54 protein-coding genes (2 of these 54 cut by a window edge) are annotated in these 57671 nt (G+C 45.1%); 22 read left to right on the top strand and 32 right to left on the bottom strand.

Features of this window, described 5'->3' with window-relative positions; genetic code table 11:
* Together IM792_RS11285 and IM792_RS11280 are read left to right on the top strand one after the other, a co-directional pair.
* Positions 1-1802, top strand: the 3' portion of a protein-coding gene (locus IM792_RS11285; RefSeq protein ID WP_194101948.1) for a bifunctional alpha,alpha-trehalose-phosphate synthase (UDP-forming)/trehalose-phosphatase. The gene continues 397 nt to the left of window position 1, outside the view; only the last 1802 of its 2199 coding nucleotides appear in the window; its start codon lies beyond the left edge, outside the window; the stop codon is at positions 1800-1802.
* Between the two features lie 135 nt (positions 1803-1937).
* Positions 1938-2630: an SIMPL domain-containing protein gene (locus IM792_RS11280; protein WP_194101947.1), complete on the top strand. Its 693-nt coding sequence runs from the start codon at positions 1938-1940 to the stop codon at positions 2628-2630.
* A gap of 86 nt (positions 2631-2716) precedes the next feature.
* Here the strand turns inward: IM792_RS11280 and IM792_RS11275 are convergent, their stop codons facing one another.
* Complete coding sequence (locus tag IM792_RS11275) at positions 2717-4027, bottom strand: ammonium transporter (RefSeq protein ID WP_194101946.1); 1311 nt, start codon at positions 4025-4027, stop codon at positions 2717-2719.
* A gap of 369 nt (positions 4028-4396) precedes the next feature.
* Here IM792_RS11275 and IM792_RS11270 point away from each other — a divergent pair, with 369 nt between their 5' ends.
* Complete coding sequence (locus tag IM792_RS11270; protein ID WP_194101945.1) at positions 4397-5308, top strand: alpha/beta hydrolase; 912 nt, start codon at positions 4397-4399, stop codon at positions 5306-5308.
* 155 nt (positions 5309-5463) lie between these two features.
* Here the strand turns inward: IM792_RS11270 and IM792_RS11265 are convergent, their stop codons facing one another.
* Positions 5464-6321 carry a transglutaminase-like domain-containing protein gene (locus IM792_RS11265; protein WP_194101944.1) on the bottom strand — a complete coding sequence of 286 codons (858 nt, stop codon included), beginning with the start codon at positions 6319-6321 and terminating at the stop codon, positions 5464-5466.
* A gap of 41 nt (positions 6322-6362) precedes the next feature.
* On the opposite strand from IM792_RS11265, the gene IM792_RS11260 reads away from it, so the two are divergent.
* Complete coding sequence (locus IM792_RS11260) at positions 6363-7148, top strand: class I SAM-dependent methyltransferase (RefSeq protein ID WP_194101943.1); 786 nt, start codon at positions 6363-6365, stop codon at positions 7146-7148.
* A gap of 108 nt (positions 7149-7256) precedes the next feature.
* Here the strand turns inward: IM792_RS11260 and IM792_RS11255 are convergent, their stop codons facing one another.
* Positions 7257-8624: a DUF4270 family protein gene (locus IM792_RS11255; RefSeq protein WP_194101942.1), complete on the bottom strand. Its 1368-nt coding sequence runs from the start codon at positions 8622-8624 to the stop codon at positions 7257-7259.
* A gap of 23 nt (positions 8625-8647) precedes the next feature.
* A complete protein-coding gene (locus IM792_RS11250; RefSeq protein ID WP_194101941.1) occupies positions 8648-9472 on the bottom strand; it encodes a glycogen/starch synthase in 825 nt (274 codons plus the stop codon).
* A 159-nt stretch (positions 9473-9631) separates the two neighbouring features.
* On the opposite strand from IM792_RS11250, the gene panC reads away from it, so the two are divergent.
* Positions 9632-10468 carry a pantoate--beta-alanine ligase gene (panC, locus tag IM792_RS11245; protein ID WP_194101940.1) on the top strand — a complete coding sequence of 279 codons (837 nt, stop codon included), beginning with the start codon at positions 9632-9634 and terminating at the stop codon, positions 10466-10468.
* Between the two features lie 82 nt (positions 10469-10550).
* Positions 10551-10901, top strand: a complete 351-nt coding sequence (panD, locus tag IM792_RS11240; protein WP_194101939.1) for an aspartate 1-decarboxylase — start codon at positions 10551-10553, stop codon at positions 10899-10901.
* 42 nt (positions 10902-10943) lie between these two features.
* Here panD and IM792_RS11235 read toward each other — a convergent pair whose 3' ends face one another.
* Positions 10944-12770, bottom strand: coding sequence for a peptidase M61 (locus IM792_RS11235; RefSeq protein WP_194101938.1), 1827 nt, complete (start codon positions 12768-12770; stop codon positions 10944-10946).
* Positions 12771-12901: 131 nt separating this feature from the next.
* Here IM792_RS11235 and IM792_RS11230 point away from each other — a divergent pair, with 131 nt between their 5' ends.
* The 5 genes from IM792_RS11230 to IM792_RS11210 all read left to right on the top strand — a co-directional run bounded on the left by IM792_RS11230 (position 12902) and on the right by IM792_RS11210 (position 19806).
* The gene (locus IM792_RS11230) at positions 12902-14758 is read left to right on the top strand and encodes a WG repeat-containing protein (RefSeq protein WP_194101937.1); all 1857 of its coding nucleotides are present in this window, start codon (positions 12902-12904) and stop codon (positions 14756-14758) included.
* Positions 14759-14760: 2 nt separating this feature from the next.
* The gene (locus IM792_RS11225) at positions 14761-15396 is read left to right on the top strand and encodes a DUF2306 domain-containing protein (RefSeq protein WP_194101936.1); all 636 of its coding nucleotides are present in this window, start codon (positions 14761-14763) and stop codon (positions 15394-15396) included.
* A gap of 162 nt (positions 15397-15558) precedes the next feature.
* The gene (gene carB, locus IM792_RS11220) at positions 15559-18375 is read left to right on the top strand and encodes a carbamoyl-phosphate synthase large subunit (RefSeq protein WP_194101935.1); all 2817 of its coding nucleotides are present in this window, start codon (positions 15559-15561) and stop codon (positions 18373-18375) included.
* Positions 18376-18416: 41 nt separating this feature from the next.
* Positions 18417-19094 (top strand): YrzE family protein, encoded by a 678-nt coding sequence (locus IM792_RS11215; RefSeq protein WP_194101934.1) that lies wholly within the window; start codon positions 18417-18419, stop codon positions 19092-19094.
* Between the two features lie 184 nt (positions 19095-19278).
* On the top strand, positions 19279-19806 hold the full coding sequence (locus tag IM792_RS11210) for a hypothetical protein (protein ID WP_194101933.1): 528 nt from the start codon (positions 19279-19281) through the stop codon (positions 19804-19806).
* 46 nt (positions 19807-19852) lie between these two features.
* Here the strand turns inward: IM792_RS11210 and IM792_RS11205 are convergent, their stop codons facing one another.
* The 7 genes from IM792_RS11205 to IM792_RS11180 all read right to left on the bottom strand — a co-directional run bounded on the left by IM792_RS11205 (position 19853) and on the right by IM792_RS11180 (position 25460).
* The gene (locus tag IM792_RS11205; RefSeq protein ID WP_194101932.1) at positions 19853-20311 is read right to left on the bottom strand and encodes a DUF4920 domain-containing protein; all 459 of its coding nucleotides are present in this window, start codon (positions 20309-20311) and stop codon (positions 19853-19855) included.
* Positions 20312-20343: 32 nt separating this feature from the next.
* Positions 20344-20820, bottom strand: a complete 477-nt coding sequence (locus IM792_RS11200) for a nuclear transport factor 2 family protein (protein ID WP_194101931.1) — start codon at positions 20818-20820, stop codon at positions 20344-20346.
* 71 nt (positions 20821-20891) lie between these two features.
* Positions 20892-22346: a DNA repair protein RadA gene (radA, locus tag IM792_RS11195; protein ID WP_194101930.1), complete on the bottom strand. Its 1455-nt coding sequence runs from the start codon at positions 22344-22346 to the stop codon at positions 20892-20894.
* Positions 22347-22506: 160 nt separating this feature from the next.
* Entirely contained in the window at positions 22507-24057 is a 1551-nt protein-coding gene (locus tag IM792_RS11190; RefSeq protein WP_194101929.1) for an Rne/Rng family ribonuclease, read from the bottom strand.
* Positions 24058-24169: 112 nt separating this feature from the next.
* On the bottom strand, positions 24170-24259 hold the full coding sequence (locus IM792_RS21470; protein WP_008506795.1) for a hypothetical protein: 90 nt from the start codon (positions 24257-24259) through the stop codon (positions 24170-24172).
* Between the two features lie 27 nt (positions 24260-24286).
* Positions 24287-25138, bottom strand: a complete 852-nt coding sequence (locus IM792_RS11185) for a tetratricopeptide repeat protein (protein ID WP_194101928.1) — start codon at positions 25136-25138, stop codon at positions 24287-24289.
* A gap of 19 nt (positions 25139-25157) precedes the next feature.
* Entirely contained in the window at positions 25158-25460 is a 303-nt protein-coding gene (locus IM792_RS11180; protein ID WP_194101927.1) for an HU family DNA-binding protein, read from the bottom strand.
* Between the two features lie 165 nt (positions 25461-25625).
* On the opposite strand from IM792_RS11180, the gene mutY reads away from it, so the two are divergent.
* Positions 25626-26672: an A/G-specific adenine glycosylase gene (gene mutY, locus IM792_RS11175; protein WP_194101926.1), complete on the top strand. Its 1047-nt coding sequence runs from the start codon at positions 25626-25628 to the stop codon at positions 26670-26672.
* Between the two features lie 24 nt (positions 26673-26696).
* A complete protein-coding gene (locus tag IM792_RS11170; RefSeq protein ID WP_194101925.1) occupies positions 26697-27128 on the top strand; it encodes a single-stranded DNA-binding protein in 432 nt (143 codons plus the stop codon).
* A gap of 81 nt (positions 27129-27209) precedes the next feature.
* Here IM792_RS11170 and IM792_RS11165 read toward each other — a convergent pair whose 3' ends face one another.
* A complete protein-coding gene (locus IM792_RS11165; RefSeq protein WP_194101924.1) occupies positions 27210-29387 on the bottom strand; it encodes a S9 family peptidase in 2178 nt (725 codons plus the stop codon).
* Positions 29388-29481: 94 nt separating this feature from the next.
* On the opposite strand from IM792_RS11165, the gene IM792_RS11160 reads away from it, so the two are divergent.
* A complete protein-coding gene (locus IM792_RS11160) occupies positions 29482-31011 on the top strand; it encodes a serine hydrolase (protein ID WP_194101923.1) in 1530 nt (509 codons plus the stop codon).
* Between the two features lie 171 nt (positions 31012-31182).
* Here the strand turns inward: IM792_RS11160 and pafA are convergent, their stop codons facing one another.
* A complete protein-coding gene (gene pafA / locus IM792_RS11155; RefSeq protein ID WP_194101922.1) occupies positions 31183-32847 on the bottom strand; it encodes an alkaline phosphatase PafA in 1665 nt (554 codons plus the stop codon).
* Between the two features lie 553 nt (positions 32848-33400).
* Here pafA and IM792_RS11150 point away from each other — a divergent pair.
* The gene (locus tag IM792_RS11150; protein ID WP_194101921.1) at positions 33401-33838 is read left to right on the top strand and encodes a sterol desaturase family protein; all 438 of its coding nucleotides are present in this window, start codon (positions 33401-33403) and stop codon (positions 33836-33838) included.
* 75 nt (positions 33839-33913) lie between these two features.
* On the opposite strand, the gene IM792_RS11145 is transcribed toward IM792_RS11150, so the two are convergent.
* From IM792_RS11145 to IM792_RS11125, 5 genes are all read right to left on the bottom strand, one after another.
* Positions 33914-34849, bottom strand: coding sequence for an FKBP-type peptidyl-prolyl cis-trans isomerase (locus IM792_RS11145; protein WP_194101920.1), 936 nt, complete (start codon positions 34847-34849; stop codon positions 33914-33916).
* A 5-nt stretch (positions 34850-34854) separates the two neighbouring features.
* Positions 34855-35358 (bottom strand): FKBP-type peptidyl-prolyl cis-trans isomerase, encoded by a 504-nt coding sequence (locus IM792_RS11140; protein WP_194101919.1) that lies wholly within the window; start codon positions 35356-35358, stop codon positions 34855-34857.
* Positions 35359-35461: 103 nt separating this feature from the next.
* Positions 35462-35914, bottom strand: coding sequence for a MarR family transcriptional regulator (locus IM792_RS11135; RefSeq protein WP_194101918.1), 453 nt, complete (start codon positions 35912-35914; stop codon positions 35462-35464).
* 39 nt (positions 35915-35953) lie between these two features.
* Entirely contained in the window at positions 35954-36535 is a 582-nt protein-coding gene (gene rdgB / locus IM792_RS11130; protein WP_194101917.1) for an RdgB/HAM1 family non-canonical purine NTP pyrophosphatase, read from the bottom strand.
* 3 nt (positions 36536-36538) lie between these two features.
* A complete protein-coding gene (locus IM792_RS11125; protein WP_194101916.1) occupies positions 36539-37093 on the bottom strand; it encodes a hypothetical protein in 555 nt (184 codons plus the stop codon).
* A 149-nt stretch (positions 37094-37242) separates the two neighbouring features.
* Between IM792_RS11125 and IM792_RS11120 the strand changes: the two genes are divergently transcribed.
* Positions 37243-38634 (top strand): peptidylprolyl isomerase, encoded by a 1392-nt coding sequence (locus IM792_RS11120; RefSeq protein WP_228085022.1) that lies wholly within the window; start codon positions 37243-37245, stop codon positions 38632-38634.
* A gap of 5 nt (positions 38635-38639) precedes the next feature.
* A complete protein-coding gene (locus tag IM792_RS11115; RefSeq protein ID WP_194101915.1) occupies positions 38640-39602 on the top strand; it encodes a MoxR family ATPase in 963 nt (320 codons plus the stop codon).
* An 81-nt stretch (positions 39603-39683) separates the two neighbouring features.
* Here IM792_RS11115 and IM792_RS11110 read toward each other — a convergent pair whose 3' ends face one another.
* From IM792_RS11110 to mutL, 6 genes are all read right to left on the bottom strand, one after another.
* The gene (locus IM792_RS11110; protein ID WP_194101914.1) at positions 39684-40547 is read right to left on the bottom strand and encodes a nuclear transport factor 2 family protein; all 864 of its coding nucleotides are present in this window, start codon (positions 40545-40547) and stop codon (positions 39684-39686) included.
* Between the two features lie 89 nt (positions 40548-40636).
* Positions 40637-42097, bottom strand: coding sequence for a cysteine--tRNA ligase (gene cysS / locus IM792_RS11105; protein WP_194101913.1), 1461 nt, complete (start codon positions 42095-42097; stop codon positions 40637-40639).
* A gap of 82 nt (positions 42098-42179) precedes the next feature.
* Complete coding sequence (locus IM792_RS11100) at positions 42180-43286, bottom strand: endonuclease/exonuclease/phosphatase family protein (protein WP_194101912.1); 1107 nt, start codon at positions 43284-43286, stop codon at positions 42180-42182.
* Positions 43276-44130, bottom strand: a complete 855-nt coding sequence (locus tag IM792_RS11095) for a rhomboid family intramembrane serine protease (protein ID WP_194101911.1) — start codon at positions 44128-44130, stop codon at positions 43276-43278. Before IM792_RS11095 ends, IM792_RS11100 begins: the two co-directional genes overlap by 11 nt.
* Positions 44131-44156: 26 nt before the next feature.
* Positions 44157-44870 (bottom strand): rhomboid family intramembrane serine protease, encoded by a 714-nt coding sequence (locus IM792_RS11090; RefSeq protein ID WP_194101910.1) that lies wholly within the window; start codon positions 44868-44870, stop codon positions 44157-44159.
* 31 nt (positions 44871-44901) lie between these two features.
* Positions 44902-46803: a DNA mismatch repair endonuclease MutL gene (gene mutL, locus IM792_RS11085; RefSeq protein WP_194101909.1), complete on the bottom strand. Its 1902-nt coding sequence runs from the start codon at positions 46801-46803 to the stop codon at positions 44902-44904.
* 97 nt (positions 46804-46900) lie between these two features.
* Here mutL and IM792_RS11080 point away from each other — a divergent pair, with 97 nt between their 5' ends.
* The 3 genes from IM792_RS11080 (at position 46901) to IM792_RS11070 (ending at position 49591) form a co-directional block, all read left to right on the top strand.
* A complete protein-coding gene (locus IM792_RS11080) occupies positions 46901-47263 on the top strand; it encodes a hypothetical protein (RefSeq protein WP_194101908.1) in 363 nt (120 codons plus the stop codon).
* A gap of 51 nt (positions 47264-47314) precedes the next feature.
* Positions 47315-49132, top strand: coding sequence for a serine hydrolase (locus IM792_RS11075; protein ID WP_194101907.1), 1818 nt, complete (start codon positions 47315-47317; stop codon positions 49130-49132).
* Positions 49133-49195: 63 nt separating this feature from the next.
* Positions 49196-49591, top strand: a complete 396-nt coding sequence (locus tag IM792_RS11070; RefSeq protein ID WP_194101906.1) for a hypothetical protein — start codon at positions 49196-49198, stop codon at positions 49589-49591.
* A 22-nt stretch (positions 49592-49613) separates the two neighbouring features.
* On the opposite strand, the gene IM792_RS11065 is transcribed toward IM792_RS11070, so the two are convergent.
* The 7 genes from IM792_RS11065 to IM792_RS11035 all read right to left on the bottom strand — a co-directional run bounded on the left by IM792_RS11065 (position 49614) and on the right by IM792_RS11035 (position 55517).
* Entirely contained in the window at positions 49614-50351 is a 738-nt protein-coding gene (locus IM792_RS11065; protein ID WP_194101905.1) for a DUF4197 domain-containing protein, read from the bottom strand.
* A gap of 30 nt (positions 50352-50381) precedes the next feature.
* The gene (locus tag IM792_RS11060; RefSeq protein ID WP_194101904.1) at positions 50382-51392 is read right to left on the bottom strand and encodes an inorganic phosphate transporter; all 1011 of its coding nucleotides are present in this window, start codon (positions 51390-51392) and stop codon (positions 50382-50384) included.
* Between the two features lie 26 nt (positions 51393-51418).
* Positions 51419-52069, bottom strand: coding sequence for a DUF47 family protein (locus IM792_RS11055; RefSeq protein WP_194101903.1), 651 nt, complete (start codon positions 52067-52069; stop codon positions 51419-51421).
* Positions 52070-52116: 47 nt separating this feature from the next.
* Positions 52117-53181 carry an ATP-binding protein gene (locus tag IM792_RS11050; RefSeq protein ID WP_194101902.1) on the bottom strand — a complete coding sequence of 355 codons (1065 nt, stop codon included), beginning with the start codon at positions 53179-53181 and terminating at the stop codon, positions 52117-52119.
* A 37-nt stretch (positions 53182-53218) separates the two neighbouring features.
* Entirely contained in the window at positions 53219-53767 is a 549-nt protein-coding gene (locus IM792_RS11045) for a YceI family protein (protein WP_194101901.1), read from the bottom strand.
* Positions 53768-53834: 67 nt separating this feature from the next.
* The gene (locus IM792_RS11040) at positions 53835-54455 is read right to left on the bottom strand and encodes a LysE family transporter (protein WP_194101900.1); all 621 of its coding nucleotides are present in this window, start codon (positions 54453-54455) and stop codon (positions 53835-53837) included.
* A 99-nt stretch (positions 54456-54554) separates the two neighbouring features.
* Positions 54555-55517: an isopenicillin N synthase family oxygenase gene (locus tag IM792_RS11035; protein WP_194101899.1), complete on the bottom strand. Its 963-nt coding sequence runs from the start codon at positions 55515-55517 to the stop codon at positions 54555-54557.
* Positions 55518-55684: 167 nt separating this feature from the next.
* On the opposite strand from IM792_RS11035, the gene IM792_RS11030 reads away from it, so the two are divergent.
* On the top strand, positions 55685-57406 hold the full coding sequence (locus IM792_RS11030; RefSeq protein ID WP_194101898.1) for a DUF6600 domain-containing protein: 1722 nt from the start codon (positions 55685-55687) through the stop codon (positions 57404-57406).
* Positions 57407-57482: 76 nt separating this feature from the next.
* Positions 57483-57671, top strand: partial view of a thioredoxin domain-containing protein gene (locus tag IM792_RS11025; RefSeq protein ID WP_194101897.1) — the beginning only. It continues 264 nt past the right edge of the window; the window shows 189 of its 453 coding nt (coding positions 1-189); its start codon is at positions 57483-57485; its stop codon lies off the right edge, out of view.

Here is a 57671-nt window from a genome sequence, read left to right as displayed (position 1 = left end):
CCGGCGATACCATTTGGATACATGATTACCAGCTGCTGTTACTACCCGGAATGGTGCGCAACCTTATGCCCGATATTTCGATAGGCTTTTTTCTGCATATACCGTTCCCATCATTTGAGATGTTCCGCCTGATACCCTGGCGCAGTGAATTGATTGAGGGTATGCTGGGTGCCGACCTGGTAGGCTTCCATACCTTTGATGATGCCAGCCACTTTATAAACGCCGCGACAAGGTTATTGCCATACAACTCATCATCAAACGTTATCACTGTTGATGATCGTCCGGTGCTGGTTGAATCATTCCCGATGGGGATTGATGATGAAAAGTACGCCTCGCTAACCTCTACCGATAAGGTGATACAGGAGGTTGAGCATTTAAAGGAAGCTTTTAAGGATAAAAAGCTGATACTTTGTATTGACAGGCTCGACTATAGCAAAGGCATACTGCAACGCCTGCAAGCCTTTGAAATACTGCTCGAAACCCATCCCGAATACCGGGAGCAGGTAGTGCTGCACATGATTGTGGTACCATCGCGCGATAGCGTGCCGCAGTATAAGGAGCTTAAAGAGAATATTGACCGCAAAGTGGGCGATATTAATGCCCGCCACCGTACTATTGACTGGAGCCCGGTGAATTATTTTTACCGTGCCTTCCCTATCGAAACGTTATCAGCACTATATCATACCGCTGATATTTGCCTGGTAACGCCGATGCGCGATGGTATGAATTTGGTAAGCAAGGAATACGTAGCCAGCCGAACCCAGGAAACCGGTGTATTGATATTGAGCGAGATGGCCGGAGCATCAAAAGAGCTGATCGATGCCATTATTGTTAACCCGAGCAATATCAATTTGATGGCCAAGGCGATGGTAAAGGCCTTGAATATGCCCCTTGCCGAGCAGCGCCGCCGCATGAAGCTAATGCGACAGGTAGTGTCAAAATTCAACATAAAACATTGGGTGCGCATATTTATGGAGCGCATAAAGGAGGTGAAGCAAATGCAGCACTCCATGCGCTCGCGCCATATTACCGATGTTACCGAACAGGCCATTAAAAAGATATACAACCGCACACAAAACCGCATTGTGTTTTTAGATTATGATGGTACGCTGGTAGGTTTTAAATCGGACATTAACGCGGCCAAGCCCGATGAGGAACTATATGCCCTGCTTGATGACCTGAGCAGCGATCCGGCTAATCAGATAGTACTGGTAAGCGGCCGCGACCATAACTGTTTGGAAGAATGGTTTGGCCATACCCAGCTTACGCTGATAGCCGAGCACGGTGCCTGGATGAAAAAGAATAACGAGTGGGAGAGCATTCCCGGCTTGAACGACCAATGGAAACAGGATGTATACCCGCTGCTTGAAATGTATGTTGACCGTACGCCTGGCGCTTTCATCGAGGAAAAGAATTACTCGCTGGTATGGCATTATCGTAAGGTAGAGAAAGGCCTCGGCGAGCTGCGTACCAATGAGCTGATGAATAACCTGCGCTACCTGATCAACGACCGTGGCCTGCAACTGCTCCCTGGCAATAAGGTGGTCGAAATAAAGAACATCGAGATAAATAAAGGCAAGGCAACATCGGCCATGCTGCATAACAAGGAGTACGATTTTATTATGGCCCTGGGCGATGACCATACCGATGAGGACATATTTAAAGCCCTGCCCGATAATTCGCTTACCGTAAAGGTGGGCAGCAATATATCGGCAGCAAGGTTTTACCTGCGAAACCACCACGAGGTTAGGCACCTGCTACGCAGCCTGGTGCAGCCCGCCGCTGTAATAGCCGATAAATAACATAAACAGCCCGCGCCAAAACCGCGGGCTGTTGTTTTATAGCCCGGCAAACATTCGCCCAATTGTAATGTTTTTGTTGCATGTTTCACTTTTGGCGCGGCGTCCGTCTATAGCTATAAATAACACAATATAACCATGAAGAAATTAATAATGATGGTGGCTTTGGTTGCCGCAACATATGGCACTTTCGCTCAAACTGTTGATCTGCGCCGCAAGGTAGAAGTTAACGGCACTGCCGAAAAAGAGGTTACGCCCGATATAATCAATGTATCTATATCTCTAAAGGAATATATGGATGGCAAGAAGAAGATAAGCATCAGCGAACTGGAAAAGCAATTGGAGGGTGCGGTATCAGCTGCCGGTATACCTAAAGAGGATTTTACCGTTAACAATGTATCCGGCTGGAACAACGCCACCGAGAAAAAGAAAAACCCCGACTTTTTAGCCAGCAAACAATATGGCATCCGCGTACGCGATCTGAATAAATATAACCAACTGTTAAGCAAGGTTGACCCGAAAGGCATTCAGTACACCAACATTACCAGCTACGATTATTCAAAGATGCCCGAGCTGAAAAAGGAATTGAAACTACAGGCCTTACTTGCCGCCAAAGAAAAGGCTAACTATTTAGTAACAGCTTTAGGCGATAAATTGGGCAAGGTGCTAAGCATATCCGAAAATGATGGCGGCGGTAGTGTATACCCGCAAGCACGTATGTATTCAAACGTAGCGATGAGAAGCGCGGTAGCCGATGCCCCGGAATCTGATATTGATTTCCAAAAGATCAAACTTAGCTTTCAGGTGAATGCGGTGTTTGAAATTCAATAATATTTAAAAAAAGCGATCGATAAAACAAAGGCGGCATCCTGATCAGGAGCCGCCTTTGTTGTTATGGAATAAAGTGTCAGTTTTAATTACAATTCCTCATCATGCTGGCTCACGTCAAGGCCGATAGCTTCTTCCTCCGGAGTAACGCGCAGTTTTGAGATCAGGTCGGTCACCTTCAGCAGGATCAATGAACCCACGAAAGCGAATATCGATACCCCGATCAAAGCGATCAGGTGCTTGGTGAACAACGAAGTCTCGCCATAGAACAAACCGTTACCGGTCGTATTACCACCATTCACGTTCACATGGGCGAAGATACCGGTCATCAGCATACCTACCATACCACCCACTCCGTGGCATGGGAATACATCTAAGGTATCATCAATGCTTGTCTTAGTTCTCCAGATCACCACCAGGTTACTTACCACCGCGGCAACGATACCCACGATCAGTGAGTGCGGGATAGTTACGAAACCAGCCGCAGGGGTGATAGCCACCAGACCAACCACCGCGCCGATACAAGCACCAACTACCGAAGGTTTTTTGCCACGCAGCATATCAAAGAATATCCAGGCGATAGCCGCTGCCGCTGAAGCGGTAGTAGTAGTACCCAAAGCGGTTGCCGCTAACGGGTTAGCGCCCAATGCCGAACCGGCATTGAAACCGAACCAGCCGAACCACAGTAAACCGGTACCTAAAAGTACATAGCTGATACGTGCAGGGGCGTGTGCCTTATCGGTACGTTGTTTTAGGTAGATAGCTGAGGCCAAAGCTGCCCAGCCTGCCGACATGTGTACCACGGTACCACCGGCAAAGTCTAATACGCCCAGTTGAAAGAAGTAACCATCCGGGTGCCAGGTAGCGTGTGCTAAAGGCGCGTAGATGAATATCATGAACAAACAAAGGAAGATCACATAAGAGTTAAAGCGGATACGTTCGGCAAAGGCACCGGTGATCAGCGCCGGGGTAATTACCGCGAACTTTAACTGGAACATGGCGAACAGTACCAATGGAATGGTAGGTGCCAGCGGCCAGGTGTCATTACCCAGCATGCCCTTCATCATGAAGAAGGTAGAAGGGTCGCCCAGGAAGCCGCCGAACATGTCTTTACCGAAGGCCAGGCTGAAGCCGAACACCACCCACAGGATGGTGATGATGCCCATACAGACAAAGCTCTGCATCATGGTAGAGAGTACGTTCTTTTTGCTTACCATACCGCCATAAAAGAAGGCCAGGCCGGGGGTCATGATCAGTACCAGCGCGGTACTAACGAGTAGCCAGGCGGTGTCGCCGCTGTCGATCTTGCTGTCGGCGATCGTGGTCACCTCTACTGACGGATAGATCAGTGCCAGCACTACTACTACCACCAGCAGTAAAAAGGGTAGGATTTTTTTCATCTTGTGTTTTTAGTTAGGGTTAATTGTGCTTGTTTTTAGAAAAATTAAAAATTTATTCGATAATATGTCTGAGTTTTCAGGTTAATAATAGTTAATAACAAAATATTTTGATTTAAAAATTGATTTTGTTTTAGCTAATGTAATAAAACAATCATTTTATTGAAAATATTTTATAAAATATCTTAAATAATTCTGCTTTGTATAAATATCGCTTAAAATATTGCTATATAATTGCTCTTTTTTTGATGTGATCTTATCAAATCAGGATAGAATATAATTTATTTATCCTTTACCGGTACTGTTAATAATGTACTATTCGCAATGGCTGCGTTATTTAAAATTGTATACATTTGGTTTTTAACCTGAATTATGAAAAATATCATTCTACCCTTACTTGTATTATTAGCAGTGAACACATTTGCGCAAAAGCAAAAACCCATAGTACTATACCCCGATGGAGCGCCCGGCGCAAAGCCCGCCCCAAAAACCTATGCGGAAAGAATACAAGACGGCAGCTGGATATTTAAAGTGACCGAACCAACCCTTACGCCTTACCTACCCGCGGCGGGCACGGCTAATGGTACAGCGGTGATTGTATTGCCGGGTGGTGGTTACGCGGGCCTGGCATCAATACATGAGGGGGATGCCATAGCTAAGGAGTTTAATAAGATAGGCGTTACGGCATTTTTGCTGAAATATCGCCTACCGAGCGATACCATCATGACCGATAAAACGATCGGTCCGTTACAGGATGTGCAACGCGCCGTGCAAATGGTGCGCGAGCGCGCGGCAGAGTGGAAAATAAAAACTGACCGTGTAGGCATCATCGGCTTTTCGGCTGGTGGGCATTTGGCATCAACAGGTATTACGCATTTTCAAAAAGCGGTTATCCCCAATAAAAACAATACCAACCTACGCCCCGATTTTGGGATGCTTATATACCCGGTGATCAGTTTTGGAGAATATACTCACCAGGGCTCAAAGGATAACTTGATAGGCAAAAACCCATCGCCGGAGCTGGTTAAAGGGTTCAGCAACGAATTTCAGGTAACACCACAAACGCCGCCAACATTTCTGGCACATGCTGAGGATGATATGGTAGTGCCGGTACAAAATGCTCTGTTATTTTACAATGCCTTACTCACCAATAAAGTAAAGGCCGAAATGCACCTTTACCCCGCCGGCGGCCACGGCTTTGGCTTGGTAAACCCAACCACCAAAGAGCTTTGGTTCAGCAGCCTCACCAACTGGATGGCAGCTAATGGATGGCTTAGTAAGTAAGTGGTTAATAGTGAATGGTGAGTGGTTAGTGGTCAATTGTAAATGGTCAGAATTGTGGAATGAATAGTTAATGATTCAACAAAACATTATTTACCAATATCTTTCGTAGCACAACACTCACTATTCACCACTCACTACTGACCTCTCACCACTCACTATTCCACTATCCTCAGTAGTTCATTCAGCTCGGCTACTTTATCGGCGGAGCCTAAATGCTCGTAGGCGCTGATGAGGTTGCGGAGTACGCGCTTAATAATGTCGGTGTTTGAGCAGGGTTCGTAAAATTGCTTATCGGGGGCAAGTTTCAGTTGCTTCAAAAACATATCCACATCGCGGCGACCGAACACCATACCTTTATTAAAGGCATTAATATAGAACAGTATGCCGCTTTCAAATTCGCTTTGCAGGCCTTCATCTAAATAAGCCAATATAAAATGCTGTGGTAGGTTTACGCCGTACACCGGTATATCCAGCTTTTGGGCTACTATGGAGTAGATGATGGCAAGCGATATCTGGTTGCCCTTTTTGGTTTCGAGTACCTGGTTAATGTAGCTGTTTTGCGGGTCCTGATGATTAGTGGTATTGCCGCTAAAGCCATATATATTGTAGAATACGTGGTTTATCAGTTTAACCTGCTCCACCGGGCTGCCCTCATTCATCATTTGCAGCCATATGTCGCGCTTAATGGCCTCTATCTGGTTGATCACCTTTTGCTCATCCAGATCAGGGTATTGGTATCGATTAATAACCAATATGCCTTGCAGCAGATCGAATGCGCCGCTTTGTATCCATAATTTCAGATCATTCTTTAACGCGCCGAACTGTATCTCATGCACCAAATTGGCAATACGCTCCTGTAATAAAGGATCAAAAGCTTCGGTAAACGCGGCTTCAAGGTGCTCAATGGCGCCTCCGCCTAAAGTAAGTAGTTTATCATGCACATGCTCAAATATCTCCTGATCGGGATCGTCGAGCAGTTTTATCAGTGAGTTTATTTCTGCGGTATTTAACATGCTTATCAGTAAAGTATCACTATTTATCTATTTTTACAACCATGTTCAACATCAGGTTTGCTGCCGACTATCTGCGGCATCGTTTTAGGGCAAAAACCCGCCACGGCATCCACTCGCCTTTCGTGTACAAGTTGGTTGATGAAGTAATATACGATTTTGCGCCCAAAAAAGTGTACACCGATATAGAGCAGGTACGCAAACATTTACTCGCCGATGACCGGACAATCACCGTTACCGACCTTGGCGCAGGCTCGCATGTTAACAACAATAAACAAAAGCACATTAGCCAGATAGCCAAAAATGCGCTTAAGCCGCCCAGGCTGGCACAGTTGCTGTATCGCCTTGCGGCATTCACTAACCCGCAAAGCATTATTGAGCTGGGTACCTGCCTGGGGGTTACCACCCTGTACCTGCAACAAGCCGCGCCAAAAGCTAAAGTATATACGTTAGAGGGTTGCCCGCAAACTGCGGCTGTGGCTGGGCAGCAATTCGCCGGGCAGGAGCTTAATGATATTGCGCTTACCGTTGGTAATTTTGATGACACACTTTACAGTATCATAAACAGCCTGCCAAAGCTGGATCTGGTATATGTAGATGGCAATCACCAAAAAGAGGCCACCTTACGATACTTTGAATGGTGCCTGCCCTATGTGCACGAAGACTCTTTGTTGATATTTGATGATATATACTGGAGCGAAGGCATGAAAGAAGCGTGGGCACAAATAAAGGCACACCCGCAGGTAACTGCCACTGTCGATTTGTTTTGGATAGGGCTGGTATACTTTAAAAAAGGACAGGCTAAAGAAGATTTTTTAGTGAAGTTTTAACCTAATCCTTATTTTGAAAGCAGAGGAAGATCTGCGCATCCGCATAAAAAAAAGACCCGGTGAAATGATCACCGGGTCTTTTTTTTATACCAATAAGGCATATAAGCCTTATTTTATTTTAGTGTATATTATTTTAAGCTGAACCTTGTAAGGTGAGTTTTTACCTACCAATACGGTACGTGCCGTTGGGTAAGCCGTAGCCGAAATACTCGGTGTTGAACTTGTTGAGCTTGTAGCCTCATTATCGGCTGCTATGTAAGTGCCATAATCTTTTACCTTGCCAGTTACAAGGTTTTGCAGGTATGAGGTTAACAAAAACCTGTACTCATTTTTTACCGGGATCGAATAATATCCGCCAAACAGCAAGCTAAAGTTTGCCGTTCCATTTACCATATCCTCAATATAAGTACGCTGACGTGCAAGGTCCGACTTATACATGGTAAGCTTTGGCAATGGTGCGTACGGCGTTAAGGTGCCCGCTTTAGGTGCTATAACCAGCTCAGCACGGTTAATGATGATATCCTTCGGCAATGTTTCGGTTAGCTTATCAAAGTTAACCTTTACACGCAGGCCGCCCATACCTTGCAGGTAAGCAGTTGTGTTGCTTGATGTAGTGTTGGCAAGCGCTGCCTTTACATTATCGCTGTAAGTATGCTTTATCTCGTTAATATAACGGCTTATAGGTAAGCCTATAATGGCGGTATCAGTAGTTGAATTTTCAGTAACTCTTACATAAATGGCCAATGAATCGCTTGACGAACCTAAAGTAAGTATACCTCCTGACCCGGTAGTGCCGGCTGGGTCAAGTTTCACATAAAAGCCCTTAGCTAAATTTTGGAATGCCAAATTTGATTGCGCTGCTTGTGTTGATGTGATCCAGCTGTATGCCAGTTCCGGATCAAGTTTAACACGTATCTGCGGCACCACTCTTATTGCGGTATCAGGTCCGCCATCAACTATCGAAGTAATTCTAATACTATCATGCGGGCGAGCCAAAAAAGTTTTTGTACCAAGCAGTATGTTAGAATGTGTCCACGTTTTACTGTTGTAGTAAGAAACACTCATCGGTTTTTCACTAAGCTGATAAACATCCAGTTTATAATTGGATGTTAGTGAATCACCATAAAAGCCGGATGTTGCATACTTAAGCATTAATACGGCCGAGTCGATCCTGATCTCTCCGGTAGGCTTTGTATAAGCAGTACCGCCGGGTAAATTAATATCAGTAGCAAGGGCTGATTCAGTAAGCCCAAGCTCGGCATCATTAAAATATGCCAAAGTTGAACGTCCAAGATCTGATACGATCACCGAATCCTCGGGTACGGTATTCAGGGTGATATTGGTATCAACCACAAGCGTTCCGCTTATCTGGTTGTTTTCATCAACATCTAAACCAACACCATCAGGGTTCTTACAACTATTTAAAATAAAAAGACTTATCAACAGGGTTAATAAGTCTAATCTGAAAAATCTCATATGTTAAAATATCTTATCCAACTTTATACAACCTGTGCCAATTCCTCATCAGCAATTTCGTCGTAAAAATTGTAATAATTTTCCACATCCGAGGTGGAATTATAATCTAAAACCGGTTTCCCGCTGTTTTTAACACTATTTAACACTTCTTCATCAATATTTTCGGCTGCAAGCACCACTCCATCCGAGTAGTGAATAGCGCCGGCATAAAGTGCTGAACTGGTGGCCGGTTTGTAAACCTCGGTGTGTGCCTCGGTCATACCGTTCATTACAGCCTTTTGCGCAAAGTCGGCATTAAGCTGGCCAGCAAAATCATTCTCGTAAATTGAGTATACCAGTTTAGAGTTTTTAAAGGTCGGATCGTCCTTGTAAGTAGTTTTCAGGTAAGCCGGTACCAAAGCGCTCATCCAGCCGTGGCAGTGGATCATGTCAGGCGCCCAGCCAAGTTTTTTAACGGTTTCAAGCGCGCCCTTGCAAAAGAAGATCATGCGCTCATCGTTATCGGCGTAAAATTTGCCATCCTTGTCGGTAAATACGTGCTTTCGCTGAAAATACTCTTCGTTATCAAGAAAATATACCTGCATACGTGCTGAAGGTATTGAAGCCACCTTAATGATCAACGGATTGTCGTTGTCGTTAATAATGATGTTCATGCCCGATAAACGGATCACTTCATGTAGTCGGTTCCTGCGCTCATTGATATTGCCAAAGCGAGGCATCAGGATACGGATCTCGTAACCTTTGTCCTGCATTGCTTGCGGCAAATTACGTACTATTTCAGAAATTTTTGTGAGTTCAAGGAAAGGTGACATTTCATGAGCTATAAACAAAAGCTTAGATTTACCCATCTCTATTAATTTGTATTTAGTAAGTTAAGACGTCAAAAAAAATTTTGAGAGTACAAATATAGGTATATTATATGAACTATCAATGAATTGCGCAATTTAAGTTTGGATATTTTTAATTAATTACTCATTTTCGCCGGATTTTTTAAGCACTTTAACGCATTGAAAAATTTCACCACCAAACAACAAATAAGGCAGCATTTACAGCCTTTGCGTAAAGACGGCGCTACCATAGGTTTTGTACCCACCATGGGCGCCCTGCACCAGGGGCACCTATCATTAATTGCCCGTGCCAAACAGGAGTGCGACATGGTAGTTTGCAGCATTTTTGTGAACCCTACGCAGTTTAACGATCCTAAAGACCTCGAGAAATACCCCCGCCCTATTGAGGCCGATATTCAAAAACTGGAGCAAGCCGGTTGCGATGTATTGTTTAACCCCGATGTTAACGAAATTTATGCCGGCAATGAGCAATGGCATTTAGATATTGGCGAGCTGGAGCGCCTGTTAGAAGGGGCTTTCAGACCGGGGCACTATCAGGGTGTTACCCAGGTTGTTTTTAAGCTGTTTGATATTGTTGAGCCCGACAAGGCATTCTTCGGCCAAAAGGATTTTCAGCAGGTTATGGTGATCAACTGCATGATAGAGCTGCTGAAGCTGCCCGTTACATTAGTGATGTGCCCTATCGAACGCGAAAGCGACGGCCTGGCCATGAGCTCGCGCAATGTGCATTTAACAGTGGATGACCGCCGGCATGCGCTGATACTTTCGCGCACCTTACAACAGGTAAAGGATGGCATTAACACAACCGATATAGCCACACTAAAACAACAGGCCGAAGCCGCTATAAGCAGCGAACCGGGTGTTGAGCTTGATTATTTTGAACTGGTTGATGGCAATACGCTGCATGCGGCCAATCAAAACACGGCTTATGTTGTTGCATTGGTAGCGGCCAAAGTGGGCAATACACGCTTGATTGACAATATGATAGTGCGTTAAAGCAACATCAATACAGTGTAAATAAATATTGCCTGCTTAACTATTAAACATTTACTATAAACCAAATTACTAACTTTGCGCCATGATTATTGAGGTGTTAAAATCCAAAATTCACCGGGTAAAGGTTACACAAGCCGAGCTGAACTATGTAGGCAGCATTACCATTGATGAGGATTTGATGGATGCGGCAAACATAATTGCCAACGAGAAAGTGCAGATAGTGAACAACAACAACGGCGCACGCTTTGAAACCTACGTTATACGTGGCGAACGCGGCACCGGCACCATATGCCTAAACGGCGCCACCGCGCGCCTGGCCCAGGTGGGCGATATTGTGATCATTATGAGCTATGGTTACATGGAGCGCGAAGAAGCTAAGGTATACGAGCCTATACTTGTTTTCCCGGATACGGATAATAAGCTGATCAAGTAAATAGCCTATTAATACCATTATATTAGCATAAAAGGGAGTATACTAACTCCCTTTTATGCTTGATAATATTTGCTGCTGCATTGTGGTACTTTGCTCAGCCTGGCCTACATAGTTTTTCATTTCTAAACGGCCTTCGTATATTTTACCTTTTAAAACCTGGTGCGTACCGTTACGAATAATGGCTATCGCTATTGAGGGATGCTGGGTGTTCTTACCAAAATATTCATCCCATATGCCATCAATATTATCTTCGGTTATTTCAACGCCATCTATGGCTTTGAATACGTCACCATTCTTTACACCAAGCGCGTTCTTCTCTACATCGGTAAACATAATGCTCTTGGTTGCCTCATCATACTTTAACGGCGTTTTGCCGGGGTAGTATACCGGAATACTTTTGGTTGGGGCATATTCGTAACCCAGCTTGTTAAAATATTCAGCGAAAGGCAGCGGGTTAGCGCCAACAATATATTTATCCATAAATACCTTAACATCCGGATGGGCGGCGGCCACAAACTCGGCAATAAAGGCATTGTCATCAAATGGTTTGCTTGGGCCATATTTTTTGGTTAGCGATGTAATAACGCTCCGCAGATCTTTTTGTCCGTTGGTTTTTTCTCTGATGTCGATATCCAGTAAAAACGCTATCAGCGCGCCTTTGCTATATACGCTGCTATATTTCTTCTGAAAAGCATCTTCCATTACACGCTTACTCATTTCCGTCATCGAGAAGTTGCCGAACTCCTCGGCGCTGTTTATCTTTTTACGCATCTCCTCAAAAAACTCTTTCTCGGTAATGGTTTTGTTTTGCAGCTGCACCAGGTTCGAGAAGTACTCGGTAACCCCTTCGTACAACCACAGGTGCTGCGACATTTGCGGGTACGAGAAATTGAAATTCTCTATCTCGTTACTGTGCAGGTTAAGCGGCGTAAGTATGTGCAAAAACTCGTGCGATGAAACCTCGTTGATCATCGAGATCAGTCGTTTTTCAAAAGCGATCTCGGGCAGGTAGTAAAGCGACGAATAGTTATGCTCCAATGCCCCGAAGCCACCCTCGCCTTTATCACGATCGGTCAATCCCTTACCCGATTCCTCAAAATAATACAGAAACTGGTACGATGGTACAGGCAGCCCGTTAAAGAATTTATCTAATCCGCCGGCCAGTGGTTTTAAATACTCGGCTACCTGCGCGCTTTTCACCTTGCCCGTGGCCGAATAAACCGAAACATTAACCTTAGTTTTACCAATGTTGAATGATGTGGTATCAGGCTTGGCATATATCACCGGGTTATCGGCCAGGTAAACATAGTTTTTAGCTTTAATAACGTCCTTACCCGGCGCGGAGCGGTCAACATCAAGGTGGGTGGCGGCGTAAAAATCGTCGGGTTTGCTAACCGTTATCTCAAATGGTAGTTGTGCATCATCCTCAAAATAGCCAAAAAAGGCATGGTTGTTCATTACTACGTTCACACCGGCCTCAATATTACTACCACCGGGCTGAAAAATAAAATCGTCGTGCTTGCTGTCCCAGGTATCGCTCACCTTGTATTTGATAACGGCAAGCTGCGCGGCGTTCTTAATTACGAACTGGTTTTTGCCTTGCTTGGTAACCTTTACCGGTTTTCCGTCTTTATCAAAGGCTTGCAGATCGTTAATGAACCGGCCAAAATCCTTACGGGCGTACGAGCCGGGTATAGCTTTAGGGAAGGCGAAAATAACGTCGGTTTTTTTGAGCTGAGGTGTTTTAAGGGTTACCTCAACCTGGTCGTTTTTGATGTTGAGCAGATCGACACTGTACTCATACTTGTTTTGCGCGAAGGCGCCTGCTGCCATGCCGGCAAGCATTGATAAGGTTAGGATGGCTTTCATGAAAAATTTAAAAAATACGGTACCAAAACTAATAATATTATAATAGCCTGCAAGTGTTGAGCAATCAAAATTTGACGATCGTGAAATTCTTGCACTTATGGAATTTCACTGCCAATAAATATATTAGCGGCATGAAAACTAAACCTTTGATCGGCATTGCCGGTGGCATTTTTGTGTTAGCGGTATTGGCCTTTGTTTTTTGGCCATCCAAAAAAAACATGGCCGGTAATGATAATATTGCCTACGTTTCGTTCTTAGCCAACTTTAATGATAAGCTAACTAAAGGCGAAACCGACTCAGCACTTACCTTTTTTGATGAAAATTTGCGCAACGTACCACAGGTATTGCAGGTGCTTAACACGCTTATGGGCAAAGCCAGCTCAACAGGCGGCCAACAAGTATTGGTTAAGTCAACCCTTGTAATTGAAAGTGCAAAGTTCGACGATTTAAATACCCCTTCAGTTTCGGTAAGTATACCTGTTACTTTAAATAGTAAGGGATTTTCAAATAACACATCTACATTGGTATTAAGCCTTCGCAAGCAGGAGGGCAAACTGCATATTGTTAAGATGGATGCCAGCAATTACCTGGCCGATTGCCTGGTGTACGAAAACCTGATCAGAACCAAAACCCTGTCTGACGAGGATATATACTCACCCATCACACTCGAAGCCTTTAAAAAGAGCAAAATACTTAGAAACACTTACGATACGGTAATGTGGTTCACGCACTACAATAAGCAAACCTATTTTCAGGTAGGTTATGGCAAATGGAATACGGATGATGAGGACTCATACAATAAGATGGGACTTGTAGGCCCTGATATGAAGGAGATCATACCCGTTCAGTACGATTTGATACATGGTTTCAACACCACCTTAAATGGTTTTATTGAGGTTGAAAAAGATAAAAAGAAAGGCCTGTACAACCTGAGCGGTAAGTTAGTGGTGCCTGTTGAGTACGATCGTATCTTTCCGGTACAAACTGATAGCACGCTGGCCATATTGCAACAAGGCGACAAGTTTTTCAGCTTTACCAAAAGCTTTGAAATAGCGCCCGCGCCCGATGTTAAATTTACCGATATACTGGCGAAGCTCCCGATATTTAATCGACAGGAGATAAAAGCAGCCGACCCGGATAATATAACCGAGATGAACTCTCGCCATTACCATCAGTCCGTCTATATTGCTCCATCGTATCTGGTTGATCTTAATCTGCACAAACGCATACTTCAATTTAAAAATCCGCTGCGAAAAAATGTAGAGATGTATGATTATAGTGATAAGTACATTGTTTCGGCACCGCAAAAAACGGCTGAAAATGCCGATAATGCTTTATCTGCCTTGATTTATACTATCCGCGATTATTACCAGGGTGGCCGTTCTGAATTTTATGATGAAAAGAACGCCATCGTAACTGATGCTGTAAACAACAAGCTATATAATGCCGGGCTGATTGATAACTATTTGTATGAAGAATTTGAAACCCCAAAAGCCGAATGCAAAGACCTTGATCTGAAAATGCTGACCGACTCTTTGGTCGAGATAAAATACTCAGCCTACGTTGGTATAGACGCGAGCGATACCGATACTTTATTTGAAGCGCCGGTTTATCAGTACTTTAAAATTAAAGATGATAAAATGGAAGCGATAGAGAAGGGAAGAATGTTTGCCTGTGCCAGTTTAGTTAAAATGAACGACTCCTATTTGCAAGGCTGTTATAGCTATGCCAGCAAAAAAGGAACAATTCAAACTGATTATTTGAAAACCAGCTATCTTAAATATATCATTAATGAAATATACGCCTCGCATAATTACAAATTTAAGGATGCGAAAATGAACGAATTTTTTTCATATCATATTTATGACTTTGATCCTAAATATACTGATGTTGAAAGCAAACTCACCGAGATAGAAAAATACAATATTGCCTGGCTTAAGCAAAAGCTTGCCGCTAAACCGGCAAATAACGCATTGGCGGCAAAATAGGCATGTACACGTTTTTAAGGATATTCGCATTGTTTTGGATAGTGGCGCTTTGCGCGGGCACTATACAATACCTGTCGTTTAAGCCCGATGTTGATTTTTTAAAGCTTAAGCAGGCCGCCGTGCAAACAGGGTATTATCTGCCTGCCTTTTACAGCCATATTTTTGCCAGTAGCATAATATTGCTGGCAGGCTTTTTCCAATTCTCAAAAAGGGTATACAATAACCGCCCGCTGCACAGGGCACTGGGCAAGGTGTACATACTGGGTATACTATTGTTTGCCGCGCCGGGAGCGTACGTTATGTCGTTCTTTATAAACAGGGGCGCGGGCGTGTTCATATCATTCATGCTGCAAAACACTTTGTGGATAGTGTTTACCATAGCCGCCTGGGTGAAAATTAAAAAGGGCGATGTGCAGGGCCACGTTAATATGATGCGCCGTAGCTACGCGCTGGCCTTCGCGGCGGTTATGCTGCGTTTGTATATATGGCTGCTTAGCGTGGCGGGCATGGGCGTGCAGTTTGAAAACAATTATCTCATCATCGCTTTTTTAAGCTGGGTGCCTAATTTAGCGGTGGCTGAACTCATCAATTTCAGAGCTAAAACAGCTGTACTAACAATGGTTAATAAAGACCATTAAAATTTTACAAAAATCCCCGCAATTTAATGCAATAAGTTCTATCTTTGCACCCCGACGCTGAAGTCGGTTTTATCCTCGCTTTCAGCGCATAGGAAACAGTCCGTAAGTCCAGTCTAAATGGATGAAGGCTATAACTTTAACTTTTTGAATTAAAAAAGCCCTATGCCCAAAAATACTTCCATCAAATCGGTATTAATTATTGGTTCAGGCCCTATCATTATAGGCCAGGCCTGCGAGTTTGATTACTCAGGCTCACAAGCTGCACTTTCTTTAAAAGAGGAAGGCATTTCGGTAACTATCATTAACAGCAACCCCGCCACTATCATGACGGATAAGGTTATTGCTGATAATGTGTACCTGCTGCCGCTAACCTGCGAAAGCATCGAACAAATTTTACAGGAGCAGCAAATTGACGCCGTACTGCCTACCATGGGTGGCCAAACCGCGCTAAACCTTTGTATAAATGCCGACGAGCAGGGCATCTGGGAAAAATACGGTGTTAAGATAATTGGTGTTGATATTGCCGCTATCGAAAAAACCGAAAACCGCGAAGCCTTCCGCCAGCTGATGGTTGATATTGGCGTAGGTGTTGCTACCTCAAAAATTGCCAACTCATTTTTAGAAGGTAAAGAAGCCGCGCAGGAAATTGGTTTCCCGCTGGTAATTCGCCCAAGCTATACGCTGGGTGGTAAAGGCGCAGGCTTTGTACATAAAAAGGAAGAATTTGACGCCGCCCTTAGCCGTGGCCTGCAAGCATCACCAACCCACGAGGTACTGGTTGAGCAAGCGGTTTTAGGCTGGAAAGAATATGAGCTGGAGCTGCTGCGCGATAGCCGCGACAACGTGATCATCATCTGTTCTATCGAGAACTTTGACCCGATGGGCATCCACACCGGCGACTCAATAACCGTGGCCCCTGCCATGACGCTGAGCGACCGTTGCTACCAGGAAATGCGTAACCAGGCCATCAAGATGATGCGCGCCATTGGTAACTTTGCCGGCGGCTGTAACGTACAATTCTCGGTTAACCCGGCCAATGAGGAGATCATCGCCATCGAGATCAACCCGCGTGTATCACGTTCATCGGCCCTGGCATCAAAAGCTACCGGTTACCCTATCGCTAAAATTGCCGCTAAACTGGCAATTGGCTATAACCTGGATGAAATAGAAAATCAGATCACCAAAACCACTTCGGCCTACTTTGAGCCAACGCTGGATTACGTGATCGTGAAGATACCTCGCTGGAACTTTGATAAATTTAAGGGCGCTAACCGCGAGTTAGGTCTGCAAATGAAATCGGTAGGTGAGGTAATGGGCATTGGCCGTACCTTTATCGAGGCGCTGCAAAAGGCTTGTCAGAGCTTGGAGATTGGTCGTGCCGGTTTAGGTGCTGATGGTCGCCAGAGCCGCAACCTTGAAGAAATTATGCACAGCCTTGAGCACCCAAGCTGGGACAGGCTGTTCCATATATACGATGCCTTGAGCCTTGGCGTGCCTATCGAATCGGTACGTAAAGCTACCAAGATCGACCGCTGGTTCCTGAACCAGATACAAGAGGTGGTGAGCATGGAGAATGAGCTTCGCCGTTATTCACTGAATAATATTCCTGAAGACTTCCTGTTCACCCTGAAACAAAAAGGTTTTTCTGACGCGCAAATTGCTTACGTGCTTACCAACACAACTGAAGAAGATGTGTACCAGCGCCGCAAGCAACTGGGTATACGCCGCGTATACAAAATGGTTGATACCTGTGCTGCCGAGTTCCCTGCAAAAACACCTTACTATTACTCAACCTACGAGGGCGAAAACGAATCAATAGTAAGCGACAGGAAAAAAATAATAGTATTAGGCTCAGGCCCTAACCGTATTGGCCAGGGTATTGAGTTTGATTATAGCTGTGTGCATGGTCTGCTTGCAGCCAAAGAATCCGGTTTTGAGGCTATCATGGTTAACTGTAACCCTGAAACCGTATCAACCGACTTTAACATGGCCGATAAGCTGTACTTTGAGCCTGTATTCTGGGAGCACGTACGCGAGATCATCGACCTGGAGCAACCTTACGGTGTAGTGGTTCAACTGGGCGGCCAAACAGCCCTTAAAATGGCTGAGAAGCTGCATGAGCACGGCATCCGCATCATCGGTACTTCATTTGATAATATGGATATCGCTGAGGATCGCGGCCGTTTCTCTGACATGCTGAAAGATCTTGAAATCCCGTATCCAAAATATGGTGTTGCCGAAAGTGCTGAAGAAGCGCTTGAAGTAGCCCACCATGTAGGTTATCCTGTACTGGTACGCCCAAGCTACGTATTAGGCGGCCAGGGCATGAGCATTGTGATAAACGATGAAGACCTGGAAAAAGCGGTAGTAAGTTTACTGAAGAACCTGCCGGGTAACCGTGTACTGATCGACCATTTCCTTGACCGTGCCGCTGAGGCCGAGTCAGACTCTATAAGCGATGGTGAGGATGTACACATTATTGGTTTGATGGAGCACATTGAGCCTGCCGGTATCCACTCAGGCGACTCATACGCGGTATTGCCTCCGTTTGATCTGTCAGACAATGTAATCAAACAAATGGAAGACTATACCGAAAAGCTGGCCAAAGCGCTTAACGTGCGTGGCTTACTTAACATACAGTTTGCCATTAAGGATGAAAAAGTATATGTGATAGAGGCTAACCCGCGCGCATCACGTACCGTACCATTCATAGCCAAGGCTTATGATGTACCTTACATCAACATAGCAGCCAAGGTAATGATGGGTGTTAACAAGCTTAAAGACTTTACCATTGTACGTAAACCAAAAGGCTACGCTATCAAAGAGCCGGTGTTCTCGTACGATAAATTCCCTGAAGTGGCTAAGGAGCTTGGCCCTGAAATGAAGTCGACAGGTGAGGCGATACGCTTTATTCCTGACCTGCAAGACCCATACTTCAGGCATTTGTATAAAGAGAAATCAATGTACCTAAGTAAATAAAAAGCTGATTTTCTCTGATTGTAGAACTTGTTCTTTAATTAATGGATCATAAGTTATTAATGCTCAAAAACGTGGATCGCGAGGATCTGGAAGACGTTTTAGTGAAAATAGAAAGATCGTTCGGCGTACAGTTTACGCCGAATGATCTTCAAAAAATTCATACCATTGGCGATTTGTGCAACACGGTTCACAGCAAACTAAAGCTTGAACATAATGATGTTTGCACTACACAGCATGCCTTTTATATGCTGCGCAACGCCATAACCACCTCAACTACTATTGACAGGTGCGCCATCAATACCAACACGTGCCTTAAGGATGTTTTCCCCGAGGAGGAACGCCTGCAACTTGTGGCCGATATGGAGCATGAGATGGGCTTACGCTTAAATGTTTTGCAACCAAAGCAAAGCGTTATATGGGGCCTGATAGTATTGTTCATCCTATCTGTAGCCGCTTTTTACTTTAACTGGCAAGCAGGTGTTGTTGGCTTAGCCGCTTTTGCCGCCGGATCATTTATGGCTAAAAAACGGGGCAAGCAACTAACTGTTAAAACAGTTGGCCAGCTGGCCGAAAAGATAGCCCGCGAGCATTACCTCAAATGCCGCCGCGATGCCGCCACCGTTAACCGTAAAGAGGTAAATCAAAAGATACGCGAGCTGTTTCAGCACGATTTGGATCTGGACGCTTCAGTATTGAAATCAAACGCGTCATTTAACTGATCTTTAATTTTAGATCACAGATAGTCCATGTTTTGGGAGTTAGCATCCCAAAAACATGGACTTTTTTTTATTTATATTACAACTTGATCAAATACTTAATCAAAGCATCGCTATTACTTAATACAAAATTGCCTATATTTAAAACAGTAATTTAAAAGAAGTAATAATCTAAACTTATCATTTTATGAAAAAAGCTCTACTAACTTTAGTATTAGTATTTGGTGTATTTTTTTACAGCTTCGCTCAAGCTGACAAAATCGTAAAACATTCAGGCGAAACTGTTGAGGCCAACGTAATTCGCGTTGCCGAATTCACTGTTATTTTTAAGTATGTTAATGAGGATGCCGAGCAGGTTGTAAGCAAATACGCTATCGAAAAAATTGTTTATGGCAAAAGCGGCCGTACCGAAAAGCTTACTGACAAAATTGTTGTGGCCGGCAAAAACGACTGGGAAAAGGTGATTGTATTGGAAGACAAAAGCGAGATTGCAGGCCTTAGTAAAGGTGGCGACATTAAAGGTAAAACAGCTTTCATCAACTTCCATACCGGTAGCTCAAGCGAAAAATCAGCAGAGAAAAAATTAAAGCAAGCCGCTGCTGAGCTGGGTTGTCCATTTGTATTGATAACTTTTGAAAAAGCGACCAACGTGGCTAATGGCGGCCTTGGTGGCAATCAGGATATTAAAAAGGGTATAGCTTACAAGTATATGTAACATCAGCTGACCCGATAAAAAAAGACCGCTATTAGGCGGTCTTTTTTTATTTATACACCATCAATCCCTTAACCTCAAAGTTGATAGCATCACTCATTTTTGATGTGGTGCTGTAGCTTACGGTATCGCCTGCAAAATGCTGGTGATCATCGGCCGTGAACTCGCGCTTGGCTACGCCGCTTATTATTACCACACGCCCTTTAATTTGCGATGGCAGGGTAACATTAAAATCTCTGAAATGGGCATAGATGGGTACGCCCTTGCCTGTGCTTATTACAAACCAGCCACCCTTTTCGTCGGTAACACGTTCAACAGTGCCTTTAACTACAGTGGTTATACGCTTCTTTTTACCCATCAGATCGCGCAGTTTGGTTGCTTCTACAGAGTTAGCCGTATCAGCCTTAGTACCGAATACCATGCCATGCGGCAAAGCTGTTTGCTGAGCGAATGCTGTCGAGGTAATACTAAAAAATATGATCGGGAGTAATAAACGCCATGCTTTCATGCCCTTAATAACAACAGCCGGCAGGTATGGTTTTATTTAGCCTGATGATCGTAACTGATAACGCGCGATATCTTCCAGCCGTCATCATCCTGTTTCCAAACATGAATAAAGCGCGCGGTATTCACCAGCTTGCGTTTGCCGTTGATTACTTTGTAAAACGTGTTTACGCCTGTTTCTAAAGCGCCGTAAAATTCCAGCTGATAAACCTTTGCGCTTACCAATACACGTTCAAGTCCGCCGTTATCGCAAAGGGTACGCATTGATCTCATCAGATCGTGCCGGGATGAGGTATAGCCTGTGCGGTCATGAAAAAACTCTACATCGGCAGTAAAATACCCTTCAAATTTATCCAGATCGCACTTGTTATAAGCATCAAAAACCTGCTTATCTAACCCGATAATGGTACTGTACAAAGTTTTGCTTGCCGGTTTTTTTGATGCCTGGGCAAAACAGCTATAGCTGCCAATAAATAATATAAGGCTAAGGGCGGTGGTGATTACGCGTTTCATATTAAAAGTAAATGTGCATTTAATATTGATGAACGCTTTTTTGTTTGCCGAGCTTATAATCAGCCGCTATTTTATCCGAATAAAAGGCTGAAAACTTCCTCGATATTGCCTACCGTTTTAACATCAATAGTGTAGCGTGAAAAGTCGATACGCTTTTTATCGCCCGCTTTGGGCAGGTTATATTTTGAGATGAATATTTGCTCGAAGCCCAGTTTTTGCGCCTCGGCAATGCGCTGTTCCACCCGGTTAACAGCACGGATCTCGCCGGACAGACCGATCTCGCCCGCGAAACAAACCTTAGTCGCGATAGGCATATCCTCATGCGATGATATGATAGCGGCGGCCAAACCCAGGTCAATAGCCGGATCTTCCACACGGATGCCACCGGTAATGTTCAGAAACACGTCCTTAGCCCCTAATCTGAAACCACAGCGCTTTTCGAGCACAGCCAGCAGCATATTCATGCGCTTGGTATCAAAGCCCGTAGCGGTACGCTGTGGCGTGCCGTAGGGTGATGTACTTACCAGCGCCTGTGTTTCAATCAGCATTGGGCGCATACCCTCTAAGGTAGCCGATATGGTTACGCCGCTCAGTGGTTCATCTCGTTGCGATAATAGTATCTCGGATGGGTTTGAAACTTCACGTAGCCCTTCGCCCAGCATCTCATATATCCCCAACTCGGATGCCGAACCAAAACGGTTTTTAACAGCCCGTAAAATGCGGTATACATGGTGCCTGTCGCCCTCAAACTGCAAAACGGTATCAACCATATGCTCCAGTATTTTGGGGCCTGCTATCATACCGTCTTTCGTTATATGGCCGATCAGGAAAACCGGAGTAGAAGTTTCCTTGGCAAAACGCAGCAACTCCGCAGTACACTCACGCACCTGCGATACGCTGCCCGGGGTTGATTCAATATGCGCCGAATGCAAGGTCTGTATCGAATCGATCACTACCAGTTCAGGCTCCAGTTGCTCTATCTGCTTAAATATGTTTTGGGTTGATGTTTCGGTCAATATAAAAGCCCCCTTGCCCCCTAAAGGGGGAATATTTGATGATGCCCCCAAATCAAGAGCTCCCCCTTCAGGGGGTTGGGGGGTCAACCTTTCCGCCCGCATCTTTATCTGCCTGTCGCTTTCCTCGCCCGATACATAGAGCACCTTAAGGTTAGGCATGTTCAAGGCCAGCTGCAACATCAGGGTTGATTTACCTATGCCCGGTTCACCGCCTATCAATACCAGCGATCCGGCAACAATGCCGCCGCCCAGCACTCGGTTAAACTCCGCATCGGGCGTAAGCAGGCGATGCTCCTCGCTAAAGGTTATCTCTGATACCGGTACGGGCTTATTGGCACGTTGCAAACTGGTTGATGGGTTGGCTTTCCAATCGGGTACCGAGGCGTTGTTTTTTTCGAGTATCTCCTCGGCAAAAGTATTCCACTGCCCGCATGATGGGCATTTTCCCAGCCATTTAGGCGATTCGTAGCCACAGCTCTGGCAAACGTAAGCGATCTTGGTTTTAGCCATTTATATGTTTGATGTGCAGATTACAGATGTGCAAATGTGCGGATTTGTTTTGAGATAGCGAGGTTGAATGCTAAAATATTTGGCAATTATAATTGTTCCGAAACAAAAAATGCAGATGCTTTTTCAAACATCTGCATTTCTATAATTTGCGTTTGGGCTATTATAATTTAATTTCCTCATCCTTTGATGAGAAAAAGCGGAACTCGGTGATCTGATACGCCGGATTAGTTTTAACTTTTATCCATTGTTTGTACTTAAAGTACCATTTCATCTGGCGTGTATAAAGGCCCTTTTTAATGTAAGCCTCAATATAAGGGTGCACGCAAAGCGTAATATTTTTCTCATTCTGCTCCATCAGGATGTAATTGAAGTTATTTTCAATATCATCCAGTAACAAAATGGTTGGGCGTATAGCCCCTGTGCCGTGGCAGGTAGGGCATACCTCGCTGGTAACAATATTCATTTCGGGGCGTACACGCTGGCGTGTTATCTGCACTAAACCAAACTTGCTTGGCGGCAGTATGGTATGCTTAGCCCTGTCATGCGCCATCTCGTCGCGTAGGTAATCAAACAGCTCCTTCCGATTCAGCGGCTTGTGCATATCAATAAAATCGATCACCACAATACCACCCATATCGCGCAGGCGCAGTTGTCTTGCTATTTCGCGCGCGGCCTCTTTGTTAACCTGTAAGGCATTCTCCTCCTGGTTTTCTTTATTGGCAGTACGGTTGCCGCTGTTCACGTCAATAACGTGCAGCGCCTCGGTATGCTCAATTACCAGGTAGGCTCCACCGGCAAGGTTCACTGTTTTACCAAAAGCTCCCTTTATCTGCTTTTCAATACCATAATGCTCAAAAATCGGGTCGCGATGTTTGTGCAAACGAACGATGCTCTCCTGATCGGGAGATATTTCATGTATGTACGATTTTACTTCTTCGTACATACTGTTATCGTTCACATATATGCTCTGAAAATCAGCATTAAGTATATCCCTCAATATAGTTGAGGTACGATCGATCTCGCCCAGTATTTTTTTGGACGGCTCAACCGCCGGAAGTTTGGTTATCAGCGTTTCCCACTTGGCTATAAGGTCAAGCAGGTCCTTTTGCATTTCTGTTACACCCTTACCTTCAGACACTGTGCGTATAATTACGCCAAAGTGCTTGGGTTTAATGCTTTCAACAATTTTGCGTAAACGCTGGCGCTCGGTATTGCTTTTTATTTTTTTAGAGATAGATATTACCTCCGAAAAAGGAACCAGCACCACATAACGCCCGGCAATTGATAAGTCGGCACTTAACCTTGGGCCTTTTGTTGAAATTGGCTCCTTAGCTATTTGTACCGGCAGCAACTGCCCCTTTGTTAAAACCTCAGATATCTTACCACCTTTATTAATGTCAGCCTCAAGCTTTAGCTGATCTAACAGCTTTGACTGATATCCCCCGCTACGTACCTGTTTGGTGAGCTTTAACAGGCTTTGTACCTGTGGCCCCAAATCGAGGTAATGCAAAAAGGCATCCTTCTCATATCCTACATCAACAAATGCGGCATTTAGCCCCGGCATTATTTTTTTGATCTTGCCAAGGTATATGTCGCCCACCGTATAATTGTTGGTGGTTTGTTCTTTGTGAAGTTCTACGAGTTGTTTATCCTGTAATAATGCAATGGTAGCTCCGCTGGGGGACGAATCGATAATCAATTCCTTTATCAATTGCTACTCCATTTCTTAATGCGGCTATAGTATAACCGCGGGATTAATAAGAAGGTAAAAACAACACATAAAAACAGCCCGCACAATGGCGGGCTATAAACTGTTAAACAGCTTATTTCTTTTTATGTCTATTTTTTCTTAAACGCTTTTTACGTTTGTGGGTGGCCATTTTGTGTCTTTTACGTTTTTTACCGCTTGGCATAATTTTAATGTTTTTAAAAATGATTAATTAATTCAATTCCTTTATGTACTCATCAATGCGCTGCCCAAAGGCCGGGTCAGGCATCATTGTTTTACACTTGTTGTAAGCCTCGATAGCCTCTTTTTTACGGCCAAGCTGTTTATAGCTTTCGGCCAGGTAAAAGTAAGGCTCAACCTCCGGCTTTTGTGCAATAACGGTTTTGAACCGTTCAACCGCTTTTTCAAACTGACCCGATTTCATAGAGAAAACGCCCAAATTCAAGTTCGCGCTGCGGTTGGTTGGATCTTGTTTAACCACCTCAAGCAGCAGGCTTATACCAGCCATAGGGCTTGGTGCGCCGCCGTTAACGTAAGCAATGCCCAAACCGGTTTTAGCATCCAAATTATCGGGTGCTAACTGGCGGGCCTGCTCAAAGCTTTGTACCGCGTTGGTTAAAAACGTTGGCTGCACCAGCGTATCCTGCGTTAGCTTATAAGCATCGTTAAAGTGGTTGCCGGCGGTTATCCACGCGTCGGCAGTTTTTTCATTTTCGGCAACAGCCTTATAATAAAAAGCAGCCGGCCCTGGCTGATTTACATCATCCCATTTGGTGGCCAGCTGTTTTTCAATCGCGGTTTTTTCAGTGCCGCTTGCTGCTTTCAGTTTGCCTTCCAGATCAGTGATCGGGGCGGCAAGATCAGCGCCGATAGTACTTTTTGCCGATTCAGACACTTGCTCAACACTTATTGTTGATGCCATTCCTGGTGCAGCAGGGGTGGCTGCCTCGGTGTCTGAATGGTTTGCCTCCTCAGCCTTTTGCAAACCCTTTACAGGCTGCATGTACAAATAGCCCACAATAGCGAGTACTGCTATAATTACAACTATTTGCGGCTTTTTCATGGGCTAAGTTTTTGTTTAATTATTTGCTTGCTTTGCTGGTTTTGTTACCGGTTTTTACCTTTTCAACAAAAGTTTTTGCTGGTTTAAAGCTTGGTACAAAGTGCTCAGGGATTATTATGGCAGTATTTTTTGAAATATTACGTGCCGTTTTTTTAGCGCGTTTTTTAACAACAAAACTACCGAAACCTCTTACGTAAACATTCTCGCCGGCTACCATTGAGCCTTTTACTACTTTAAAAAACGCCTCAACAGTTTCCTGTACATCCACTTTCTCAATTCCTGTTTTTGATGAGATTTCAGCTATGATTTCTGCCTTAGTCATATCTTATTTTTCTTTAAAATTTTTTATAAATACTTAACTGTTTTGGGGTTGCAAAAGTATCGCTTTATTGGCAAACTCTAAAATAATTGACGTATTTTTTTTGTTCGTTGCAAAACGGTGATGAAAAAAGCACTTTAAGGCGCTTACATTGCTATTTTTGAGGCTATGAATTTTGCGGACGAATTGCTGGGCTGGTATCATGATAATAAACGCGACCTGCCCTGGCGCAACACTACCGATGCTTATACTATATGGCTGTCTGAAATTATATTACAGCAAACGCGGGTTGAGCAGGGCAAGCCGTACTTCTATCGCTTTCTGGAAAGATTCCCTACCGTAAGCAGCTTTGCCGCCGCTACCGAGGATGAGGTGCTGAAACTATGGCAGGGCCTTGGCTATTACTCGCGTGGGCGCAACATGCTTAAAACCGCGCAACAGGTTCAAAATGAATACAATGGCATATTCCCTACAGATTATCATGTATTACTCAAACTAAAGGGTATTGGCGAGTATACCGCCGCCGCGATATCGTCCTTTTCGGCCAATCAGCCCCATGCCGTGGTTGATGGAAATGTGTACCGTGTGCTGGCGCGATACTTTGGTATTGATGAGCCGATCAATTCCGGCAAGGCTAAAAAGACGTTTCAGGATCTGGCCAATAGTTTAATTAATAAGAAAAATCCGGCGTTGCATAACCAGGCCATGATGGAGTTTGGCGCCATGCTTTGCAAGCCTAAAAATCCGGGTTGTGGTATATGCCCCGTGCACCTGAATTGTTACGCATTTAAGCATAATGCCACCACTACTCTCCCCGTAAAACTCAAAACAGTTAAGAGCCGCGAGCGCTTTTTTAACTATTTTTTAGTGACAGATAGCCACCGGATATTGATGAATAAGCGAGGCGATAACGATATATGGGCCAATATGTACGACCTCCCAATGCTGGAAACCAGCGAATTATTGCCGGTTAATGAGCTGCTTAACTCACAAGAAGCGCGACAAGCCTTTGGCGAAAACGCTACAATTGAACACATTTATCCAACGGCGAAACACATACTCACACACCAAAAATTGTTTGTTAGGTTAATAAAATTGCAGAATTCCACGGTTAAATTAGAACAAAAATGGTTTTACACTGAGGTAGAAAATTTGAGTGAATTGGCCTTGCCAAAAATCATTTTTATATTTCTAAAAAATATTTTTAATTTGTAGAATAATTTTGCGTTAATTTAAACCATGTCTGGAATAAACAAAGTAATACTAATTGGGCATTTAGGTAAGGATCCCGAAATACGTTATTTAGATGGAGGTGTATCAGTAGTAAGCTTCCCCCTTGCTACCTCCGAAACTTTTAATAAAGACGGAAAAAAAGTAGAACAAACCGAATGGCACAACATTGTAATGTGGCGTAGCCTGGCCGATGTGGCTGCCAAGTATCTGCAAAAAGGAAAACTGGTTTACATTGAAGGCAAATTACGAACCCGGTCATTCGAGGACAAGGAGGGCACAAAAAAATACACCACCGAGGTTGTGGCCGAAAACTTTACCATGCTTGGTCGTAAAAGCGATTTTGAAAACGACAACCATCCTACCGACCGCCCTGTTACCAAAACAGATAACGCGGCAGATTACAATACCGCGAACGAAACAGATGACCTGCCTTTCTGACCGCTGATAAACTTATTAATGAAAAGAAAAAGCCCGGCCTGTACAATACAGCTGGGCTTTGTTATGTAATACGGTTGGCTATTATCTGCCGCCCGGAGGGCAATGCTCCCTTAAGTATTTAGTGAATAGCGTGCGCAGGTGCAGGCTGGTACCCGGCCCCTCAGATATTGAGTGCGTACGGTTAGGGTACGACATCAGCTCGAATTGCTTGTTGTACTTGATCAGCTCATTGATCAGCAATTCGGCGTTGTTGTAGTGTACATTATCATCGCCAGTACCGTGAATGTACAGCAGGTTGCCTTTCAGGTTTTTGGCATTAGTAACCGGCGAGCCTTTGATGAACGGTTCACGGCCGGCATCATCAGTAGGTACACCCATGTAGCGCTCCTGGTAAATATTATCGTAAGTTAACTGGTAACCTACAGCGGCTATAGAGATACCGGTTTTGTATATTTCAGGATACTGGAACATCAGGTTTAAGGTTGATGAACCACCACCGCTCCATCCCCAAACAGCCACACGACTGCTGTCAATGTAATTCCATTTCAATATCTCCTTGGCAGCCAAAGCCTGATCGCGAATGTTAAGCACACCTATGTTCTTGTAGATAGCCTTACGCCACTCACGGCCACGAGGGGCCGGTGCGCCACGGTTATCCATTGATATGTATACATAACCATCGGCAGCCATATCGCCGGTGTACATGCGGTTCATGCCGGCGCCGTAAACATCCTTAGCGGTTTGTGAGGCAGGCTCGCCATATACGTAGAATAACACAGGGTATTTTTTGGTCGGATCAAAATTGGCAGGTTTTTTTACCCAGCCTTTAATGTCAACACCTTCTGATGTTTTTACCGTGAAAAATTCCACCGGGTTTTTAGCATCAGTTACCGGTTTAATGGCATCGCCTGTTAAGTGCTTATGATTTGGCAGGCTGATGGTTTCGCTTTGGTATGGCGTGTTAGCGTTCGAGAAATTGTGCATAGCCATAGTGCCGTTTGGCGATATGGTATAACCATGCGTACCCGCCTGATCGGCCGGGGTTAAACGCTCGGCCTTGCCACCGCTTAGTTTTATACGGTACAGGTAGGCTTGGTTAGGGTTATCAGGCGAAGCGATGAAATAAATATAGCCCGATGGCTCGTCGATCAACGATACGCTCATTACATCATAATTACCTTTGGTGATCAGCTTTTGCTTGCCATCTAAACCTATACGGTAAAGGTGGTTCCAGCCATCCTTTTCGCTGGCCCAAACAAACTCCTTGCCTTTGTTCAGCCAATCCCAGCCGGTAGCTTCTTCCTTGGCATCAACCCAGGCCTTATCGGTTTCGTTGTAAATTACTTTTGTGGTATTGCTTGATACCTTGGCAACGTACAGCTTGCTCTCGTTTTGCGCGCGGTTAAGTTGTTGCAGAATGATCTCGTCGGGGTTGCAGGTGTACTCCATGCGCGGAATGTAGTGCTGCACGTTATCACCCGGAACATTCAGCCATTTGGTTTGCGCGGTAGCGATATCAACCACACCAATTTTGCACGAGCTTGGGTCTTGCCCCGCGGTAGGATATTCAACCGGTACAACGTACGAGTATACCATGCTATCGGTAGTGTTCAGCATCAGGTAGTTCTTAATCTTGCGGGCATCTATTTGCCAATAGGCTATAGATTTACCATCAGGCGACCAGCGGAAACCATCGCGGCAGCCAAATTCTTCCTCATACACCCAATCGAACGTACCATTGATCAGGCGGTCGGTACCATCAGTAGTAAGGGCTTTTATGGCGTTGGTTGCCAGGTCCTCCACATAAACATTATGGCCGCTTACGTAAGCCACCTTGCTTGCATCGGGCGAAAACTTGGCAAACATTAATGATGATGCAGGCTTATCTTTACCCAGCTGTTTCAGGGTTTTGGCGGCAACATCATACACCCAATAATCGCCACGGGTATCGTAACGCCAAACACGTTTGGTGTTGGTGTTGATCAGTATCTTTTTACCATCCTCGGTAATAGTAAAACGACGGATGCTGATAGCTTTTTGGCCTGCCGGAGTTAGATCCTGCGCGGTGGCTATCACCGTTTTTTTGCCGGCATCGCGCACATCAAATTCGGCAACGCCGCCTTCAAATGCCCTGTAATAACGGTATCCGTCCTTAGCCCAGTTAGTTCCGCTACCAAATTGTGCTTGTGCGCCCTGCCATATTGCTGATAGCATAAACGCCAATAGCACAACGGGTAAGCTGTAAAGTTTACTCTTCATGAAATTTTGTTTGGTCAATTAATTTAAATAGGGTAATGCCCTTTTAATTTTTGCGTTAAATTAGTGTTTTTATAAAAAGCCGCTTATAACTGTAATGAAAAAAATACTTCTCTGCATATTTTCGCTGTCCATTTTAAGTACTACCACCCAAGCTCAGAACGCCAACCGTACCAAATTTATAGCCGATAGTTTGCAGGCTTATATCAGCCGGGCGCTTACCAACTGGCGTGTACCAGGCGCTGCCGTTTGTATTATTAAGGATAATCGCATTGTGCTGATGAAGGGCTTTGGCATCAAGGAATTGGGCTTAAATAATAAGGTTGACGAGAATACGCTGTTCATGATAGGCAGCAACACCAAAGCCTTTACCGCCACCGCTGTTGCCACGCTTGCCGCCGAAAGAAAGCTATCGCTCGATGATAAGGTGACCAAATACCTGCCCGATTTTAAGCTGGATAATAAAGCCGCTACCGATCTGCTTACCGTGCGCGATCTGCTTTGCCACCGCCTGGGTTTTCAGACCTTTCAGGGCGATTTTACATTTTATAACACTAACCTTAGCCGTAGTGAGATCATGAGTAAAATGGCGCTGATGAAAGCGCCTTATGGGTTTCGTACTACATGGGGTTATACTAACTCGGCTTTCCTGACGGCAGGCGAGATCATCCCCAAAGTGGCCGACCAGAACTGGGACATCTACCTGAAAGAAAAAATATTCGCCCCGCTGGGTATGAGCAATACGCTTGGCCTGAGTGTGGCCATGCAAAAGGCCTTTAACCGTTCGGCAGGGCATACCATTAGTGATAACCGCCTGATGGCCATACCTTACGCCAACCTGGATAATATGGCACCTGCCGGAGCCATCAGCTCAACAGCGGTTGATATGGGCAAATGGGTTATGGCCTTACTTAACGAGGGCAAGGTGGGCAACAAGCAGGTAATACCGCAAGCCGCTATTGCGGCCACCCGCCAGCCGCAAGATATTGTGGGCACTAACGAACATTTGGATGGCAGCAAAAACTTTCAGCTTTATGGCTTAGGTTGGTTTTTGGAGGATTACCACAACCACCGCCTGGTAATGCACGATGGTGGCGTTAATGGCTTTGTATCGTCAGTAACCTTGGTGCCCGAGGAAAACCTGGGTATAGTGATACTCACCAATACCGATCAGAACAATTTATATGAGGCACTGCGCTGGGAGATATTAGATGCTTACCTGAAGCTACCTTACCGTAACTACAGCGATGCTTATTTAAAGGAATACAAAAGCTATACCGCTGAGCAGGGCGCTGCCGACAAAAAACTGCGCGATAGCGTGGCGCTGAACCCTCGCCCGGCGTTATCATTAAGCTATTATGAGGGTAAATTTACCAACCCGTTATATGGTACGGTAAATATTCAGCGTGGCGACAACAACGATTTGGACATGCGTTTTGAGCATCACCCTAAAATGTATGCCCGCCTGCAACCGCTGGGCGCCAATCGCTTCTATGTAACTTTTAGCGACCCGATTTTAGGTAAGGCCATATTCCCCTTCACGGTACAAAACGGCAAAGTAACCGGCTTTAAACTCAAGGTGGCTGATTTTGTGGAGATGGGTGCTTACGAGTTTAAGAGGCAGTAGGGAAGTCCGGAAGTTGATGGGTTTCGGAGGTTGAAGTTTGATTTAGTTGCGGACTTTGCTCTCCAACCATTACATAAAGCAAAATAGCCAGGCGATATACCTGGCTATTTTGCTTTATGTAATATATATTCTTTCAGACTACTGTCTTTCGGACTTCCGGACTTCCTCCAACTATCTCCCACTCATCACTTCCGGTATCGGCTGGCCGATGCAGCCGCTTGGTTGCTGAATATGCAGCAGGGATGCTATGGTGCCTGAAATATCCGTCATGTGGGTTTGGCGGGCAAGGCTGCCGTGTTTAATGCCCCAGCCCATAAATACCAGCGGAATATGCGCATCAAACGGAGCCCATGTGCCGTGTGTGGTACCGGTACGTCCGCCTGAGAAATAACCCGGCTTCAGCATAATTTGTATAACACCGCTACGCTCTTTGCTGTAACCGTTAATTACACGCTCGCGCAGATGTGCCGGTATATTCGCTACCGCCGCTTTGGTCATATCTACAGCGTAAAGTATATCGGGCTGGGTTTGCAGGTATTTAATACAATCAGCTTTCAGGTCTTCCTCGTTCAGCTTGTTATCAGCTATCACTTTGTAATTAAAGTTAACCTGGTAGTTGTTTAGGCTAAGGATGATCTTATCCGCATTGTATTTGCTTTTCAGCATCTCGTTCATTTCTTTCATGGCTGTGCCCTCGCTCCAGTTGCCACCCGGTATCTTGTGGTCGACCAAAAAGGTTGGGTTATGCGCCGCGGCATGGTCGGCAGTAAGGAAAACGGTATAATTGCCTTTGCCAACCTGTCCATCTAAAAAGGTGAAGAACGCGGCCAGATCCTTATCCAAACGCAGGTAAGTATCCTCGGTTTCAACCGCGTTAGGGCCAAACTGGTGACCAACATAATCGGTTGATGAAAGGCTTACGGCTAAAAAGTCGGTTACTACGTTTTTGCCCAATTGCTCGTTGGTAACGGCGGCTTTGGCTAAGTCTAAAGTGAAAGAGTTACCATAAGGCGTAGAGCGGATCATGCCCATATTGCCTTTATACAGCTGCGATGTTTTGATAGGGAACACCGGTGCATCGGTACCGCCAAATTTACCCTCGTAACGCGGACTATTATCAGGCGAGCTTTGTACGTAGGTATCGATAGGGTACAGGGTATTCCAATCCTGTTTCAGATATTTTTCGGGTAGTTTTTGGTCGTTGAACGTTTTTACCCATGCAGGCAGCTCTTTCATGTACCAGGTGCTGGTTATCCAGTTGCCGCTGGCATCATCAAACCAATAGGCCGCGTTTGCGGTGTGACCAGCCGGTAGTATGCCACCCCTATCCTTTAACGCTATACCAATAACCTTTGAGCGGAAGTTGGTAGCCAGTTTTAACTCATCAGTAATAGTGCTTGCCTGCAAATTCTTTGGCGACATTAAGCCGGCTTTTGAGCTGCTGCCAACGGTGCTTACAGTAGTATCCTCGGCACAATACATTGATTTGCCTGTAGCCTGAATAATAAAATCGTTACCCGCTATACCGTGTATTGATGGTACCGAACCTGTGTAAACACAGCTATGGCCCGGGCCGGTAAATGTTGGCAAATAATCAACATCGTTATTTTCGCAGGTAAAACCCTCGTTAAGCATACGCTTAAAGCCACCGGTTTGGTAGCGACTGTAAAAACGGTACAGGTAATCCCAACGCATTTGGTCAACCACTATGCCTACCACCAGTTTAGGACGGGCAATATCAGTACCTGCGGGTTGGGTAGCCGCCTTTTTTTGTGCCGATGCCGACCCAACAACCGATGCAGCGAAGAATAACGAAAAGAGGTATTTGTATTTCATTGCAATTATGCTTTGTTGTAATAAATGCAAATATGAAAAACCGTATGTAAACTCTGTGTGATTAATAATATTACTTGGCAATTGTTACAATGGTGGAGAAGCCCCTCCTAAATCCTCCCCGAGGGGGAGGATTTTTTTAAAAATACGTCATTGCGAGGAACGAAGCAATCCCCAAGCGACTTGTTCTACTGTAATATCCTAAAGAGATTGCTTCATGCCTCGCAATGACGCGTTTTTTTATAGAGTAATAACAATCAAAAGAAAAAGAGCGTCGGCCTGGCAGAAAACCGGGCCAGGGAGTATGGCCTTGTGGGCGGAAGGTTTTTTCTGCCTTGACTTTTGGTTACTTTGTGTCTAAGACAAAGTAACTGGGCTCTGCGCCCAAGAGCAGACTGACGATAATAAAAAGCACAAACCTCGAATAGCACTGCTACTGCTCATGAGCGCAGAAATATTTGTTAGTGGTTGTTAATTCGTTCCACTATCTCACTCAAAACAAAATCACCTATCTAACACTTAAAAAATTATAGAAGATATATCTTTAACTATCCCAATGCAAATACTCATTAATATAGCCATCACTATAGCAACCATAGCTTTTATGGAGGCCTTTTCGTGGTTCATTCATAAATATCTGTTTCATGGGCCGCTGTGGTTTATTCATAAAACACACCACCAGCAGCGGCATGGCTGGTTTGAGCTGAATGATGTTTTCAGCATTGGCTTTGCCGTTTTGGCCTTATGGCTGATGTGGCTTGGGCATACAATGCTTGACTACCGCTTTTGGCTGGGTACCGGCATCAGCATTTATGGCACCGTCTACTTTATATTTCACGATTGGTTCATCCACAATCGTTTTAAGGCTTTCAGGAGCACTAACCGATATTTAATGGGCATACGCCGGGCGCATAAGATCCATCATAAATCAACAGAGAAAAATCCATCTGAGGAGTTCGGGCTTTTGGTAGCGAGCCGCAAGTGGTTCAAGTAATAAGCTATACAACAAATAGCCGGACGTTTCATCAACATCCGGCTATTTGTTTATAAAAGATAATCTTTTAATTTATTATTCTGTAGTGCCTTCGTTACTGCTAACACTCGTGATAGAGAAATCCCATTTAAGGCAACTGAAAGCAGGTATTGATGTACTGCCTGATGTGCCATAGGCTAAAGCCGAGGGTACAATCAACGAAACGGTTTGGCCGTTCTTGGCTTTCATTAAGCCTTCAATAGCTCCGGGCACCAGTTGTTCAACAACAAAAGTTGTGCTGCTGGTAGCCTCATCAATTTTGGTATTGTTCATGTTATAAAGGGAGTAGGTAACACCAACACTTGATGTTCTCGCAATTACACTTCCGGTATCTGATCCCGATACCTTATAGTATAAGCCTGATGCTGTTTTAGTGTAACCGGTGATACCTATACCGTAAGCATTCGCGTATTTGTTGATGCTCAGGTCATCATAAGCAGGCTGATCGGCCACTATGCGCACCCAGTAATCAAGGCATTGGTTACCGGCAATACGGTTGCCCGAGCTGCTACTGCCCGATCCGTAACCGTTAACACCATACGCCATGCGCGATGGTATTAGCAAGCGCGCGCTGGCACCTTTATACCTAAGCACATTGTAGATAGCATTTTGTAACCCCTGTGGCAGGTTAGCTGATTTGAACTGACCTAAAAAGCCATAATAATGGTTAACTATGGTATCAGAAGCTATGTACTTGCCATCAAAGCTGCGAATAGTGTATACCATGGCCACACGATCAGAGTATTGAATGCGGGGACTATCAACCAAACCTTTATCAATCAATTGATAGTACATGCCTGATGTATCGCCATCGCTGGTATCGCGCAGCATGCTGCTTAGTCCGTTGGTGCTTATATAGTTTTGTATCTGCTGGTCATCATACTCCTTAATATTCGGATAAACTTTATCCTTATTACATGATGCGAAGATCACGGTTGAGAACAATAAAAAAGTAAATAGTTTTTGTTTCATCTATGTTAGTTCGTTACGTCGTATAGCGTTATATCAAATTCGAGAAGCGAGTTGGCCGGTATACCATAGTTAGGCTGTTCGTAAGGGCCGTAAGCATAGCGCGATGGCGATAGTATGCGCACCCTGCCACCCTTTTGTACCTGCGGAATGCCCAGTTGCCATGCCCTGATAATACCACTACCCAATGTATAAGATGGATGGAAATTAGCCGTTGAATCAACCGTTTGGCCGGTTAGCAAAAGCTTGGCCTTGTAGCCTACCGTTACCCTGGTTGAGTTGGTAAATACAGCGTTACCCGTGCCGGCATTAACCACTATGTAATAAACACCGGTGGTATCAACACGTTGTGCCACATCCTGTAGGTTATTATCGGTAATATACTGCTGTAAAAGCTCGTCATCAATACGGGCCTGCTCGCGGTATCTTTCGGCACCAACTAATGATTTTTGACAGCCTGCGGCCATAGCCACCGCTGCAAAGCATAATATAACCAACAGTATCCTGTTCATCTTACTTCTCGACCGGCAAAGTTATCGTTTTATAATTCAAAAACAGCAGCTTAACACTTTTTAACGTTTAACGCCGCGGCGGGTGCTTTATTTTAGCTGATGATCAATGTTTATCCGGATCGTAGTTTAGTGTGAGGGTATTGATCTTTTTAAGCAGATTGCTGAGGTAATCGCGCTCCTTCTCGTTAATGCGGCTGTTGAGGTAATTATTAAATTGTTTTACCACCTGGCGCGCAAGCTGTCGCTTTTCTTTACCTTCGGGAGTAAGGTATATTTTAACCGAGCGTTTGTCGCCCGCGTTCATTTCACGGTATATCAACCCGGTTGTTTCCAGGTGGTTTAGCATGCGCGAAAGGCTGGTTGATTTCAAACCCAAAAGCTGTGCGGCTTGCGATACCGTGGTGCCCTCCGTTTCATCAATATTAATAAGCAGATACCCTATTTTTTGGGTGATGCCATGCTCAATAACTATTTGGTTATAGCGGTTGGCCATATTTTGCCAAACTATCTTAAGCAAATAATCTATCGTTTCCTGATGCTTTAACGGGTTGCGCATAATGTAGCAAACATATATAAATTTATCCTCTGCCGCTGCTTAATCAACACTTTCTAAAAAACGTATAAGTCCCTCAAGCGCTCTTGCGCGGTGGCTAATGGTATTTTTCTCGTCGATGCTCATTTGCGCGAAGGTAATGGTATGGCCTTCGGGCTCAAATATCGGGTCGTACCCGAAACCGCCGTCGCCAGCTCGCTCATGGCGAATAGTGCCTTCAACCGTTCCGTCAAACAAATGCTCCTGTCCTTCCCATATCAATGATATTACGGTACGAAAGCGTGCCGAACGATCGGTAACACCTTCCATGTTTTTTAGTGCCTTATCCATATTGGCCTCATGGTTGCCATGCGTGCCCGCGTACCGTGCCGAGTACACGCCCGGTTCGCCGTTCAGGGCATCTATCTCCAGGCCGCTGTCATCGGCAAAGCAATTAATGCTGTAACGGTCAAAAATATGGCGGCTTTTTATCGAGGCGTTCTCGGCAAAGGTTACTCCGGGTTCGTCAATATCGCCGGTAAAGCCAATATCGGCCAGGGTAAGCAATTCAATTTTATCGCCTATCATTTGCGCAACCTCCTCCAGCTTGTGGCGGTTGTTGGTGGCCAGTACAAGTTTGTGCATGTTTTAAAAGTTTTTTACCTGCTCCCAAAAAGCCTTTTTATTGTCGTTGCTGCTCATCATCTCGCCAAAGGCAAAAGTTACCAGCACGGGCAGGCCGTTTATTTGCTGCGCCTGGTTGAACGCCGTGCCATTTAACCCCACGGGTATGGACTGTTTACCCAGCACCAGCAGCCTTTTAGGGTTTAGCTGTTGCAGTAAGGCTGATAATGATACATCAGCATTCCCGGCAATATTAACGATAGCTATATCATCTATGGTATGATCCTTACGTTTTAAAGTTGCCTCGAGCGCGGCTTGGTGGTCGGCGGCTATAAATTGGGCATCGGTATAATAGGTTAATACCACAAAGCCCTTCTTATTTTGACCGAGGTATTGAACAGGTTTTGGAGCGATAGGCTCGGCAGGTGTTTCAGCCTTTGCCTCAACAGCGGGTTGTTGAACCGCAGCCGGTTGTTCAGTAACCGGCGTGGCACCGTTAAATAAGTGCTTTTCAGTGCTTAACAAAAACACATCATCATTAAACAAATACTTGTACGCGGCCGGATCTTCTACTCTCACTTTAACAAATTTTAACAAAAGTAATTAAACGCTTTGAAGCTTTATGGGCATATTAGCACAATAATATAGCGCATATTTATTTTAACGAGGTAATTAACAATTTTTTACCGAAATTCGTGTTTTTTTAAAGGATAGCTATCCGATACAGAATGAGTAAATTAAGATACATCAAAAACATCGCGAAGGCGGCGTTAGGGTTAATGCTGATGGCAGGTACCGCGTTCGCGCAAAAAAAACAAACGCTTGATAAGGTTTCGGCCGTAGTGGGCAACAGCCCCATACTGCAATCAGACATTGAGCTGCAATACGCACGTTACCAGGCCGAGGGTGGTGTGCCCAATCCGGATATTAAGTGCCAGATAATGCAAACACTGATAAGCCAGAAGCTGCTTGGTCAGCAGGCTATTATTGATAGTGTTATTGTGAAGGATGAGGAAGTTGACAACGAGGTTGACCGCCGTATGCGTGGCATGATACAGCGTGCCGGCGGGCAGGAAAGACTTGAAGGTTTCCTGGGCCGTTCAGTACTGCAATACAAGGATGAGATCCGCGACGATTTGCATGAGCAGCTGGTTGCCCAGCGCATGCGCGAAAAGATCATCGAAAAGCTGAATGTTACCCCGCAGGAGGTAAAGGAGTTTTTTGAGAAGATACCTAAAGACAGCTTACCAACCATAAATAAAGAGGTTGAGGTTGGCGAGATAGTTTTTCAGCCTAAGCTTACTAAAGAGGAAAAGGCTGCTTTCAAGCAAAAAGCTGAAGACCTGCGTACCCGTGTAAAAAAAGGTGAGGATTTTGCATCGCTTGCCCGCTTATACTCGCAGGATGGCTCGGCTGCCGAAGGTGGTGACCTTGGCTTTGCCGACCGTAACAGCTACGTTAAGGAATTTGCCTCATACGCGTTCAAGCTAAAGGCAGGTGAAATATCGCCGGTGTTTGAGTCAGAGTATGGTTTCCACTTTTTACAGGTGATAGAGCGCCGTGGCGAGCAGGTACACGTTCGTCATATCCTGATCATCCCGACCACTACCGAAGCCAGCTTAACCCGTGCAAGCCACATGGCCGATAGTATTTATACCGTGATGAAGAAGAATAAAGCCATCGACTTTTCGAGCGCGGCGGCTTATTACTCTGATAATAAAGATACCAAATACAACGGTGGTATGATGCTTAACCTGGAGGATGTACAATCGCGCAGTACGCTTATCCCTACTGATAAGCTTGACCCGCAGGTTGCCCTGGTTATTGATACCATGAAGGTTGGCGAATTTTCAAAACCACAATTACTGACCGAAAAAGACGGTAAAAAGAACTATAAGATACTTTACCTGAAGTCAGTAACTGACGCGCACAAGGCCAGCATTGAAAAGGATTTCCCGAAACTGAAAGAGCAGGCCTACAATACCAAAATGAACCGCATGATAAGTGAGTGGTTTGAGCGTAAACGTAAGGAAACATACATTCGTATTGATGAGCAAAGCGCAGCCTGCCCGCAATTGCAGGGGTGGGCAAGCACCACAACCACTGCACAAGCTAACTAAACTATATGCAATACGGATCAGACGTTGAGGCTGCCGACGCGTTAAGTCAGGCCTATAAAAAACTACGTGCCGAAATAGGCAAGGTTATTATAGGGCAGGATGAGGTGATCAAATATGTGCTGGTATCTATTTTCAGCAATGGGCATTGCCTGTTGGTGGGCGTACCCGGCCTTGCCAAAACGTTGCTGGTGCAAACCGTAGCGCAAGCCTTACAGCTCGATTTTAAGCGTATACAGTTCACGCCGGACCTAATGCCATCGGACATTATTGGCGCCGAGATATTGGGTGAGGATCGTAATTTTAAATTTATACACGGCCCGGTGTTCTCGAACATCATACTGGCCGATGAAATAAACCGTACGCCGCCCAAAACCCAGGCAGCCTTGCTTGAGGCCATGCAGGAGAAAGCGGTTACCGCCGCGGGTGTTACGCACAAACTGGCGCAGCCGTTTTTTGTGTTGGCCACCCAAAACCCTATTGAGCAGGAAGGCACCTACCCACTGCCCGAAGCGCAGCTGGACAGGTTCATGTTTAACGTAACCCTGAACTATCCAACCTTTGCTGAGGAATTGCAGGTAGTTAAAAACACTACAGGCACTTTTAAAAGCGAGGTTAACCACGTGCTTAACGCGCAACAGATAGTATACTTTCAACAATTAGTACGCAATATACCGGTGGCCGATAATGTGCTGGAATATGCCGTTAAACTGGTTGCAAAAACCCGCCCTAACGGCGAGTTCGCTACGCCGCAAATAAAGCGCTTGCTTAACTGGGGTGCCGGGCCACGTGCTTCACAATTCCTGATACTGGGGGCCAAGTGCCACGCGGTTATCAACGGCAAATACTCGCCTGATATTGAGGATGTGCAAGCCATAGCCAAACCTATATTAAGCCACCGCATTGTACGCAGCTACCATGCCGAAGCCGAGGGTTTAACCAATGACGATATCATTCAACAGTTATTTTAAAACCTGTTAGATCAGCCATAAAAACAGAAAGGCGGTACTTGCATTAAGTACCGCCTTTCTTGTATATCGTAACAGCTGTTATTAATTCTCAACAGCCGAGAATATCTCTAACAGTATGTTCCATTTATGCCTCTTATCCATCTCCCAAACGCGTACATAGTTAAAGTTGCTTACTATGTTGCCTTTTTTAATGCGGGCTGTACCGTAGCTGTAAGCCAGATCGCTGCTTGCCGAACGGCCTGCATTAGCAGTTGCAGCAGTGATGTATATGGCTTGGTTTTGTACAAAGCGCATGGTTTGGTCTGAACCTGTCATCGGCTCGAACCCCGGGAAGTAATAACGGCCTTCCGGACTTAAGAATTCCTTGTATGCACCGGCGGTTGATTTTAACAACGCGTCGTTAAATTGTTTGTCGGTTGCCAAAATGATGTTCTTGCCTTTAAACGGATCTTTACTGGCTGATGCTTTTGTTGCTTCAGGGTCTTTAATATCCTCAATAACTTCTTTAGCAGGTTCAGGGTGTTGAATACCCAGGTTCACCAGTAATTTCAGTTTGCCTTGTGCATCGCTGCGCCAGATAGAAACGCACTCGCCATATATCTCATCATCCTTTTTGCTTTGCTGATAGATGTATGGGCCCGCGGTAAAGGCCAAATCGCCACTGGCTGATATACGGGCGAATTTTGGTTGCCAGGTTAGCGTACCCGGTTGTTTGGCAATAGTGCCGTAAAACTCACTTATTTTAACCGCGTTGGGTTTAAATACAATACCTTCCGGATCGGCAACGGCTAAAAAACCATCTTTAATACCTTTACGGGCTACCAGTTTTTCGAAAGCGTTATCTACAGCTATGGCGGTTTTTACTTCGGCAGGGGCAGCGGTTTGTGCCGATACCATGCCGTTATATGATAATAATATGCCAGCGGCTAATAATATTTTTTTCATGTATGTGTATTGGTGTATGTTGATTAGTTAGATGTTACTTAAACGAATATTATTTAATGTAATTATACCCGACCTTAATAAATAAGCGATCAGGCCTTGCTCCAGGTGGTACCTTCCTTGCCATCCTTTAGCTGAAAACCTATCTGCTGCAAGCCGTTCCTGATCTTGTCTGAAGTGGCGTAGTCTTTATTCACCTTGGCCTCATTGCGCAGGTCAACAATAAAATCCATTATCTTCGGCAGGTCGTCATTTTCGGTTTGTTCATCCCGCAAACCCAGTACATCAAACACAAAGGTGTGCATCATGTTTTTAAGCAGGTCAAGATTTTTTGCATCTATCTTCAACTTATTATCGTGTACGGAGTTGATAATGCGCGATGCCTCAAACAATTCGGCAATTAAAACCGGGCTGTTAAAATCATCATTCATGGCCTCGTAACAACGGTCAATCAGCGGCTGTATCTCCACCTCGGTAGCGGTGCTGGTTTTTAAACCATCAAGTAGGCTCAGGGCATTCATCAGGCGCTTAAAGCCTTTTTCTGATGCTTCCATGGCCTCGTTACCAAAATCAAGCGTACTGCGGTAATGGGCTTGCAACATAAAGAAGCGCACCATCATCGGGCTGTAGCCTTTACTCAGGATGTGATTATTGCCCGAAAAAAGCTCGTGCGGCAAAAAGCTGTTCCCTAACGATTTTGACATTTTTTGGCCGTTAACCGTAAGCATATTGGTATGCACCCAGTAACGCGCCGGGTTTTTACCGCAGCAAGCCATATTTTGCGCTATTTCGTTGGTGTGGTGAGTGGGCACAAGGTCCAATCCCCCGCCATGAATATCAAACTGATCGCCCAGGTACTTATGGCTCATGGCCGAGCATTCCAGATGCCAGCCCGGGAAGCCTACACTCCACGGCGAAGGCCATTTCATCAGGTGTTCAGGCTTGGCCTTTATCCACAGGGCAAAATCGAGCTTGCCATGCTTTTCGTCCTGCCCGCCCAGGGTACGGGTATTATTCAGCATATCATCCAGATTACGGCCGCTAAGCACACCATAATCCTCGCTATTGTTATATTTCTCTACATTAAAATATACCGATCCATCAACCTCATAGGCCAAACCTTTATCAAGTATGCCTTTTACCATCTCTATCTGCTCAATAATATGGCCGGTGGCAGTTGGTTCAATACTTGGGGGCAGGGTGTTAAATATCTTCATTACCTCCCTAAAGCCAACGGTGTATTGCTGCACCACCTCCATAGGCTCCAGCTTTTCAAGCTTGGCTTTTTTAGAGATCTTGTCCTCTCCCTCATCAGCATCGCCCTCCAGGTGGCCTGCATCGGTAACGTTGCGTACATAGCGTACCTTGTAGCCTAGGTGCTGCAAGTATCTGAAAATCAAATCGAACGAAATATAAGTACGGCAGTTACCCATGTGCACATCGCTGTAAACAGTTGGGCCGCACACATACATGCCCACATGGGGCGCGTTAAGCGGTTTAAATTCTTCTTTTTTACGTGTTAAAGTATTATAAACAAATAAGTTTTGTTTCATATAAGCGCAAACTTACAAAACCCCCTCTAAATGTATGCCCAACGCCGCCATATTTTATATAAGTATGATGATAGGGCGATGCTTAATTAAGCACCACATCGCTGTAGAGCGGGTAATGGTCAGATAATTTTTTTTCGATGATGCGATAACCGGCAATGTCAAACTGCGGGCTGGCCAGTATATAGTCTATCTGGTAATTAGGGAAGTTGCCGTTGTACGTACGCCCCAGCCCCGAACCTTTTTCCCTGAAAGCGTTTTTTAGCCCTTTGGCCATGCTGCTAACCGCGAACGAGGTTGGCGTATCATTAAAATCGCCCATAATAATATATGGGTGCGGGCATGCCGAAGCGTGTTCCTTTACTTTAAAAACCTGCTCGCTGCGTTTAATAAAGGCGGCCTTAAGCTTACCCCCCAGTCGACGGCTGGCCGTCATGCTGGCTTTACCTTTTTGCGATACGGTATCGAGATAGCGATAATCCTCGGGCCCGAAACGTACCGATTGCAGGTGGATGTTATATACCCTGAATGTTTTGCCCTTGTAGTTCAGATCGGCATAGATGCACTGGTTATCGGTATTTTGGGTGGTAAAAGTTATTGAGCCCGTATTTACCACCGGATATTTACTGAAAATAGCCATGCCTATATCCTCCTGCGGACTGGAATGTATCGGCTTAAAAAAGTAATGACTGCTTTTCATCAGCTTTTTAAGCGAATCGGTAAGGGCGTACTTGCCGCGCTTGCGGGTAAAAAATTCCTGAAAGGTGATCACATCGGCCTGCTGATCGGCCAGCATTTTAAGGATGTCGTGCCGGGTGGCTGAGTCGTTTTCCTGCCCGTAGGGTTTAAAATTGTGTACATTGTAGGTAAGCAAACGCATGCTGTTTTCGGCCGCCTTGCCTTCGCTCTTAAATCTGAAGCCAATGTTGTTAAAAAGCACATTATAACCCACCACAATGGTTATAACCGATATGGCCATGTACACGCGCTTGCGGAAGAACCAGTAAATAATAAGCAGTACGTTAGCAAGTAGTATAAAAGGATAACCCAACCCGAAGAAAGCAACAAACCAGCTTTTAGCCGGATTAATTACGGGTGCCAGGTAGCTGATAAGCAGTGCCGCGCAAAGCAGGTAATTTATCCATAAAAATATGCGGTCAACAAAACTTACTTTCCTTTTTTTAGCGTTCATCCTTGCTTGCGCGGAATAATATCTCCTTCTCCTGGCGGGTAAGGTTATCATATCCCGTTTGTGAAATTTTATCTAATATACGGTCAATTTCGTCCTGCGCGGGATAGGATGAGGTAGTTTTTTCGGGATTTTTTGAAACCACCCTCATTTTAGGTTTCGGTTTGAACAGGTTATTAACACTACCCACCCAATCGCTGCCACGCTGCAAACGTTTTATGTAGATGAAACCTAACAGCGCGCCACCCAGGTGAGCTATGCTGCCGCCCGCGTTACTGCCGGCCATGCTCAAAAAGTCTATCAACACATAAAATATGGCCAGCCATTTCAATTTAACCGGGCCAAATAAGAATAGCTGGATGGTATAATCGGGCAATAGCGTGGCCGTAGCAATTATAATAGCCATTACCCCTGCCGATGCGCCAACAACAGGCACATTAATATCAATAAATGCAGGTATGGTATTAAATGCCAGCACAAAAAAGAAAGCTCCTGCTAAACCACCCATCAGGTATAAACCTATAGTGCGTTTGTGGCCGAGGTACTCCTCAAATATTTGCCCCATCCAGTACAGCCATAGCATGTTAAAAAGGATATGGAAAATATCGGCATGCATAAACATGTAGGTAAGGGGTGTCCAAAAACGTGTTGCCAGTTGGCTAAGGTTAGAGGGTAAGTACAAATATTCCGCCGTAAATAATTTTATATAATCTGATTTCAGGAATAAATGCTCAAAAGTTCCTGGTATGTTTATCAATAAAAATACCGCCACATTAATGCCTATCAGCAAAAACAGTTTGCTTTGCGCGTATTTTATTTTGTAAGTTATATTTTCCCAGACTGTCATGGTTGATAACTCCTTTAATTTCTTCGTTAATAATACCGGTCGTTGCGGCGCAAACCCCATAGCTTAATTAGGCCAAAGCCTATGAGTGCCCCGCCAAGGTGCGCAAAGTGAGCAACCGAGTCGCCAGCAAAACGCGCCACCCCTAAAAATACCTCTATAACTATATACACCGGAATGATGTATTTTGCTTTAACCGGAACCGGAATAAACATGATCATCAATTCGGCATTTGGATAAAGTAGTCCAAATGCGATCAATACACCAAAAATAGCGCCTGACGCGCCTACCATTGGACCATGATATATATCATATAATTTTTGACCGTTTTCACCAAACCGGACATAACTCTCTATCGATTCGGGGTTGGCTATAGTGAACGCTCCGGTAATGGCATGTACTTCAATTGCTTGAACCAGCAATTGCAATGCTACACCGCCTAAACCACAAATAAAGTAGTAGTTGAAAAAACGCTTTGAACCCATATTGTACTCGATAATAGTACCAAATGAATATAAAGCGAACATATTAAAGATGATATGTGCCCATCCGCCATGAAAAAACATGTATGTAATAGGTTGCCATGCTTCAAACATAGGCGAGTCAAAGTAATGTGCCGATACATTATTATATATATCCTTAAGCAGTGGCTCTTTAAAAACGATAAACGGAATAAAGCAAATTACATTTATAATAAGCAGGTTTTTTATAACCGGCGGCATATTGGCAAAGGGTGATTGCATATCGGTATCTTAATTGTTAAGGCGAAGGTTATTACTTTTCAAATCGCTCTAAAATTTCGTTCATGGTAAAGGTGCTGATCACCGTTTTGCCGTTGAGTGCCACGTTGGGCATCTGGCAGGCAAATAGCTGATCTATCAGCAAATTCATTTCTTCGAGCGATAGCTTGGTGCCCGCTTTTATGGCCGCGTTACGCGCCAATGAACGGGCAAGGTTATCGCGTTTATTTAACTTTAAAATTGCCTGGTTGTTTTTAAAACCTTCAAGCAAATGCTCTAAAAGTTCATGCTCGCTGGCATTGTTAAGGTCGGCGGGTATGCCCTCAACCACAACGGTGTTTTTGCCAAACTCGCGTATATCAAAACCTAACGATTTAATATCAGGCAATAGCTCCCTTAATAACTCAAAATCGCTGCTGTTTAGTGTGACCGATTGCGGGAAAAGGCTTTGCTGGCTGGTACCCGAATGGCTTTCCAATTGCTGCAAAAAGCGCTCGTACAAAACACGCTCATGCGCGGCCTGCTGGTTGATCAGCATAAAACCCGATTTTATTTGCGACAATATAAAGCGGTTATGTACCTGGAACAACTGGCGCTCGCTGGCCTTGTTCACATCCTGCTCGTTAACAGATATTAACTGCTCGGTATGCAGATCCTGCTGTACGGCCTGCTCGCGTTTGCTTATCTGGTACAGCGTATCCCAGTTTTGCGGTATGGGCGACTGGCGATAACCGTTGCCACCTCCGCCGCTGCCATTAGTACTTCGGCCAACATTACTATCACGCAAAAATGGATGCTCCTCACGCGCCTGTTGCTTGGTATCGCTGGCAAACGGGTTAAAATCCGGGTTAAAGGTGATGGTTGGCGGTACTATTTCGTCGAGTGGTTTTTCAGTTATCAGGTGGCCAATGCTGTTCTCCTGGTCAAAATCAATGGTGGGGGTAATGTTGTATTTACCCAGCGCCCTTTTCACCGCCGAACGGATGATGGCGTAAATGGCCTTTTCGTCCTGGTATTTTATTTCGGTTTTTGTAGGATGCACGTTGATATCGATCTTGGCCGGGTCAATATCAATAAACAACACATACAGCGGGAAGCTATCCTCGGGCAGCAGCTCCTCAAAAGCCGTTAGCACCGCGTGGTTAAGGTAAGCATCGCGTATAAAGCGGTTGTTCACAAAAAAGAACTGCTCGCCGCGGGTTTTACGGGCAAACTCGGGCTTGCCTACAAAGCCGTGCAGCTTAATAATGGTGGTATCTTCTTCAACAGGCACCAAACGCTGGTTGTAGTTATTGCCCAGCAGGTGTACAATGCGCTGTTTAAGGCCCGATGCCGGCAGGTGGTAAACTTCCTGCCCATCATGATGCAGGGTTAAAAACACCTGCGGATTAGCCAATGCCACGCGCTGAAACTCATCAATAATGTGGCGCATCTCCACCGAGTTGCTTTTTAAAAAGTTGCGGCGGGCAGGCGTATTGTAAAATAGGTTTTTTACGGATATGGATGTACCGGTAGCGGTAGCGCAAGGTTCCTGGCTTACTACTTCCGAGCCTTCGATGCTGATGCAGGTGCCCAGCTCATCCTCGTGGCGGCGGCTTTTTAGCTCCACCTGCGCAATAGCCGCTATGGATGCCATGGCCTCGCCCCTGAAACCCATGGTGCGTATGGCGAACAGATCGTCAGCCTTGCGTATCTTGGAGGTGGCATGGCGCTCAAAACACATGCGCGCGTCGGTCATGCTCATGCCGCAGCCGTTATCTATCACCTGTATCAATGCTTTACCGGCATCCTTTAAAATAAGCTGTATCTTATCGGCCCCGGCATCAATGGCGTTCTCAATCAGCTCCTTCACGGCCGATGCCGGGCGCTGCACCACCTCGCCTGCGGCAATCTGGTTAGCAACGGAATCGGGTAAAAGCTGTATGATATCTGGCATGAAAGGAAAAAATTAAATTCAGGGTGCTAAATTAATTAATTGACGGCATAACTTTACGCTTTGTGGATTGTAATAAAACATGCGCCTGTAAGTTTATATGCCATTAAAATTTTTCAATTGTTTACCCTGGTTAGTAAAACGCGATAAAAAGCAAAATGCAATTAATGACTTTTACGCCATTGCAAGCTTGCTTGAAAAAGTATTAAGTAAAATAGATGATCAAACAGATATAATATATACACATTTTGAAGAAGCAGACGACCTGATTAAACACATAACTAAGCTTATAGGAAAATTAAAAGCTTTTGATTACGACCCACTTGATACGGTCAATATTGATTTTGCGCCAACCGGTTTGTATCAGGAGCTATCGATGCAAAACAACTGGAGCGATGAATATTTGAGAATGGCCAGGGAGTTCGATAAAATTTATGATCGTTTAATAAAAAAGAAAAGTTAATAATTGCGCCTGTAAATATCAGGTTATAAAAAATACCGTTACTAATTGTATATGAGAAAAAACCCATGGGGCGCCGTGCCCGTTATGTTAGCGTTGTTTGTAATGTTCAATTCGGCATGTGCGCAAAACCCGCCCATGAGCGCCGTAACCTACCTGAGCGAAGAAAGGCAAACCGAGCAAAATACCATATTGCTGAATAACGAAAGCCAGCTCATCCCCCTGAAAAATCTGGACAGCGCGCAAGTTGTCAGCGTTAATTTCTCAAATACCTATGCCCCACAGTTTGATAGTTTACTGAATAAATATACCCAGGTACGCTCATTCAACGGAGCCGCTTACTTAGGTCAAAAGACGGTTAATGATCTGGCTCAGGATATTAAATTTTACAATACCCTCGTTATCCAGCTAACCGATATCGACCTTAACAATCCGCAGATCGTGAACTTTGTAAAGCTTAACCGTAAGCTAAAAAAGGTGGTGATAGCCCTGTTCGGCAACGGTAATGCGCTGGCCAAACTGAATGATGAGCCAAACCCCATCATCTGGAACAGTAAGGTAACGCCGATTTCGGCGGCGTATGTGGCGCAGGCTATTTTTGGCGGCGTGCCATTGTCGCAAAAGTTGTCGCAAACTTTTTCGCCGAAATATGTGGCCAATAGTGGGTTCGCTACACTGAAAACACGTTTGCAGTATACTATTCCCGAGGCGGCAAGTATCAAGGCTGTTACTTTGAACGAGATAGACAACATCGCTAACGAGGCCATTCGCCAGCAGGCAACACCGGGCTGCGTGGTGCTGATAGCTAAGGATGGTAAGGTGATATTTAACAAGGCTTACGGTAACCATACCTATACTACCGGCGAGCCTGATAAGATAACCGACATTTTCGATCTGGCATCGGTTACTAAAATTGCCGCTACCACCATGGAGGTGATGCGCCTTAATGAGCAGGGCAAGCTTAACCTCGACTCAACCATGGGCGATTATTTGCCTATTGCGCGCAATACCAACAAAAACAGCATTCGTGTGCGCGAACTGATGCTGCACCAGGCCGGGTTAATTCCTTTTATACCTTTTCAGGATAGGGTTAAGCCGGCTGATCACAGCGGTGATTCATCAGCGGTGTATAATACCAAAGTAGCCGATGGCTATTTTGTACGTAAGGATTTTTATAAGGATTACATGCTGCCAACCATGCTTAAAACCGCCCTGCGTACCCGCGGGCAATACGAGTATAGCGACCTGAGTATGTATTTTATGAAGGAGATAGTGGAAACCATAACCGCCGAGCCTTTGAACCAATATGTGCAAACCGAGTTTTACAACAAGCTGGGCATGCAAACCGCGGGCTTTTTACCGCGAAACAGGTTTAGCGTTAGCCAGATAATACCTACTGAAGATGATAACTATTTCAGGCATACGTTGCTGAAAGGCTACGTGCACGATCAGGGCGCGGCTTTGGCAGGTGGCGTATCAGGCCATGCGGGCTTGTTTGCTGATGCTAATGACCTGGCCATACTTTTCCAGATGATGCTGAACAAAGGCACCTACGGTGGTGTGCAATACTTTAAACCCGAAACGGTGGAGCTGTTTACCTCCAGGCAATCAGCGGTTAGTCGCCGTGGTTTGGGTTTTGATCGTAAGGATTCGGTAGTAACCAAGCATTACCCATCTGAACTGGCATCCGATCAAACCTTTGGCCACACCGGCTATACAGGCACCTGCGTTTGGGTCGATCCTAAATATGGCCTGGTATACATCTTCCTGTCAAACAGGGTGCATCCAAAAGTTACCAACAAACTATCAGACCTAAATGTACGCCCGCGTATACAGGATGCTGTGTATAAAGCTATTGAAAAGGGAATGTAATACAATATGTTAGCCTGTTGATGTACAAATAATGTATGTTTGCAGGCTAACATTACCCCTTTGATGAATACCAAACTTATCATGACCGTAACCGCTATATTTTTAGCAGTTATGGGTATCGCCCTCACCTTTGCAGCAGATGATATTATAAAAGCCTTTGTTGCCCAACCCACCGAAATATTAAGCATCGCCACGCAATTGTTAGGTGCAACCTACTTCGGTTTCGCTATGCTTAACTGGATGGCCAAAGGCTCTAATATAGGCGGTATTTATAACAAACCTTTGGTGTTAGCCAATTTCGCCCACTTTTTTATAGGCGGAGCAATGCTTGTTAAAACAGTGTTTCGAGGTAATAGCGATCTGCCTGCTGCATTATCAGTAGTGGCCGGTATTTATGCAGGATTAGCTGTGATATTCGCCGTCATAATGTTTCGCCATCCGGCAAAACCGACAGAATAATGTACGTTGGTAAGCTCTTTTTTTAGCTCTTTGCCTTTTTACTATCGGCATAACCAAACACACGCTGCATCAGCGTAGTTGAACGTGCCGACAGGTTTTGGCGAATGTTCAGCTCCTCTTTGGCTATCTCCACAAATAAGCCTTCAATGGCCTTTTGCGTTACGTAGTCACTCAAATCGGGGTTAAGCTTGGTGCTCACCAGCGGAACTTTATTGTAAGCCGTAACCGCATCGCCATAATAGCGGGTAGCGCCAACCTTGTTCAAACTGCTTTGAATAACAGGCTTGAATTTTTCGGTAAGCTGATTAACGGTAGTGCGTTTAAAGTATTGGGTAGCCGCATCCTTATTGCCTAATAAAATGTTGGTGGCATCCTGCAAGGTAAGCTGCTTAATGGAGTTGATAAAAATGGGTTTGGCTTCCTTAGCGGCATCCTCGGCAGCACGGTTCAGTGAAAGTATCACGTTATCGCAAAGCGAGTTTAAACCTAATGAGCGGAGGGTCTTTTCGGCCTTTTGTGCTTCGGGCGGGAAAACCAGTTTGATCAGCGCGTTGCCGAAGAAGCCGTTTTGTGCCGATAATTCATCCGAGCTTTTGGTTGTACCCTGCTCAAGCGCCTGCTTTAATGCCGAAGCGATATCAGTAGCGGTAGGGTTGCCAATGGTTTGACCGGCAGTTTGCGCTACCTGGTTAAGCGTATCGCAGCCGGATATAATGGACATGCCAACAATGGCAGGGATAATAAGTAATACCTTTTTCATACAGCTTTAACCTGCGTAGCGGCAAAAAGTTTAAGCGAACAGGCGGATCAATGAATATACACCGGCAGCAAGCAAGGCCGAAATAGGGATGGTGATAACCCAGGCCCACATCAGGTTAATGGTTACACCCCAACGCACGGCCGATACCCTTTTGGTTAAGCCTACACCTATAATTGAACCTGTAATGGTATGCGTGGTTGAAACCGGTATGCCCAAACGCTCAGTAATAGTTAGTGTGATGGCACCGGCAGTTTCGGCCGCAACACCCTCAACCGGGGTTACCTTGGTAATTTTGCTACCCATGGTTTTAACGATCTTCCAACCGCCGGACATGGTGCCCAGGCCAATAGCGCTGTAACAGGCTAATGGTATCCACTCGGGCATGGTAGCGCCATCAGTAAGTACTTTTGCTGATACAAGGGCCACATAAATAATACCCATTACCTTTTGCGCATCATTACCACCGTGTGCAAAGCTCAAAAACGCTGACGATATCAGCTGACCGGCCTTGAACCACTTTTCGGCAGCGGCGGGACGGGCGTTTTTACAGATGTGCAGTATAATGATAGTGATAATATAAGCGGTGATCAAACCGATAAAGGGTGCCAGTACAATGTATGAGGCTATCTCGATGATGTAGCTTGATTTAATGGCATGGAACGCGTTGTGGCCCATAAATATGGCATTGGTCATGCCGGCGCCGGCGAAACCGCCAATAAGCGTGTGCGATGAGCTTGATGGTATACCGAACCACCAGGTAATTAAATTCCAGGTAATAGCGGCTAACAAACCGGCCAGTATTACGTTGATGGTAACATAATCCTGAAGTACGATCTTGGCTATAGTGTTAGCAACCTTGTGGTCCTTAATAACAAAGAATGCCAAAAAGTTGAACGCGGCAGCCCATATAACAGCCTGAAACGGCGTTAATACCTTGGTTGATACAATGGTAGCAATAGAGTTTGCGGCATCATGAAAACCATTTATAAAATCGAATACTATTGCCAGGCAAATTACAACTACAAGCAGGGTGGTAACCATGTATCGGGATATAAAAAAGTAATTGCTTACGCGTTTTTAACTAATATGGATTCCATTACGTTGGCAGCATCCTCGCACATATCGGTAGCGGTTTCAAGCGCTGCGTATATCTCTTTGTATTTTATCAGGTTAATGGCGTCCTTTTCGTACAGGAATAGATCGGCCACGGCGCGGTCAAATACATAATCAGCCTGGTTCTCAACGCTGTTAATGCGTATGCACGAGTCGGCAATGTTACGTACGTTCTTCAGGTCGCGCAGTTCTTTAACCGCTTTTTCAAGGTCGATGCTGGCCTGTAAAATAAGCTCAGATAGCTTTTTGATAGGCTCGTTAATGTTATCAACGCTGTAAAGCATCATACGGTTAGCGGCGCCTTGTATATAATCGGCAACATCATCAATAGCGGTAGCTAATGAGTGTATATCTTCACGATCAAACGGGGTAATGAAGTTCTTGCCCAGCTCCAGGTATATCTGGTGGGTAATTTCATCGCCTTTGTTCTCAAGCTTGTCTATTTGCTTGAACAGATCCTCGCGGGTGGCAGGGCTGGCCGAGTTAACTGCCTCAACCAAAACGGTAGCCATTGCAACTACGTTGCTTGATGCCTGTTCAAATAATGGGAAGAAAACTTTTTTATCCTTTGGGACAAAATACTGGAATATACTGTTTAATGACATTGTTGAGTATTATTGTGCAAAGGTAACTTGCGTGTGTTAATTTAATGTTAACTTTTTAACACGGGTATCCCCGCGATGTTTATTTGTTGCTTGGCTTTTTTAAGCGTGAAGCCAAATGTTGAGCCCAGGCCCTCGGTACTGCGCACATTTATGGTTTGATCGTGCGCTTCAACAATATGCTTAACTATGGCCAAACCCAGCCCCGAGCCGCCAATTTGCCTCGAGCGGCTGCTATCCGTACGGAAAAAGCGCTCAAACAGGCGTGGCAGGTACTTTTCTTCAATACCAATGCCATCATCAGTTATCTCCACCAAAACCTGATCGTGCAGCTCAAATAAGCTAATGGCGGTTTTGCCGCCTTCCTTGCCGTACTTTAACGAGTTGTCTATCAGGTTAGTAAGTACTTGTGTTATTTTTTGCTTATCGGCCTCAACGGTAATTGATTCGTCGTATTTTTCTTTGAACACAAATTTAATATTGTGCTTTTTGGCCTTAAGTTCCAGGTTTTCAATTACCTCCTTTATCAGGTCGTTTATCTTGAACTTGCTGTAGTTTATGGCTATCTGCCCGGTTTCCAGTTTTGATATCTCATCCAGATCCTTGATCAAAAAACTCAGGCGATCAACATTACGGGCGGCCTTTTGTAAAAATTCGCGTGCCATATCCTGATCCTCAAAATCATCATCCTCAATGGCCTCAATATAACCTTGTATGGCAAACAGCGGGGTTTTAAACTCGTGCGATATGTTCGATAAAAACTCCCGTCTGAATTTTTCCTGTGCTCTTAATACCTCTATTTCCCCTTTTTTTTGCGTGGCCCATTCCTTAACTTCCTGCTGCACATCGCTTATCGGGTCGGCAGATACGTGTTCGCCCAGGGCATCGCGCAGGTCGCGGCCCAACTTAAGATTATGTATCTGTTTATAGATCAGTTTTATTTTTGAGTAGATATATTTCTCTATCAAATAATAAAATATAATGTAGCTGATAATGAAAGTTGCCGGAAAGGTGATCAGCACTGCATGCAAACTACGCTGAAAATAATAGTTGGCTATTGATAGGGTTACTGCAACGGCAAAGGCGTTTATAAAAACCAGAACACGTAATTTCATGCCTTAAAGTTAAGGTTTTTAGTAAGCTGTGCGCTACTTATTTAGCGGTTTCAATATCAATATTGATGGTTACCTCGTCGGCCAGGGTCATGCTGCTGCCGCCAACGTTAAAATCCTTGCGGTTAATTTTAAAGCTGCCCTTGTACTGGGCTTTGTCGCCGGTGGCGGTATAGGTAAAAGGTATCTCAACCGGTTTGGTGGTGCCTTTTATAGTCAGATCAAATTTACCCAGATAACCGCTACCCTTTTTTTGTATCGATGTTGATTTGATGTTGATAGTAGGGTATTTAGCCGCGTCAAAAAACTTAGCGCCTTTCAGGTGTTCATCGCGGGTATCATTATCAGAGTTTACAGTATTTACATCAACAGCCGCTTCAATGCTACCGCCGGCCGGTTGTGCCGGGTTAAAGTTGATGTTGGCCTTAATGCCGGTGAACTTACCGCTGGTATTTATACCGAGATTTTTCACCTCGTAAGTAAGCGCCGAGCGCGATATGGTAGTTTGCGCGAAAGCTGTATGGTCTGCAAGGGTTACTAACAGTAATATTAAAAAGCTTTTAAGCGTGCTGGTATGTTGGGTTTTCATGCTATAGTTTGATGCTAATAACGGCAATTAACCCCGCACTAATACAAGGCCCTTTGTAAAAAGATGGTTATTTAATAATGATGATATACAGTTGCTTGCATATATGGTAGGCGGCCAAGGCAAAGAACAGCCATGCTATGCTGATGGTAATTACCCTTGTGCTTAAGGCGAATTTACTTTGTATATACTGCGCAAACCGGGCATAAAGGTACAGGCACAAAAACGAACCTAATGCTGAGCCGACACTAAAGATGACCAAAGCGAAATTACCATCCAATATCCACTCGTGCGATATAACGTAGGTGCCGGTAACCATCCAAAAGGGGATTTGCATGGGATTTAAAAAACCCAGCATAATGCCATATTTGATACTTGCCGTATCAGAGTATTTTGTTTTTGGAGGATTGTTGCGTCCTACCCAGGTAACAATACCTAAAGTGCCGAAAAGTACAACCATCACCCAATCTATCACCGTATCTAGGTTGGCCTGCTCAGATATCCACTTGGCGAAGTGCATGATCACGAAGGTGAAAAAGAACTCGATTACCGAAAACGCCGTAATGAACTGTAAGGCATGCCGCATGCCACGGTTAATGGTAATTTGTACTAAGGTAAGGTTGATATTACCGGGCGGAATGTAACCGATAAAGTTGGCTATCAGCCCGATAAAAAAGGTCAGGAATATCATTGGTCCCCGTTAGTTTGCTTTAAAAAATAACGGCGAAGATAATAATCCCGACCTAATGTTTCGTTATCAGCCATAGCAATAATGACGATGCAAGGCTGCTTACTTCTTCAACCCTATCTCTCTCAACCTTTCATCCAGATACTCTCCCGCGGTAATATCAGTATACAACTTTGGGTGCTCAACATCAATGCACGATTCAAGGCTGGTCAGATCCATATCTGATTTCGGATGCAAAAAGAATGGTACCGAAAAGCGTGAGGTTTTCATCAGCTCGCGCGGCGGGTTAACTACCCTGTGCGTGGTTGATTTTAGTTTGTTGTTGGTAAGCCTTTGCAGCATATCGCCAACGTTAACTACCAGATCCTCGCCATGCGCCTTTACCGGGTACCAGCTGCCCTCGCGGGTAAGTACTTCCAGTCCATCGGCACTGGCGCCTATCAGCAGGGTGATCAGGTTAATATCCTCATGCGCACCGGCACGTACGGCATCATCAGGTATAGCATCCAGGTCTGCTATCGGGAAATAGTGCAGCGTGCGCAATATGCTGTTGCCGTTATGCACCTTACCATCAAAATAATCCTCCGGCAGGTTAAGGTATACCGATATAGCGCGCAACAGTTGCTTGCCAATAGCTTCGAGCTTTTTGTATATCTCCAGGGTTACGGCGTTAAACTCGGGCAGTTCATCTACCTGTACATTGTCGGGATAAATATCTTTTACCGGGTCATTATCCTCAACGGTTTGGCCTATTTGCCAAAACTCCTTAAGGTCGGGCTTGGTAAAGCCTTTAGCGGTTTCCTTTTCCTTGCCGGTATAGCCACGCTGGCCTGCAAGACCGGGTATTTCATATTTGGCCTTTACCGCATCGGGCTCGGCAAATAGCGCCTTAACCTGGGTGTACAGTTGCTCAATAAGCTGTTTGCTAAGGCCGTGGTTGGTTATGGTAACAAAGCCGGTTTCGTTAAAGGCGCGGCCAATATCGTCCGAAAATTGTTTGCGTTGTTCGGCGGTGCCGTTCAGGTAATTGTTGAGGTCAAGCCTTGGTATATTCACTGTACTCATGGTTGCAGATAGTTTTATTATTGGATGATGTGCTAATTTACAAAATTACACTTAGGCCGCTTAAAACAGCGGCATGTTTATAATTAGTTGTAACCATTTAAACGTTTTGTGGTTTGCCTTGTCAATAACAGTACAAAGGCGGTTAGCCAATTATAAGTTATAAAGTTATGAAGATCGTTAACAAAATATGGGGCCTGGGTATCGTGATGCTGTTTTTAGCACTGGCCTCTCCAAATAAAAGCTACGCTCAGGGTTACGTTACCGACCAGGAGTTTTACGACGGACTTGATCCTTACGGTACCTGGGTGTACGACCCTGATTATGGCAACGTATGGGTGCCCGATGTTGAGGAGGGCTTTCAGCCTTATGCAACCCGCGGTTACTGGGCCATGACCTCGTATGGCAACACCTGGGTGTCAGACTACGAATGGGGTTGGGCGCCGTTCCATTACGGTCGCTGGCGTTTTGATAACTACTACGGCTGGGTATGGATACCCGGTTACGAATGGGCACCTGCCTGGGTGGCCTGGCGCCAGGGTGGTGGTTATTATGGTTGGGCACCGTTATCGCCCGGCATAAACATCAGCATGTCATTCGGTAACTATAATATACCCGACAATTATTGGGTGTGCGCGCCTTCGGCTTATATTACCAGTCCTAACATATATAACTACTACGTGCCTTATAACCGCCGTGTAACTATTATTAACCATACTACATACATTAACAATACCTATGTATATAACAACCGTAGGTATTACAGTGGCCCGAGGGTTAACGAGGTTGAGCGCGCTATCGGCAGGCCGGTAAGGGTGTACAATATTAATAATGTACGCACCCCTAACCGCAGCAGGGTTAATGATAATAGCGTGAGCATTTACCGCCCGAGTATCCGCAGGGCTGATAATTCAAAACCGGCAAGGGTAATTGATGGTGCCGCTTATCAGCGCGAAAACCCCAACCAACGTATTGCCGACAGAACATCAGGCGTGAACCGTGGTAATGCCGACAGATTGGCCAGGGCTGTACGTGCCGAAAATCCCGACAACAAAGTGGTTAGGGTTAACGAGAACAGACCCGAAAGCCGTGCCGCTCGCCGTAATGAACAGCTGCGCAATCGTACAAATGATAACAGTAACACCAGAAATAACAACAATAATGCAGCGCCTACCCGCAGCGGTGTTAACCGTAGCGATCAACAATTGGGTACACGTAACGATGGCAATGACGATAGCCGCCGCATACAACGCCCGCAACAGCGCGATGAGGCTACACAGAACAACAACAATGACCGTAGCAGCCAACAGCGTGAACAGCAGGCCGAGCAACGCCGCCAGCAACGCGTGCAGCAGCAACAGCAACAGCCCGATCAGCGCCAACAGGCTACCGAGCAACGTGAGCGTGTACGCAGCCAGCAGGCTGAGCAACAACGCCAGCAGCGCGATCAGCAAAGCCAGCAACAGGCCGAGCAGCGTCGCCAGCAAACTGAACAGGTTCGTCAGCAACGTGACCAGGCCCGCCAGCAACAGCAAGAGCAGCAACGTCAGCAGCAGGATCAGGCTCGTGCTCAACAACAGGAGCAGCAGCGCCAACAGCAGGAACAGCAACGTGCTCAACAACAAGAGCAACAACGCCAGCAACGCGACCAGGCTCGCCAGCAGCAGGAAGAACAGCGCCGTCAGCAAGCCGATCAACAACGTGAACAGCAACGCCAGCAACAAGAGCAGGCTCGTGAGCAACAAAGGCAACAGCAGGAGCAAGCGCGCCAGCAACAGCAGGAACAACAACGCCAGCAGCGCGATCAGCAACGCCAACAACAGGAGCAGCAGCGCCAGCAACAAAGCGATCAGCAACGTAGCAGCAGAGGCAGCCGCCCTGGTCGTGGTTGATTTATAACAAAATCGTTATCTTAAAATTAGATGGTAAGGACAATTGCGTAAAGTAATTGTCCTTACTTTTGATACCATGATCGCTACCTTAAGATATAACATACTAATTGCACTGATGCTGTGCGTGTTTGGCTTTACCGCCACCGCGCAAAATAAAAAAGCTGCCGACGATGGTGCCGGCATCAGCTTTATGGAAAACTCGTGGAACGAGGCCCTCAAAAAGGCCGTAAAGGAGAATAAATACATTTTTGTGGATGCCTATGCC

It is taken from the genome of Mucilaginibacter sp. JRF, assembly GCF_015223065.1.
Lineage (GTDB): Bacteria > Bacteroidota > Bacteroidia > Sphingobacteriales > Sphingobacteriaceae > Mucilaginibacter.
Note: the sequence above shows the minus strand (reverse complement) of the source record. Positions and strands in the feature narration are given on the sequence as shown.

Excerpts from the sequence above, each read along its gene's own strand:
- IM792_RS11280 (WP_194101947.1), top strand. The coding sequence starts at position 1,938 with ATGAAGAAATTAATAATGATGGTGGCTTTGGTTGCCGCAACATATGGC.
- IM792_RS11275 (WP_194101946.1), bottom strand. The coding sequence starts at position 4,027 with ATGAAAAAAATCCTACCCTTTTTACTGCTGGTGGTAGTAGTAGTGCTG.
- IM792_RS11270 (WP_194101945.1), top strand. The coding sequence starts at position 4,397 with ATGAAAAATATCATTCTACCCTTACTTGTATTATTAGCAGTGAACACA.
- IM792_RS11265 (WP_194101944.1), bottom strand. The coding sequence starts at position 6,321 with ATGTTAAATACCGCAGAAATAAACTCACTGATAAAACTGCTCGACGAT.
- IM792_RS11260 (WP_194101943.1), top strand. The coding sequence starts at position 6,363 with ATGTTCAACATCAGGTTTGCTGCCGACTATCTGCGGCATCGTTTTAGG.
- IM792_RS11255 (WP_194101942.1), bottom strand. The coding sequence starts at position 8,624 with ATGAGATTTTTCAGATTAGACTTATTAACCCTGTTGATAAGTCTTTTT.
- IM792_RS11250 (WP_194101941.1), bottom strand. The coding sequence starts at position 9,472 with ATGGGTAAATCTAAGCTTTTGTTTATAGCTCATGAAATGTCACCTTTC.
- panD (WP_194101939.1), top strand. The coding sequence starts at position 10,551 with ATGATTATTGAGGTGTTAAAATCCAAAATTCACCGGGTAAAGGTTACA.
- IM792_RS11235 (WP_194101938.1), bottom strand. The coding sequence starts at position 12,770 with ATGAAAGCCATCCTAACCTTATCAATGCTTGCCGGCATGGCAGCAGGC.
- IM792_RS11230 (WP_194101937.1), top strand. The coding sequence starts at position 12,902 with ATGAAAACTAAACCTTTGATCGGCATTGCCGGTGGCATTTTTGTGTTA.
- IM792_RS11225 (WP_194101936.1), top strand. The coding sequence starts at position 14,761 with ATGTACACGTTTTTAAGGATATTCGCATTGTTTTGGATAGTGGCGCTT.
- carB (WP_194101935.1), top strand. The coding sequence starts at position 15,559 with ATGCCCAAAAATACTTCCATCAAATCGGTATTAATTATTGGTTCAGGC.
- IM792_RS11215 (WP_194101934.1), top strand. The coding sequence starts at position 18,417 with ATGGATCATAAGTTATTAATGCTCAAAAACGTGGATCGCGAGGATCTG.
- IM792_RS11210 (WP_194101933.1), top strand. The coding sequence starts at position 19,279 with ATGAAAAAAGCTCTACTAACTTTAGTATTAGTATTTGGTGTATTTTTT.
- IM792_RS11205 (WP_194101932.1), bottom strand. The coding sequence starts at position 20,311 with ATGAAAGCATGGCGTTTATTACTCCCGATCATATTTTTTAGTATTACC.
- IM792_RS11200 (WP_194101931.1), bottom strand. The coding sequence starts at position 20,820 with ATGAAACGCGTAATCACCACCGCCCTTAGCCTTATATTATTTATTGGC.
- radA (WP_194101930.1), bottom strand. The coding sequence starts at position 22,346 with ATGGCTAAAACCAAGATCGCTTACGTTTGCCAGAGCTGTGGCTACGAA.
- IM792_RS21470 (WP_008506795.1), bottom strand. The coding sequence starts at position 24,259 with ATGCCAAGCGGTAAAAAACGTAAAAGACACAAAATGGCCACCCACAAA.
- IM792_RS11185 (WP_194101928.1), bottom strand. The coding sequence starts at position 25,138 with ATGAAAAAGCCGCAAATAGTTGTAATTATAGCAGTACTCGCTATTGTG.
- IM792_RS11180 (WP_194101927.1), bottom strand. The coding sequence starts at position 25,460 with ATGACTAAGGCAGAAATCATAGCTGAAATCTCATCAAAAACAGGAATT.
- mutY (WP_194101926.1), top strand. The coding sequence starts at position 25,626 with ATGAATTTTGCGGACGAATTGCTGGGCTGGTATCATGATAATAAACGC.
- IM792_RS11170 (WP_194101925.1), top strand. The coding sequence starts at position 26,697 with ATGTCTGGAATAAACAAAGTAATACTAATTGGGCATTTAGGTAAGGAT.
- IM792_RS11165 (WP_194101924.1), bottom strand. The coding sequence starts at position 29,387 with ATGAAGAGTAAACTTTACAGCTTACCCGTTGTGCTATTGGCGTTTATG.
- IM792_RS11160 (WP_194101923.1), top strand. The coding sequence starts at position 29,482 with ATGAAAAAAATACTTCTCTGCATATTTTCGCTGTCCATTTTAAGTACT.
- pafA (WP_194101922.1), bottom strand. The coding sequence starts at position 32,847 with ATGAAATACAAATACCTCTTTTCGTTATTCTTCGCTGCATCGGTTGTT.
- IM792_RS11150 (WP_194101921.1), top strand. The coding sequence starts at position 33,401 with ATGCAAATACTCATTAATATAGCCATCACTATAGCAACCATAGCTTTT.
- IM792_RS11145 (WP_194101920.1), bottom strand. The coding sequence starts at position 34,849 with ATGAAACAAAAACTATTTACTTTTTTATTGTTCTCAACCGTGATCTTC.
- IM792_RS11140 (WP_194101919.1), bottom strand. The coding sequence starts at position 35,358 with ATGAACAGGATACTGTTGGTTATATTATGCTTTGCAGCGGTGGCTATG.
- IM792_RS11135 (WP_194101918.1), bottom strand. The coding sequence starts at position 35,914 with ATGCGCAACCCGTTAAAGCATCAGGAAACGATAGATTATTTGCTTAAG.
- rdgB (WP_194101917.1), bottom strand. The coding sequence starts at position 36,535 with ATGCACAAACTTGTACTGGCCACCAACAACCGCCACAAGCTGGAGGAG.
- IM792_RS11120 (WP_228085022.1), top strand. The coding sequence starts at position 37,243 with ATGAGTAAATTAAGATACATCAAAAACATCGCGAAGGCGGCGTTAGGG.
- IM792_RS11115 (WP_194101915.1), top strand. The coding sequence starts at position 38,640 with ATGCAATACGGATCAGACGTTGAGGCTGCCGACGCGTTAAGTCAGGCC.
- IM792_RS11110 (WP_194101914.1), bottom strand. The coding sequence starts at position 40,547 with ATGAAAAAAATATTATTAGCCGCTGGCATATTATTATCATATAACGGC.
- cysS (WP_194101913.1), bottom strand. The coding sequence starts at position 42,097 with ATGAAACAAAACTTATTTGTTTATAATACTTTAACACGTAAAAAAGAA.
- IM792_RS11100 (WP_194101912.1), bottom strand. The coding sequence starts at position 43,286 with ATGAACGCTAAAAAAAGGAAAGTAAGTTTTGTTGACCGCATATTTTTA.
- IM792_RS11095 (WP_194101911.1), bottom strand. The coding sequence starts at position 44,130 with ATGACAGTCTGGGAAAATATAACTTACAAAATAAAATACGCGCAAAGC.
- IM792_RS11090 (WP_194101910.1), bottom strand. The coding sequence starts at position 44,870 with ATGCAATCACCCTTTGCCAATATGCCGCCGGTTATAAAAAACCTGCTT.
- mutL (WP_194101909.1), bottom strand. The coding sequence starts at position 46,803 with ATGCCAGATATCATACAGCTTTTACCCGATTCCGTTGCTAACCAGATT.
- IM792_RS11080 (WP_194101908.1), top strand. The coding sequence starts at position 46,901 with ATGCCATTAAAATTTTTCAATTGTTTACCCTGGTTAGTAAAACGCGAT.
- IM792_RS11075 (WP_194101907.1), top strand. The coding sequence starts at position 47,315 with ATGAGAAAAAACCCATGGGGCGCCGTGCCCGTTATGTTAGCGTTGTTT.
- IM792_RS11070 (WP_194101906.1), top strand. The coding sequence starts at position 49,196 with ATGAATACCAAACTTATCATGACCGTAACCGCTATATTTTTAGCAGTT.
- IM792_RS11065 (WP_194101905.1), bottom strand. The coding sequence starts at position 50,351 with ATGAAAAAGGTATTACTTATTATCCCTGCCATTGTTGGCATGTCCATT.
- IM792_RS11060 (WP_194101904.1), bottom strand. The coding sequence starts at position 51,392 with ATGGTTACCACCCTGCTTGTAGTTGTAATTTGCCTGGCAATAGTATTC.
- IM792_RS11055 (WP_194101903.1), bottom strand. The coding sequence starts at position 52,069 with ATGTCATTAAACAGTATATTCCAGTATTTTGTCCCAAAGGATAAAAAA.
- IM792_RS11050 (WP_194101902.1), bottom strand. The coding sequence starts at position 53,181 with ATGAAATTACGTGTTCTGGTTTTTATAAACGCCTTTGCCGTTGCAGTA.
- IM792_RS11045 (WP_194101901.1), bottom strand. The coding sequence starts at position 53,767 with ATGAAAACCCAACATACCAGCACGCTTAAAAGCTTTTTAATATTACTG.
- IM792_RS11040 (WP_194101900.1), bottom strand. The coding sequence starts at position 54,455 with ATGATATTCCTGACCTTTTTTATCGGGCTGATAGCCAACTTTATCGGT.
- IM792_RS11035 (WP_194101899.1), bottom strand. The coding sequence starts at position 55,517 with ATGAGTACAGTGAATATACCAAGGCTTGACCTCAACAATTACCTGAAC.
- IM792_RS11030 (WP_194101898.1), top strand. The coding sequence starts at position 55,685 with ATGAAGATCGTTAACAAAATATGGGGCCTGGGTATCGTGATGCTGTTT.